We start from the raw sequence: 57,671 nt of genomic DNA on the forward strand, positions 1-57,671 counted from the left end.
CCGGAAAGCCTAAGAAAGTCGCAATAATCGCGTGTGTTCGAAAGATGGTTGTGACTCTTAACTCTATGCTGAGAGATGGCGCCATGTGGGATGAAAACACTGCCAAAAATTAATCATTGACGCCATAGTCGTTTGTTAGCCATAAACTTAAGATTTCCCAGAACTACCTTGAGATTTTTCCAAGTTTTCAAATGAAACTAAGCTCTCTAAAATTACAGCATCACGTGTTTTGTATGTTTCTTCAGCAATGCCCTTCTCCACGCCATAAAAATAGTCTTCTACTTTTCGCGTCCAAAGACTAAAAACAATACTGTCGTTCAGACTAAGAAGGGCTATTGTTACAAATAGAGCGGTCGTTTTAGGATAGCTCGTTCCAACGAACAGAAACATCAAATATGCGACCAAAGCAAAAATCAAAAATGTAATAACAGATAAGTTTCGACTAGCCAAAAATTGTTGGTGTATGACAATCAATGGCAGTTCTTTATCTTTATTGCGAAGCTGCCCAACTGTAGATCGAACAGTGTAATAATACCGAAGATAAAAAACACCTACCTTGGTAACGCTTTCACCAAACACCTTAACGATTAAATAGTTATTGAGTCGAATCAGACCCTTATATAATTTAGATAACAGCCAAACAACGACGCCTGCGGCTAAACTACCGATCATACCCAAGAGTATAATTCCCGGTATTGTATCTTTCAGCCAACTTGTGATTTCTACGTAATTCAAAATTCCTCCATTATGGCTAACAGCTATATTAGACAGAATAATTCTGCATTTTGTCCCTGAAACAATTCTGTCTAGTTTCCAAGACACACTACACTTGGTCTAATAACTCATTTAATAACATCATCTTACCTACTTATTTTCGTATCAAACATGACGAAAAGCAGAAATTTTCCATATAGTTTCTGCAAAATGCAGAAAACTCCCTAATGTGTGAGTAAACCGCAATTCAGGCTATGAAGGTTGTATCTTGGAAGTTGTATTCTCAAACAAAAACGCCGACATGATTGTCGGCGTTTACGCTGTAGGTATGGATAAGTAAGAGGAAGTAACTACTTCGCCATAGTACTCAAAAACTCGGCTTCGAACTCTTCATCGGCTTCTCTTGTTAGGCACTCCACCAGCCAGTCGATGCTTTGATGGTCTAGCTTACTGTTCACCACGAAGGCTTGCTTTACACCAGATTGACCCAGCTTGGCAGAGCCGTAGTTCTTGAATGATTTATTGCCGTGGTAATGGAGTGATTTAATCGCTTCTGCGTCAGGTTCTGGTAATGCATCGAGGGTGTTGGCAAGCTGAATCACCAACTCCATTGGGTTCTTAGAGGAAGATATTCGATACAGAAAACCGCCCTCTACTCTTTGGCGAACCCAATAATCAAAGCCGCTGCAATCCATCACCTTGTCACTGACCAGTGCGGCTTCGCTGCGATAGCCACACGGTTCAACCATCACTGGGGTATGTTTGAATTCTGGCTGACCTGATGCGGCATCGGTATGAGGCAAGATTAGTTCGCATGGTTTGCTGTCTTTGGCGGTGGGTGCGTTCCAGTGGATAGGCATGAAGACTTGTTCACGGCGCATCTCTTTGGTCACCACTAAGCGGGCTTGACACTCCCCTTGTGCGCTGCGCACTTTCACCACTGGATTAATAGTGGCGTGGTTGAACGCATCTAGCCCAAACTCATCCAAGTTCAGTTCTGAAACGGTATCTGGGTGCATCGCAACAAAAGGCTCAGGGGTATGCTCACCTAAACCTGCCGCCAAGCCTGTGCGGCTCATGGTGTGCCATTGGTCTCGGATTCGCCCTGTGTTCATGATAAGTGGAAATTCAAGGCTGGTATCGGCAATCGGTTTGTCGTGCTCAACTGCAATAAACTGCGCTTTGCCTGATTCGGTAAAGAACTCACCATTGGTGAACATGCGCTGTTCGATGATCTCAGGTTGATACTCAAGTACTGGCCATTGCTGTGGAGTGAGTTCGCCATAGCCTTTTTCATCCAGTTGCGTGAGTCCAATTAAGCACAAGTCACGCGCTTTACCTGTTTCATTGCCGAGCGCTGTCATCTCGCAATACTCTTTAAAGATCTCACCTTCGTGGCGGAACTCAAATTGCTCTTTGAATCCCATTTTTTGTGCGACTTCTTTCAAGATCCACCAATCCGGTTTGGCTTCCCCTGGGCTTGGTAACACTCGGCGTTGGCGTGAGATTCGGCGTTCAGAGTTAGTCACGGTGCCCGACTTTTCGCTCCACCCTTGCGCGGGTAGCACTACATCAGCCAAGCGAGTGGTTTCCGTATCGGCAATGCAGTCAGATACCACCACAAATGGGCACTTCTCTAATGCGGCTTTGATTTTTTCGCTGTCAGGCAGGCTCACAACTGGGTTGGTTGCCATGATCCACACGGCTTTGATTTTGCCTTCATTCATGGCATCAAACAGGTCAATCGCTTTTAAACCCGCATGTGTGGCTAAGCTGTCGGTTTGCCAGAACTCGCTGACGGTCTGGTGTGATTGCGGGTCACCAAATTCAAAGTGCGCCGCTAAGGTATTGGCTAAACCGCCCACTTCTCGCCCACCCATCGCGTTCGGCTGGCCCGTTACAGAAAATGGCCCCATGCCCGGTTTACCGATTTTCCCGGTGGCTAAATGGCAGTTAATAATGGCGTTTACCTTGTCGCACCCTTGTGTGGATTGGTTCACGCCTTGGGAGTAAATGGTCAGCACCTTCTCGTTCGATGCAAACAAACTGTAGAACTGTTTTAGCTGCTGCTCTGTTAACCCTGTCAGCTCAGGAACGCTTTTGTCGCCCCAGCCTGATTCGGTATAGCGATATTGAGTTGCAGATCGAATCGATTCAGTAAAGCCTTGAGTGTGGTTTTCTATGTAGTCTGCATCTAGCTTGTCGTTATCGTCGAGATAGCCCAATAAGCCGTTAAACAGCGCCACGTCTGAGCCAGATTCCAATGCCAAGTGAATATCTGCAATTTCACAAGTGTCGGTATAACGCGGGTCGATGACGATAACTTTCAATGCGGGGTTGGTTTGTTTCGCGGCTCTTAATCTTTGGAAAAGTACCGGGTGACACCATGCTAGGTTAGAGCCTGTAATCACGACTAGATCGCCTTGCTCGAGATCTTCGTAGCATACCGGTACGGTGTCTGCGCCAAATGCACGCTTATGCCCGACCACAGTTGAAGCCATACATAGCCTAGAGTTACTGTCGATGTTGCCACTACCAATGAAGCCTTTCATCAGTTTATTGGCAACGTAATAGTCTTCGGTAAGCAGCTGACCAGACACATAGAACGCAACCGAATCGGCCCCAAATTCTTCGATGGTTTGATTAAATTTGTCTGCGACCAACTGAGTGGCACTATTCCAATCCAGCTCTTGTTTTTGCTCATTCTGAATATAAGCAGGCTGTGTAAGACGACCCAAAGGCGTGACGGTGTCGCCGAGCGCGATCCCTTTAGTACATAGCTTTCCATAGTTTGATGGATGATCTTTATCACCACGTACTTCTAGTTTTCCTAGCGATGTCGGTCTCGCTTCTATTCCACACCCTACACCACAATAAGCACAGGTCGATTTTATCCAGCCGTTGTTTGAATCGGTCATCCGTTTCTCGCTCAATTATCCATAATTGTAATAAGTGAAAACAAGCAAATAACACGCCACTTAATAGCAGTTGATGAATAGTAAGTAATTTAATTTAAAAACAACAACTTAATAAAAACACAAATATCAGCAATGAACCAATTAGAACTTAACCAAGATAGAAACTTAATTTTTGCACCATCTTGCTGAAAGTTGCACCACAAACGCTCATTTATATAAATCTAACAAAAATTTTACATACCACTTTAGGGGTGATTTCGTGCTGCCTATATTTTTTAAACCACTGAAAATTATAAGTTAATTTTTATTTAAATGAACGAACCGTAATCTGGCATCCTCCTTGCTCCACTAAAAACCAAGACTTAGAAAAACATTTTTGTTTTTCTTGATGATTATGAATTGAGTGGAATCTCAACCCGGTATTCATCTGCTAACGACTAGAAATTAGATGCTAGTGATGGTGACGCCGAGAATAAGGAATGGATTATGAGCAAGAAGAAAATCGTCGTTGTTGGTAACGGCATGGTTGGACACAAATTTATCGACAACATCCTGCAATCAGAGAGTGATGAGTTTGATGTGATTACTTTTAGTGAAGAGCCAAGGCTGGCCTACGACCGTGTTCAGCTAACGGCTTACTTTAATGGTAAAAGCGCTGATGACCTGTCATTGACCAGTGAAGAGTATTACCAAAGTAACGGCGTGAACTACTTGTTGAACCAGAAGGTTGCCAAGCTAGACACCGCCAATCAACAAGTCATCACTGAAAGTGGTCACGTTGAAAGTTACGACAAGCTAATCTTGGCGACGGGCTCTTTCCCTTTTGTTCCCCCTATTCCCGGTAACGACCAAGAACACTGTCACGTTTATCGCACCATCGAAGACTTAGACGCCATCGAGCTTTCAAGCAAAGGCAGCAAATCTGGCGTGGTGATTGGTGGTGGTCTGCTTGGCTTAGAGGCCGCAAACGCAGTCAAAAACCTTGGCTTAGAAACCCATGTGGTTGAATTTGCTCCACGCCTGATGGCCGTTCAGTTAGATGACGGTGGCGGCGCCCTACTGCGCAGAAAGATTGAAGACCTTGGTGTGCAAGTTCATACCGAGAAAGCGACCTCTGAAATAGTCGACGGAGAAAACGCTCGCTACCGCATGAACTTCGCAGACGGCACCCACTTAGAAACCGATATGATCGTATTCTCTGCCGGTATTCGCCCTCAAGATGCCTTAGCTCGCAGCTCTGATATCGCCATTGGTGAACGTGGCGGCATTGTGATTAACGATCACTGCCAAACCAACATCGACAACGTTTACGCCATTGGAGAATGTGCCCTTTGGGACAACAAGATCTTCGGCTTAGTGGCCCCTGGCTATTCAATGGCGAAAATCGCGGCTGCGCATATCTTATCAGACGGAACGAGCGACGCTTCATTTACTGGTGCAGACATGAGCACCAAACTCAAATTACTGGGTGTTGATGTGGCCAGTATTGGTGAAGTACACGGCAAGACGGAAGGCGCTCAATCGTATACTTATAACGATGAAATTGAACAAGTTTATAAACGCTTGATCATCTCGGCTGACGGCACGAAAATTGTCGGTGCCGTATTGGTCGGTGATGCAGAAGCCTACGGTTCGCTACTGCAAATCAAGCAAAATGATATGCCCCTTCCTGAAAACCCATCAGTGCTAATTTTACCTAACGTGGCCGATGATTCTGGCTCTGCAATGGGTGTTGAAGCTCTGCCTGATAGCGCTGTGATCTGTTCATGTTTTGATGTGACCAAAGGCGATATTAAAGAGGCCGTTTCAGCTGGCTGCACCACGATGGCTGCATTGAAAGAAACCACGAATGCTTCAACAGGTTGTGGCGGTTGTTCTGCCCTTGCGAAACAGGTTCTCGATAGCGAGCTAAGTAACCTAGGTGTGGAAGTCTCTAACGATATCTGTGAGCACTTTGCTTATTCTCGCCAAGAGCTTACCGACATCATTCGCGTCAACAAAATCAAGACCTTCGACGAGCTGTTAGATTCTCACGGCAACGGATTAGGCTGTACTGTGTGTAAACCGGCTGTCGGTTCGATTCTGGCTTCGTACTGGAACGATTACATCCTTGAAGATCAACATATCGAGCTGCAAGACACCAACGACATCTACCTTGGCAACATGCAAAAAGACGGCACTTACTCGGTGGTTCCGCGTATTGCTGGCGGTGAAATCACACCCGATAAATTGATCGTGCTTGGTGAAGTCGCTAAAGAGTTCGACCTCTACACCAAAATCACGGGCGGTCAGCGTGTCGACTTGTTTGGCGCACAGCTTAACGAACTGCCTATCATCTGGAAAAAGCTGATTGATGCAGGTTTTGAAACAGGTCACGCCTACGGTAAATCGGTTCGTACCGTGAAATCGTGTGTCGGTAGCACTTGGTGTCGATACGGTGTCGACGACAGTGTTGGCTTAGCGATTCGTCTTGAGAACCGCTACAAAGGCCTACGTTCACCACACAAGATCAAGTTTGCGGTTTCAGGCTGTACTCGTGAATGTGCAGAAGCGCAATCGAAAGACATTGGTGTTATCGCCACCGACAAAGGTTGGAACTTATACATCTGTGGTAACGGCGGTATGCGCCCTCGCCATGCGGACCTATTCGCCACTGATTTAGACGAAACCACACTCCTTAAATACATCGACCGCGTTTTGATGTTCTACACACGTACCGCAGACCGCCTACAGCGTACATCGGTATGGATGGAGAACCTCGAAGGCGGCATTGAATACCTCAAGCAAGTCGTGATTGAAGACAAGCTCAACGTTGCTGAAGAGCTCGAAGCAGACATCGCACTCAACATCGAGAAGTACCAGTGTGAATGGAAAACCACCATTGAAAACCCTGAGAAGATGAAGCGCTTCCAGCACTACATCAACAGTGAAGAAATGGACACTAGCCTCTCTTTCATCAAAGAGCGAGAGCAACGTTTTCCTAAGCCGAGCTTGAGTGATGCTTCGAATTCAAAACGCGATGAAAAGCTCGCTAAAGCAGACCAAATCGAAGTGACTGAAGTTTCATAAATTTCATCAGGTTCATCAGGTTCATCAGGTTCATCAGGTTCATCAGGTTCATCAGGTTCATCAATAAAAAAATAAAAACTCAATTTTAGACTAGGAGAAAGTCATGGAAAATTGGACAACCGTATGCAGCACCAGCGATCTAACCCCAAACGGGGGAATTTGCGCCAAAGTAGACGATAACCAAGTGGCTATTTTTTACTGCAAGCGCAGCGACACGCTTTATGGGCTCTCTAATTACGACCCTATCGGCAAGGCGAATGTGATGTCACGTGGTATAATTGGTTCATTAAGCGGAGAACCTTACGTGGCCTCACCCTTATACAAGCAGCATTACCACTTAGAAACTGGCGAATGTCTTGAACAGCCTGAGCTCAAGCTCGTGAAATTTGAAGTTCGCAAGCAAGGAGAACAAGTTCAAGTTCTCGCACCACTTGCTATCGCCAGTTAACTAAACCGCCGACACCATCATGCAAACGCTTATTGGCGTGCGCAATTTCGGCACAGGGTTTATGCACATTAAAAGCGTTCTAAGTTCGGAAGTAACGCAGGTGCACAAACCGGGTAATTTTCCAGATTTAAAGGATTTAAACCATGGATAACACTAAATTTTCGCTGCTTTCATTTACGGGTAAGATGAAGGTATTACACCTAAGCTGGATGGCCTTTTTCATTACCTTTGTTGTGTGGTTCAACTTTGCCCCACTACTGCAAATGGTAAAAACTACGCTTGGTCTTTCTACTGAAGAGATCAAAACCCTCCTGATCCTCAACGTTGCATTGACCATTCCGGCACGTGTCGCAATAGGCATGCTAACCGATAGATACGGCCCAAGGTTGGTTTACTCTTCGCTACTCGCGGTCTGTTCTATCCCTTGTTTCATGTTTGCTCTGGCAGACTCTTTCATTCAAGCAGCAATCGCTCGTTTCCTACTGGGCTTCATTGGTGCAGGTTTCGTTGTCGGTATTCGTCTTGTGTCTGAATGGTTCCCACACAACGAACTGGGTACTGCAGAAGGTATTTACGGCGGCTGGGGTAACTTCGGTTCAGCAGCAGCATTCACGCTTCCAACTCTGGCTTTAGCGTTTGGTGGTGAAGACGGCTGGCGTTATGCGGTCGGTATTACTGGCGTAATGAGTTTAGCGTTCTCGTTTGTGTTCTACAAAAACGTAACGGATACACCAAAAGGTTCTACTTACTTCAAACCGGCTCAAGTAACGGCAATGGAAGTGACATCAAAGGGTGACTTTTTCTTCCTACTTATTATGAAGATCCCGATGTATGCCGCACTAGCGCTACTGACATGGAAGCTATCACCAAGCAACATCAACATGCTGTCTGACATGGCGGTTTACTCTGTGTATGCAGGTTTGGCTGCGCTTTACGTGTACGAAGTGTCGCAAGTTTGGAAAGTAAACAAGAACGTATTTAAAGAAGAAGTACCAGAGATTCACCAATACAAGTTCAAGCAAGTTGCGGTACTTAACGTATTGTACTTCGCGACATTTGGTTCTGAACTGGCTGTTGTTTCTATGCTGCCACTGTTCTTCTCTGATACCTTTGAGTTAACACCGGTTCTTGCCGGTATGGTTGCATCGGCTTATGCCTTTATGAACCTAATGTCTCGCCCAGGTGGTGGTTGGATTTCAGATAAATTCGGTCGTAAACCAACACTGCTTATTCTAACGATTGGCCTTGCGGTGGGTTACTTCGCCATGGGTCAAGTCGACAGCACATGGCCTGTATGGCTAGCAGTTGTCGCGGCGATGGCGTGTTCTTTCTTCGTGCAAGCGGGTGAAGGTGCGGTATTCGCAACGGTTCCTCTAATCAAGCGTCGTATGACAGGTCAAATTGCTGGTATGACGGGTGCTTACGGCAACGTGGGTGCGGTAGTTTACCTAACTGTGTTGTCATTCGTGAGCTACCAAACCTTCTTCTTAGTGATTGCTGCAACAGCGGTACTTGGCTTTGTGACTCTGCTGTTCATGGAAGAGCCTAACGGTCAAATCGCCGAAGTAAACGACGACGGCAGTGTCACGCTGATTAATGTTTCAAGCTAGGGTCTGTACTAAGAAGCATTGATATTATTGAATCGGGAGAGGCACCTTAGCGGATACATCAATGCTAGGTGCTTCGTTCAAAGGCTCTAAGTTCACTAGGGCTTTTGTTCTTCCTAGGATGTTCTGTCAAGGAAGCGGGAAGAAGAGCAGTTAAGAAGAAGACAAGTTATGACAATTTCATTCAGCCAAGGGCAAGTCATCACGCCAGAATCCAACAACCAGTTAACGCTTAAGTTTGGTGGTTATTCGAATCAAGGCGTACGTGATGAAAACCAAGATGCCATCATTGTAAAACACCCTAAAACTCGCGCAGAGCAAGAGTTGAAAGGCAGTGTTGCCTGCATTGCAGACGGAGCAAGTTGTAGTGAACACGGCCAGAAAGCCAGTCACACCAGCGTGATGCAGTTTATCGACGACTATTACGCACCCCCCCAAAGCTGGAGCATTCAACGTTCGGCGCAAAAGGTCTTAACGTCCCTCAATTCTTGGCTCTTCAACACGTCTGTTTCTAATATTCATCCCGCACAACAAGTGAACCACAATGCCCTCGTTTCGACGTTCAGCAGCGTGATATTAAAATCAAACACCGCACATATATTCCACGTTGGCGACAGCCGCATTTACTTACTCAGAGATGGAGAATTACGCCAACTGACCCGCGACCACACCCGTAAAAATATGGGACAGAAGCATTATCTTACACGCGCCTTAGGCATGGACAACCAACTCAACGTTGACTATCAAACCCTGCCTATCAAGAAAAACGACTGCTTTATCCTGACATCTGATGGCGTGCACGAGTTTGTATCTCCCAACACCTTCAAAGAACACATCGATAAACCCGGAGCGGATTTCGAATACGCAGCGCAAACCATCTGTAACACCGCTTTAAGCCACAATAGCTCAGACAACGTGAGCTGCTTGATTGTGCAAGTCAGCCATCTGCCTAAACCTTCGCTGATTGAATTCCATGAGAAGCTGGCTAAACGGGCAATCCCACCCGCTTTAAAGCTCGGGCAAAGTATCGACAACTTCATGGTACTTGAGGTGTTGTATGCAGGTTCAAGAAGCCATGTGTATCGTGTGATGCAGAAAGAGACACAAACCGAGTTCGTGCTGAAAGTCCCTTCCGTTCAATATCACGATAGCCCTTCGCAACTCAGAGCTTTCTTTAATGAACAATGGGCGGGGATCTTGTTAAAAAACAAGAGAGTAATGAAGGTTTACCCGACGCCAGAGAACTCGCAATTCTTATACCAAATCTGCGAATGGGTAGAAGGTATCACCCTAAGACAATGGATGTACGACAACCCAAAACCGTCACTCAATGAAGTGCGCGACATATTAGAAAAGATCACTCAAGGCATTCGAGTATTACAACGTGCAGACATGGTGCACCGAGACTTAAAGCCCGAGAACATCATGATTCAACGTGATGGTGAGGTAAAAATCATCGACCTTGGTGCGGTATTAGTGAGAGGCCTTGAAGAGGGAGAGCTCACTGACAAGGACGACACACCATTAGGCGCGGTCAATTACATTGCACCCGAGACCATCAAGCACAACAGCGCGACCACCAGCTCTGATCTGTTCTCTATCGCTGTAATCGGCTATGAGATGCTAACCGGTGAATTACCCTACTCTGAAATGACCGCACAATCGCTTAAGCAATCTCGTCACCATCAATGGGAATACCAACCCATCACACAGAAACGAGCTGACTTACCAAGCTGGGTGGATTTGGTATTACAAAAAGCCTGCGCGGAATCACCAAGCGAACGTCATCAAGTGTTGGGGGATTTTGTAGCAGACCTTTACACACCAAACCAAAGCTTGGTGAAAAGCAAAGCCAAGCAACCTTTGATAAACCGAAACCCAATCCAGTTTTGGAAAGTGTTGGCTTTGTTGCTCGGCATTGTTGCCATTGTAGAAATGGGCTTATTACTCAGTGCTAGTTAAAACCAAGTTCGAGTTAATTCCAAGCTCGAGCTAAACGCGAGGCTTCTAGCTAAGCGTAAAATTCGAGCTAGCCACGCTTTACTAAGCTTCTTGGTACTAACTCAATACCCGCTTGGTAACGTTTAGCAGACGCGTTCAAAGCAAGTGCAAAGGCGCTGTCTGCAATCACTTCGAATTGCTGTGGCAATGAATGGACTTTAAAAGGTAAGAAATCCAATAAACGGTTATCACCAAAGGTTGCCAGTTTTACTTGATTAATCAGCTCTGGCTTTTCAACCATCACATCCAACACACCCTCTAACAAAGTGTAAGACATAGTCACAATCGCATCAGGCACTGTGCCTTTGGCAATCCAACCCTCAAAAATCTCACGCCCTGATTCTCTGTCAAAGTGCTCACCATAACCCACTACCATCGGCTTGTTTTCTGCTAGCCTTGTTTGTTGAGTATGTGCTTTATTCGCCGCTTCAAAACCCAGCTGACGTTCACGTGAAATGTTCAGGTCAGGTAACGCACCGATCAAGCCAACACTATGAATGCTGTCATCGAGAATCGAGTGGGTCAGTTCAAATGCAGCCTCGAAATCTTCACTGATCACGCAAGCAAAATGTTCATCGTCTAACGGACGGTCAATCGCGATGACTGGTGTGCCTGAGTTTTGCAGTTTCAAGTAGAACTCATTGGCGTCTGGCATAGAGCTCGCCACCAGCAAGGCATCGATACGACGGCTAACAAGCGCTTCCGCAACTTTACGTTCGGTTTCAGCGTCATCATCTGAGCAACCAATCAAAATTTGATAACCCACTTTACGTGAGTTCTGCTCTATCAATTTTGCTAAACGCGCGTAACTGCTGTTTTCCAGATCAGGAATAATCAAACCAAATGAACGGCTATTACCAGCGCGCAGCGAGGAAGCAGCATGGTCTGGTCGGTAGTTATACTCTTCCACCACTGCCATCACTTTCTGCTGTGTCTTTTCACTGATTCTGTATTTCTGCGCCTTGCCATTGATCACATAACTGGCTGTCGTTTTCGATACACCGGCTAGTTTGGCAATCTCATCTAGTGTCATATGGGTGACCTGTATTTTGTGCGTAGGATCATATAACCAATCTTCTGATCCTTGGATTAGTTGAATTATATGCTGAATCGATTCAGTATAAAAGCTGAAAGGATTCAGCAAAATCTGAAAAGTGACTTCAATCATCCTTTTGAATGGATTGAGCGTCATTTGTTGTGATTCGACTTCTCGTTATTAACGAAACTGGAATTACGACACGCAGCAAAACTATTTTGAAAACCAAAATCGGCTTTGCTGAATTTTTTTACACTGAATGCTGAACCGATTCAGCAAGCATAAAGCAGCGGGCAAATATTGCTCTAGACTGAATCGTAGCGATACACAAATTCTCAAGCGATACGCTAAAGAGGCACCATGCTTAAATTATCAAAATCTGACATCACTCTAGGCCAAACTGCCGAAGACAAATTCAAAGCAATCCAAAACATTGCTGGCGACCTGACAGCTAAAGGTTTAGTTGACTCTGGTTACGTTGAAGGAATGCTGAACCGTGAAAACCAGAACTCTACGTTCTTAGGTAACGGCATCGCGATTCCTCACGGAACAACGGATACTCGTGGCCTAGTAAAAGAGACAGGCGTTGCGGTACACCACTTCCCTGAAGGTATTGATTGGGCAGACGGCAACCGTGTTTACGTAGCAATTGGTATTGCAGCGAAATCTGACGAGCACTTAGGCATTCTTAAGCAACTAACAAAGGTTCTAGCGGCAGACGGTGTTGAAGAGAAATTAAAGCAAGCTAAATCAGAAGACGAAATCATCGCCCTACTTAACGGCGAAGTTCAGCTAGAAGCCGACCTAGACGCTTCTTTAGTTCAGCTACTGTTCCCTGCGAGCGACATGATTCAAATGTCTGCCGTTGCGGGTGGCCTACTTAAGAACACAGGTTGCACAGACAACGCATTCGTTGCTGACCTAGTAACAAAAACACCAACTCACCTAGGCCAAGGCCTGTGGTTGTTGGGCAGCGACAAAGGCGTAACACGCACTGGCGTATCTTTCGTTTCAACAGCGAACCATTGTGAATACGAAGGCACACCAGTGAAAGCATTAGTCGCATTCGCAGCTTGTAACAGCGCGCACCAATCTATTCTGGCAAACCTAAGCAAGATGGTTTTCGAAGGTAAACAGCAACAACTGTTAACAGCTGACGCAGCGCAAGTGATTGGCCTTCTGAAAGGTGAAGCGGTTTCTACAGCGTCTCAAGACGATGACAACTGCGCAGTATTCAAAATCAAAAACGCACACGGCCTGCACGCTCGTCCGGGCGCAATGCTAGTCGCTGAAGCGAAGAAGTTTGAATCAACAATCCGCGTGTCAAACCTAGATGGCGACGGAAAAGAAGTGAACGCGAAGAGCTTGATGAAAGTGATCGCTCTTGGCGTTAAACACGGCCACCAGCTTCAGTTTGTTGCTGAAGGTGAAGACGCAGCACAAGCACTTGAATCGATTGGCAAAGCTATCGCTTCAGGCCTTGGCGAAGGTTAAGGAGTCGATATGTCTGATAAACAAATCAAAGCCGTTACTGTAACGCTTAACCCTGCTCTAGACCTGACAGGTGCTATCGACGCACTTAACGTGGGTTCAGTGAGCCTAGTAAACAAAGGCTCTTTGCACGCAGCGGGCAAAGGCGTAAACGTCGCAAAAGTTCTTTCAGAGCTTGGCGCGAAAGTGACCGTAACAGGTTTCCTTGGTCGCAATAACGAAGAAGCGTTCTGCCAACTGTTTGAACAGATGGGCGCAGCTGACCGCTTCATCCGTGTTGATGGCGCAACTCGCATTAACGTGAAATTGGTAGAGAATTCAGGCCAAGTAAGCGACATCAACTTCCCAGGTGTTCCTGTTGACGCTGACGCGATTAAAGCGTTCGAAGAAACCCTATTAGAACTTGCTGAAACCCACGATTACTTCGTGATTGCAGGCAGCTTGCCACAAGGCATCTCTCCTGAGCTTTGCGCTTCTTGGGTTCAACGCTTACACGATTTAGGTAAGAAGGTTCTATTTGATAGCAGCCGTGACGCACTTAAAGCCGGTATCAATGCACAACCATGGTTAATCAAACCAAACGATGAAGAGCTGTCTCAGCTGTTCAATGCAGAGCTGACAACTCGTGACCAATGCCAACACGCGGGCCAAGCCCTAAATGAAAAAGGTATTGAGAACATAGTGGTGTCACTTGGCGCAGAAGGCGTGATGTGGCTTAACCAAGGTGAATGGTTACATGCTCAACCGCCGCGTATGCAAGTAGTGAGCACAGTAGGCGCAGGCGACACCTTAGTTGCTGGCCTATGTTGGGGTCACATGCAACAGATGCCGAAACCAGAACTTATTAAATTCGCAACCGCCCTATCTGCTCTAGCAGTTTCACAGGTAGGCGTGGGCATCACCAGCCAACAAGAGCTGGATTCAGTACTACAAAATATCCAATTACAGTCGCTTAGTGCTCCAACTAGCCAGTTAGACACAAGCAAATAGGACAAAAGGTTTATTATGAATATTACCATTATCACAGCTTGCCCTAGTGGCGTAGCAAACAGCATCATCGCAGCAGGCTTGTTAGAGCAAGCGACAAAAGCACTGGGTTGGAACGCCGCTATTGAATGTCAATCAAGCGTGTTACCTGATTCAACCGTATCGCAAGACGCTATCGACAGCAGCGACGTTGTGGTTATCGCAGCCAACACCAACGTTGATAAAGCGCGCTTTGTCGACAAGAAAGTATACCAAGCGGCTATCTCTGAATGCACTGCTGATGCAAAAGCATTCCTAGAGAAAGCGGTAGCAGAAGCAACAGTATTAGACGCTTCACAAGTTGAAAGCGCTGTTGAAGTGACTGGTACGTCACCTGCTACAGGTAGCAAAAAGATCGTAGCGATTACGGCTTGCCCAACGGGTGTTGCACATACCTTTATGGCCGCTGAAGCGCTTGAAGCTGAAGGCAAACGCCTAGGTCACCAAATCAAAGTAGAAACTCGCGGCTCTGTAGGTGCAAAAAACCAACTGACAGACCAAGAAATCGCAGACGCTGATCTAGTTATCATCGCAGCAGATATCGATGTTCCTCTGGATCGTTTTAACGGCAAAGCGCTATACAAAACCACAACAAGCCCTGCTTTGAAGAAAACAAAGCAAGAGATGGAAAAAGCATTCGCAGAAGCTAAACCATACCAACACACTGCTTCTTCAAATTCAGCACCTGCTGACGAGAAGAAAGGCGTGTACAAGCACCTAATGACGGGGGTTTCTCACATGCTTCCAGTGGTAGTTGCAGGTGGTTTGATCATTGCTCTTTCTTTCGTATTCGGTATCGAAGCGTTTAAAGAAGAAGGCACGCTGGCCGCTGCACTGATGACTATCGGTGGTGGCTCTGCATTCGCTCTGATGATTCCTGTTCTTGCTGGTTTCATTGCATTCTCAATTGCTGACCGTCCGGGTCTGGCTCCAGGTCTAATCGGCGGTATGCTGGCTAGCTCAACGGGCGCAGGTTTCCTAGGTGGTATCGCGGCAGGTTTCATTGCAGGTTACTCTGCAAAACTCATTGCCGACAAGGTTCAACTTCCACAGTCAATGGAAGCCCTCAAGCCAATCCTGATCATTCCGTTTATCGCGAGTTTGTTCACTGGTCTTGTGATGGTTTACATCGTAGGTGGTCCTGTTTCTGGCGTGATGAGCGCGATGACAACTTTCCTAAACAACATGGGTACGTCTAATGCGATTCTTCTAGGTGTGATTCTAGGCGCAATGATGTGTTTCGACCTTGGTGGTCCGGTAAACAAAGCCGCTTACACATTCGGTGTTGGTCTACTGGCTTCGCAAACTTACGCACCAATGGCTGCAATCATGGCAGCAGGTATGGTTCCAGCTCTAGGTATGGGCCTTGCGACTTTCCTAGTGAAAGACAAGTTTGAAGCAGGCGAGCGTGAAGCAGGTAAAGCATCATTCGTTCTTGGCCTATGTTTCATCTCTGAAGGTGCAATCCCATTCGCAGCGAAAGATCCAATGCGTGTTATCCCAGCTTGTATGGCAGGTGGCGCACTAACTGGCGCTCTATCAATGATGTTTGGTGCTCAGCTAATGGCTCCACACGGCGGTCTATTCGTACTACTGATTCCTGGTGCTATCTCTCCAGTTCTAATGTACCTATTGGCGATTGCAGCAGGTACAGCGGTAACAGGCTTTGGTTACGCGGCTCTTAAAAAGATGAGTGACTCTAAGGTAACTGCAGAGGCTTAATCCCCCTACTCTGGTTAACGGTTCAGCCCGATAACCAGAGGCTCTTGATAACCGGTTTCTTGGTAAAACGGCTCCTTAAAACAAAGGCTCCTCATTTGAGGAGCCTTTTTATTGTTCATGTATTTTCCGGTCGGAATGAGTTAAGTGCAATATTGGTATATTTGATTAGCTAGTAAGCGTTTCTTCAAAGACACCCAATTCACGACCAAGCCAGATCGCTCGTACTGTGTGATCCAAAGTTTCTTCACCGCCAGTTACAGGGTGAATAAGCACCGACATATCACCGCGTTCTTGCTCAAGCCATTCAACAATGCCCGACTCTTTGTTCGCAAAGTGAATCTCAAACATTGGCATCTTATGTGGACCAACCAAACGCTGTATTAATGGGAAAACCTCTAATACATCTTTACGTTCCGCTAAAATTTTCTGACGCAGTGTTTCTGCTTGCTCTGCAAATCGCAGAGGGAAATAGATATGACCGTGGTACATGGCACCATCCTTTAGAATTATGATGTCGCGATTTTATACCTAAACCGCCTTTAATAGCTAAATCTAAATATAATATGCCAGCGCTATCGGTTCTAAACAGAGAAAGCGCCATGGTCTTGTTAACGTCAGGTTCGTTGCCTCCAAGTTAAACCTTAGAGGCCTTTTCCTAACCACAAGCTCGTGTCGAACTATCAGTACAAGTGCTTCTAATCAACTTCATCACAATATTAAACATCACCCCCACCAAAAACAGTGTGATGACAATGCTGGCGCCACTTGGCAAATCGTAATAAGCCGACACTGCTAAGCCCGATAAAATACCGATAGTGCCAATCCCGATACTCGCGATAAAGAAGCGAACGCCTTTATACGCAGCTGCACATAACGCAGGTATCACCAGTAACGCAAACTCCAAATATATCCCAGTCAGCTTTACGGTGATCGGCATCAAAATAGCGAAGATAAGATAAAAGCCACTTCCCTGCATAAATTCAGGCTTTACGCTAATCAACACCAACATCGCGGTCGTGATTATTGCCAATGGCCAGACATCATCCCAGGTAGACCACAATAGCTGCCCGTTGAGAATGCCTTGAATAAAATCGGCGCCATGAGGATCTTTGCTGACCAATAGAATCGCTAATGAAGCCGATACCACAAACAAACTTCCTATCATTGGTTCTAAGTGTTGTTTGTAACGCTTTTCCATTAACGCAATTAATCCGCATAGCAACAATGACATGACCCACGGGCCAATCATCTCTGCAAACCAAGAGCCGCTAAACTGTGCATATCGGCTCAACCAATAGTGACTCAAAGCGGCGCCAAGGGCAGCCACTTGCGCAACAGCGAGATCAATAAAGATGATCTGGCGCTTGAGGACTTGCTCCCCAAGCACAATGTTGCCGACTAATGCAATTAATCCACACAATACCGCAGGTGCCAACCAACCATATTCATTCAACATTATGATCTCGTTGATGTGTCTGGGTTAACGAGCGTTCTAAGCAATTCATCAATGACTTGATCGTACATTTGGTCAAGGCTCTGACCTTCTGTAACCGTCAATGGTAGCTGTATCGTAGGCTTGTTGATTTGCTGGTTAAGCCAATTAGCAGGACGTTGGTCTTGGTGTGATGAATACACAATCGCATCAAACGAAGCAGGATCCAACTTGGTCAATGACTGTAAATGTGACGTAGTCGGTGATATCCCAGGCTTAGGTTCTAAATCAGCAATTTTCGCCATATCTAACCAGTCAAAGAGGTAACGATATGTAGCATGATACCCGACCACTTTTTTACCTTGTAACAGCTCTGCTTTCGTTTCCCACTCTGCCAATTTATTACGCCAGTTGGCACGAAACTTTATGCCATTTCGCATGTAGATATGTGCATTGTCAGGATCAAGCAGTTGTAAACGCTTGGTAACTTCTCTCGATATAGGAATCATATATTCAGCAGCAAACTGAACATGTGGGTTTCCGTGAGCATGGATGTCTCCCATGCTTCGATCGACATGGTCATGGGTATCAAGCATACCTACCATATCGCTCGCGTATAACATGGTGGGCGCGCTATCTTGAACCGCAGGATTACCACTGCGTACTTGCAGCATTGGTAACCAGCCTACTTCTAATTCAGACCCTGAACACATTGCCATATCTGCTTGACGCATTTTGGCAATAAGTGATGGTCTTGCTTGAACATAGTGCGGGTCTTGCTTAGCCGTAGTCGCCGAATAGATGTTGGCATCAGGAGCGTGACTATGAACAAGAGCTTGCCATTCAGGCTCACAAACGAAAATATTCAACGCCATTGCAGACGAAGATGCCATTATAGATGAGGATACAATGGCAACACCTGTTGCCATTGTAAGTAGGAGTTTCCTAGAATGCATGAGCACCGTGCGCCCCAAAGGTCATCACATACTGAAGGGTAAATACGTTATCTGTCTCTTTACTTTGGTTTTCAACGCGAGAGTATTGCGCTCTAACTGTACCAAAATGAGATGAATCCCAAGCGATCATTGCATCTGCTTCTTTGTCGTTCATTGCAGTAAAGTGCATGTGGTCACCATGTGCGTGTCCATCATAGCTTTCTGCTTCACCGTAACGCAGGCCAGCAGACCAGCTTGGGCTAAATCGGTAGACACCCGAGACATAGTAGCCTGCTAGTGTATCTGGTGATTCTGCGTCATTTTTGAATTTGTCATCGACGATGCCATCTAACAACATGTATTCAGCAGCAAGCGTGAAGTTTTGGTATTTGTAGTTACCGTTTGGAGCCCACTTCCATACAAAGTCAGCACCGTATAAGTTTGAGCCCGTTACCGCCGCGCCGTGGCTATGATCGTGGTCGTGGTCATGCCCGTGATCATGCTCTCCAAACTCACGAACTTTACCGTTTTCATTTCGTAAGTAGCTCAAACCAAACTGCCAGCTTGATGACTCTGAAAAGTCGTCACCTAGCTTAAGAGTTGTAGTGTAAACACCAACGTCAGAGCCATCATCAACAGACGACATCTTACTACCACTTAGCGCTTCAACACCGAACTTCACATACAGATCTGTAGGAAGAACGATGTTTGCACGAACACCATCATCGTAATAATGAGAGCCTAAAAATGTACGGTAAGCAGCAGGACGCTCAACAAAGCTATCGGTATGCATATGTTGGTTATTTAGGTAGCCGAAATCAGACAAGAAACGACCACCTCGAATGCTTAAACCGTAAGGCATCGTCAGTGTTTCAATGAAAGCTTCTTCGAGCAGTAATTCAGTCTCATCATCGTGAGTTTCAATAACCGTAGTCAAAGAGCCATAAAACTTATCATCGATATTCGCAGACATGTTCAGTTCTGTATGACCAAGACCAAAGCCTTCGCCGCGCTCTGAGTTATTACGTTGACCGTCTTGATAATACCCATCAAGAACGACACCAATTTGAGGGTTCGACAACGTGTCGGCAAAAACAGGGGAAACGAGAATGCTACCAACCGCTAGAGAAACCAATTTTTTATTCACAACTTTTTCCTTTCTAAGATACATCACCAATTAACTTATTGTTATGCTATAACATTACAATAAATAGTTAATCGTTGAAATGTAACAAAGTATGAAATAACTCTAATAACAGGGCATTAAATAGGGCAAAAGCCATTAATATTCAACCACATAAACAAAAACAGCAATTGACAAGTGAAAGCGAATAGTAACGGTATTTATCGAAAGACTGATATAAGGAAGGAATGATTCGATGGAACAAAAAACTAGAGTTTGAGTTAACGTTGGCCGCTAAAACAAACTCTAGGGATACTGGTGTCGACTATCGTTTTAAAATCACTACGGGCGTAGCTTTAAAACTCGATCAATGTCTTCCGCAGAGTGGCGCTCTGGTACTTGCTCCCACTCTTCGCCAAATGAACGGTTAACCACTCGGCCGCGTTGGAAGCCTTCGCGCGCTTCTAGTTGCTTCGCCCAGCGCACAACGTTGGTGTAAGACTCAACTTGTAGAAATTCGGCTGCGTCGTAAATTTTGCCAAGTACTAAGTTACCGTACCAAGGCCAAATCGCGATATCTGCAATAGACAGCTCTTCACCCGCAACGAAAGTGCTGTTAGCAAGTTGCTTGTCTAACACATCTAGTTGACGCTTAGCTTCCATTGCGAAGCGGTTAATTGGGTACTCTTGCTTTTCATCCGCGTAAGCGTAGAAGTGACCAAAACCACCACCTAGGAATGGCGCAGAACCTTGTGCCCAGAACAACCAGTTAATGGTTTGTGTTCTTGCTGCCCCTTTTTTTGGTAAGAAGTGACCAAATTTTTCTGCTAGATGCATCAAGATAGATGCCGATTCGAATACATTCACGTCTTCGTCACCAGACTTGTCGACAAGTGCTGGTATTTTGGAGTTTGGATTCACGCCAACAAAGCCAGAAGAGAACTGATCAGCCTCACCAATGTTGATCAAGTACGCATCATATTCAGCTTCTTTAACACCCGCCGCTAACAACTCTTCCAGCAAGATAGTGACTTTTTGACCGTTAGGTGTGCCAAGAGAATACAATTGAAAAGCATGGTCACCAACAGGAAGCTCTTTATCAAAGCGAGCTCCAGATTCAGGACTATTGATGTTTGCCCACTTGTTACCACCAGCAGTATCGTTAACCCAAACTTTTGGCGGAGTGTATTGTTCTGACATGATATTTCCTTATTAATATAGGGTCTCACAAACTGATATTAGGTCACATGCCTGCGGTTAAAACCCCTGAATACGATTTATTTTCAAACTGTTAAGCATGGCTTATTCCAGAAAGACATAACCCGCTTAAGCGTTAGTGTGTAGAAGGTAAGTCTGTATTCAAACTTCAATCTAATATCGATAAGTCCACTGCATCATTTAGCAATGATTTTACGAACGACATACCGACAGCTTCAAGAAAGCTGTGATAAAATCGGGGTATTACAATTGATAAGGATTTGGCAATGTCTTCTGATTTCACAGGTTCGAGTGCAGCGTATGCTCGCCAAGAGAAAGGCTACCGCGAAAAAGCACTAAAACTGTACCCTTGGGTTTGTGGTAAATGTGCGCGCGAATTTGTTTACTCAAACCTCCGAGAGCTTACCGTTCACCACGTGGATCACGACCATACAAACAACCCTGAAGATGGCAGCAACTGGGAGCTACTGTGCCTGTACTGTCACGATCATGAGCATTCAAAATACACTGACCATGAGCGTTATGGTGTGGATGCAAAAGCGAGTTTAGATGATCATCAGTCAGCGACACACAACCCGTTCGCCGATCTCGCTAAGATGATGAAGAAATAACACACCTTCAGAGTAGTCTTTGGTAGATGGTAACTGCTAGATAATAGATACATAACAAGTAACCCCAGTATGTCACCATACTGGGGTTTCTTTTATCTGCCGTCATAACCAAATAATAGAGTTCAGGTAGGCAGGATCAAAAAAGCCTTCCGAAGAAGGCTTTTTAAGAATCAAATCGAATTATGCTGCCGCTTGCTTGCGAGACTCTTCTACCTTCTTAGCGCGTTGTTTTAGCGTCAATTTATCGCGGTATGCAAACCAAACGTAAGACACAACCACTAAGAAGAACAGGTATGACAATGAGAAAATGAACGGCGATTGAATGATATCGTTCGAGATACCCCAAGAAACACCGATAACAGTCACTGCAATTTTCGTAAAAAAGCCACACATCAATAGCACTAATGCCAACTGTGGGAAACGCGTACTGCGGAATGCAAGCCAGTAGCAACTACCAACTGCTAGAGCCGCAACATAGAAGCCGAATAGGAAAGAGTGAATATGGTCAGCTGCCGCTACACCACCAGAAATTGACATCAATAAAATTAAAAACAGTTTCATAATACTCGCCTCACCATAAGTTGGAAACGCATCCTTTCAAATTTGGAATCTCAGTTTGCATACTATTTTCCCACTTTTTACGGACAACACAACCCCTCCAATCGAACAAAATGTAAGCAAAAGTACTAACAAAAATCACCCTTAACAATTGCTTAACATTCTGTTTTTAATAAAACTCCGTTACTCCTTGTCTCATATGAACAAAGCGCTGTTACGATTTATTTTGTTACACAAATTTAACCTTGGAAATTAATTAAAATTATTTGTAACTCTGTGATATCCGCACGCAATACGCGTCTATTCAAAAACCATCACCTCAAAATCCCTGAAATAATAAGAAGACAGAGCGAAAAAGAACAAAATAGAGAGGTGTTAAAAACATTTCAAAAACCAATGAAAAACAACTTATTAACAAATTGAATTTAATTTACCAAAAATGGAAAAAGAGATTCCAATCACATTTTAATTGGTTATAATCCGCGCTCTTTTGCGCTATCTGTTGATAAACGCAAACTAATTTTGAAGAAACAATCACAATAACCCGTCTTTAGTTAAGTGGCTCTCCACTAACCGATGACAAAACTGAGAATAAAAATGAGCAAGATTGATAAAGCAACACGTATCCTGCTAGCAGGCTTCTGTATCAACCTTTGTCTTGGCATCCTGTATGCTTGGAGTGTATTTAACAAAGCGCTAGTAACTGAAGCTGGTTGGAGTGCTGCTGAAGCATCTTCACCTTACGCTATTGCAACTATCACATTCTCTGTTTGTCTTCTTGTTGCGGGCATCCTACAAGACCGTATGGGTCCACGTAAGATCCTTATCCTAGGTACAGCGCTTACAGGCCTAGGTATGATTGCTTCTGGTTTCGCTACAACGCCTATGATGCTGAACATCACGTTCGGTATTATAACAGGTGCAGGTATCGGCTTCGGTTACGCATGTCTGTCTCCATCAGCAATGAAGTGGTTCCACTCTTCTAAGAAAGGTATGGTTAACGGTCTTATCGCAGCAGGCTTCGGTCTTGCGGCTATTTACCTAGCACCAGTAACTTCTGCGCTAATCGACAGCATGGGTATCCAAACTAGCTTTATGATTCTTGGTGTTGGTGTACTTGCAATCGCAGTACCTCTAGCAGCAACAATCAACAACCCACCAGCGGATTACACGCCAGCTGAGCCTAAAGTAAAAGCAGGCCAAGCTCCTAAAGCGGTTAAGAAGACTGAAGACCTTACTTGGAAAGTAATGCTGAAGACTCCTCAGTTCTACTCTCTATGGATCATGTACGCATTCGCTGCATCTGTTGGTCTAATGATCATCGGTAACATCACTACAATTGCTAGCGTTCAAGCTAACCTGCCAAACGCAGTTTACCTAGCGTCTATCCTTGCAGTATTCAACTCAGGCGGCCGTGTTGCTGCGGGTATGCTTGCAGATAAAATCGGTGGCGTACGTACTCTACTTCTAGCGTTCATCCTTCAAGGCGCGAACATGGCTCTATTCGCTACGTTCAACTCTGAATTCACGCTAATCATTGGTACGGCTATCGCAGCGGTTGGTTACGGTACGCTTCTAGCAGTATTCCCAACACTAACTGCTGAGTTCTACGGCCTGAAAAACTACGGTACTAACTACGGCGTGCTTTACACGGCATGGGGTATCGGCGGCGCTATCGGTGCAGCAGTTGTTGGCTTCTCAATGTCAAACGGCGAAGGTTACGGCCTAGCTTACACAATCTCTGCAGTTATGATGGCAGTGTGTATTGTTCTAGCAATCATCACTAAACCAATCTCTGAAGCTAAAATTGCAGAACTAAAAGCATCACAAGCTTAACCAACAGAAAAGATTGAATTTGTTACTGAAGAGCTTAACCTTAGGGTTAGGCTCTTTTTGTATCAAGCGACTTCTCCATTGACGACCGAAACCACTCTTCAGCTCTCCCCCACTTATTATCTCGACAACTTCAATCGACTGGTTGAACACGCTCAAACGCTCTACCCCGATCTTCTGAGTGATGATGAATGTCGTTGGTTGTCCGCATACAAACGTCTTTCTGTTTCAAGCCAATGCCTAATGGTTCGTTTGCTTTCTCGTAAAGGCCGTTGGTTTCGCAGCGATAAACTCAACTATGTTGAGATCCCAGATCTAAAGACCGAACTGCAAGAGCTAAACAGCTCAGGCTTCATTGGGTTGAGTCATCCCGAAGAACAGCATGACCTCGCCATTAGTGAGGTCGAGCTCGGGTTGCACTTGCTCACCAAACCAGAGCTGTTGAGTGTATTCCCCGCCCTTAAGAGCCATAGAAATGCCAAGAAAGACGAGCTGTTGTTACGGCTTGATCAGCAACCTTTTGATCAATTTCAAAACCTCTCTTTCGACTGTATTTACGTCATCGAATCTCAAGTGATTGATGTATTACTGTTGCTGTTCTTTGCCAACACCTATCAAGACTTAAGTCAGTTCGTGTTAAGCGACCTTGGGCTAAACACCTTTGAGAACTACCCATTAAGCAAGCAACGCCGCTTCTTCACCTCTAGGGATCAGCTCAATCAATTAATCCAGATGCGCGATATTCAACGCTTGTATTCAGAAGGTGACCGCAAAGATGGCGAGTTTCTGGAACTGATTTTAAATGCGATTCCTGAAGAATCAGAACACAGAAGTATTACCAGAAAACGATCGCGTTTGATCAATGATGTTGCTCGCGATCTTGAAAGGCTTAATCTAAACGACCAAGCAATCTTTTGGTTCAGACAATCTACACTTCCTCCGAGCAGAGAACGACTTGCACGCATCTATGATAAGCAAGGTACGCTAGACTTAATGTGTGACATTGTCACGCAAATGAAAGCTACTCCATCGGATGTGTCAGAGTTGGAAATCGCTATTAAGCTTGAAGACCGGCTGCTACGGAAACAGGGGCACAAAGTTTCACGAACCATAAAGCCGAGCTGCAAAGAGTTAAAACTGGAATTAGACCTCAGCCAAACTCGAGTCGAGCTTGCGGTAAAGCAGCATTTTGAGAACCAAGGTTGGGACGTCTATTTTTCAGAAAACAGTTTTCTGTGTGGCTTGTTTGGTTTGGCTTTCTGGGATGTCATTTTCGCAGACGTTGAAGGCGCCTTTATCAATCGTTACCAACATCGACCATTGGATCTGTACCATTCAGATTTCGTAGACAAGCGAGCCGAACAGATTGAAGCCGTGTTTCAGACGATATCCAAACATGGGCTGAACCATTTTCTTGATACTTACGATGAAAAGCAAGGTATCGCGAACCCCTTTGTTCATTGGAATTATTTTCCTAAGGCACTCATCGAACATGGCATGGCTTCAATTCCAAATGCCTTGGTTGTAGACCTCTTCAAAGTGATATTGAGTGACTTAAAGCTATTTAGAACTGGGATGCCGGATTTGATTGCGTTCAAGGGCGATGAGTTTCATTGGATTGAAGTCAAAGGCCCTGGCGATAAACTGCAAGACAACCAGTGGCGCTGGATCAAAGAGTTTGAGCGATTGTCTGTCCCCTTCTCTGTTTGTTACGTCAATCAATGAGTCTTAGCTCTTAACTCTTAACTCTTAACTCTTAACTGCTAGCTTTTAGCTCTTGGGACTTAAATCTAGCTAAGTCTAAACACCAATTTCTGAGCACTAGCGAGTGACGCGCATCGACAAGTCACTCGTCCCATCAAGATCTTGTCTACAAAATTGTTAGAACATGAGCATTTTCAATCATTTTCGATATAATTATAGAAAATGCCTAATATTTAAATACGTATGAATTTGAAAAAACTCTTCATTTTAGCTTTTGTTAGCGTCTTCTCAGGTTGTGCCGTCTACGCGGGTTTAAACTTCGACGAACTGTTTGGTGAACAACAAGTACGCGATCGCCAAGCACCTATTCTTTCAGCTCAAGCGCAGCACTTCATTGACGAAGTAAAGCCCATCATTGATAACCGATGCGTGGTTTGTCACGCTTGTTATGACGCCCCTTGCCAACTCAAAATGTCTTCCGTGGAAGGTATAGACCGAGGCGCGAGCAAGGCACTCGTTTATCAAGGCACCCGCTTAACGGCATCAGCCCCTACTCGCTTGTTTGAAGATGCTTTAACCACGCAAGAGTGGCGCGATGCGGATTTTCATCCTGTCCTCAATGAGCGTATGCAGAACTCAACGGCTAACCTCGATGCTGGTCTTGTTTCTCGTATGTTGATCCAGAAAGAGAATCACCCTCTGCCCGATCAAACCCAGCTTGAAGGTTTCGACTTTTCAATCGATCGCGACCAACAGTGCCCAACCATTGAAGAATACGCTCAATACGAGAGAGATTACCCAACTTGGGGAATGCCTTATGGGATGCCAAACTTAGACAAAACCGAATACGCGACTTTAATGAGTTGGTTGGAAAATGGCGCGTTAATGAACGACCACATTCCATTGACTGATGCAGAACAAGAGCTCGTTAATGTCTACGAAAGCTTTTTAAACAAGAGTGACAATAAGAGTCAACTTTCAGCACGTTACATCTACGAGCACCTGTTTTTATCTCATGTCTATTTTTCTGGTTTAGCTCAGCCAACACGCTTCTTCACTGTTGTTCGCTCTGCAACACCACCAGGTGAAGCGGTACAGCGCATCACGACTCGTCGCCCTTATGACGATCCAAAAGTAGACCGTGTTTACTACCGTCTGATTCCAGAACAAGGCACTATCGTCGACAAAACGCACATGCCTTTCGCACTTAATAAAGAGCGTCTACAAAAGTGGAATACCTGGTTTGTCGACGTAAATTACGAAGTAAAACAACTACCTAGTTACGACATCGATGTTTCAGCTAACCCAATGACTTCGTTTGAAGCACTGCCAGTAAACTCGCGCTTCAACTTCATGTTAGATAACGCGCAAAACACCATCATGGCCTATATCAAAGGACCTGTGTGTCGTGGTCAACTTGCCTTGAACGTAATTAACGACCGTTTTTGGGTTTTCTTCATTGATCCAGAGAAAGCCGATTTACCAGAAATAAACGCTTTCTACGCTAGCCAGAAGAAAAACTTAAAACTACCTAGCGAGCTAAAAAGTAACACCGTACCAGCGACTAACTGGGTACGTTACTCTAAGCAACAGGCTCGATACCTAAATGCGAAATCAGACTTCACCAACCAATGGTTCGATAGTGGCGTGAACCTAGACACCGGTATAATTTGGTATGGCGATGGCATCAACCAAAATGCCGCTCTCACCATCTTTAGACACTTCGATAGCGCTTCTGTTGTACAAGGGTTAGTTGGCACGCAACCTAAGACTGCGTGGATTCTTGATTATGCTCTTCTAGAGCGTATTCATTATCTTCTCGTTGCAGGCTTCGATGTTTACGGCAACTTTGGCCACCAGCTGATTACACGCATGTTCATGGACTTCTTGCGTCTTGAAGGTGAGAGTAACTTCTTAAGCCTTCTTCCTAAAGACGTTCGTCACATTAAACACTCTAGTTGGTACCAGAACCAAAGCGCACAACTGAGTGACTATTTGCAGCGAAACATTGCACCTTTTGATCAGCCGACCAGCGTGGTTTACAAAACGGCGGATCCGAAACACGAACTGCTTGATATGATCAAAGATAAGCTCGCACCTGTTCTCGATAATCGCTTTGAGATTGTTGAAACAGGTTTTGGTAGGAAGAATGAAGCACTGCTTAACCAAGTGAATTTGATAAAGGGCGAAGGCCTGCGTCATGTGCCTCAATTAGTGATGATCATGATTGAAGGCGAAAACGGCGAAGAGCAACTGTTCACCATGATTCACAATAACGCGCACAGCAACATTTCTAGCTTGTTTAATGAAGAAGGTAACCGTGATTACGCCAATGATGACCTTACCCTCGTACGAGGCGTTGTCGGTAGCTACCCTGCGGCTTACCTATCATTAACCGAGAGCGAGATTCCTACTCTGGTTAAAACGCTGCAAAACTTAAGCACAGAAGAAGACTACGTGGCGCTGCTAGATAAGTTTGCGGTACGACGCAGTTCTAGCGAGTTCTGGCCATTCAGTGATCGCGTGCATCGTTGGTATCAACAAGACCAACCGATCGAGTTCGGATTGTTGGATTACAACCGCTTCGAGAACCGTTAGTTTTCACTCATAAAGCATAAAAGCAAAAATCCTCTGTCTTGGCAGAGGATTTTTTGTATATGAGAAAGTATCTTAAGTGCTATTGAGAAGCGACGAGTTCTCTATATTGAATCCGATGCTTCCGGTTGGTGTAGCTCATCAAAAAACGCACGCGCGGCGGGGGAAAGGGAATCTACAGGTTGCTTCAACACCACATAAAACTGACTCTTAAGGCTCCACTTCTCGGGCTGAAGCGGAATCAAGGCTTGGTCATAATGGCCACGGTCGATTAAATGAGACGGTAAAAAACTCAGGTGTGTGCCCGCCAAGGTTAAAATTACACCCGACTCGACATGCCAGCCATCAAAAGGCTTTACGGAATCGTACTGCTCAATATTCAGTAATCGGAACATCTCATCTTTGGCATAGCCGCCCATGTTGATACGACAGCCATCCAATGAGAAATCCTTGTCCATGATCTTCTCAGCCAGATCCTTACGCGCATACAGATAACTGTGCTCTTCAAACAGTGGGTATTTATGTTGAAACGCTGATTTTTGATGTGACCCTAGAACCACTATCATCATATCAATCTGGTTCTTTGCTAACTTCTCATTCAACTGGGTGAAATCCCCGACATCAACACTCACCTCAACACTGTTACTGCGTTGGTAAAACGTCTCGATCGCTTTGGGAAGTGGGTTATAAGGCAAAGTGACGGTGTTATCCAAACATCCAATTCGCACATGCCCAGAGAGTTCCGTCTGTACACCTCGTAACTTATAAGCGAAGTCGGTTAAGGTCGATTTTAGTTGGTTCGCATATTTATACACTTGCTCACCTTCATGAGTCAGCTTAAAACCACGTCGACCACGTTGGCATAATGTTAATTCTAAGCTTTTTTCCAAGGCAATAAGCTGATTACTCAGCACTGGTTGACTAATCCCAGTGCTTGCGACCGCCTGATTGATGCCTCCTTGTTCAACAATTTCACAAAAAAGCTCTAATCTACGTAGGTCTCTTTTATCTAACTTATTGTTTGGATTCACTTTGCCACTCACATTTGTTTTTTGTTATGTTTACATCTGATTATATTCATTTATTAACAATAAATACATCAGTATGCTTTATTCACACTTATGGAATAACAATGCATGGATGGCACTATGGCGGCAGAAGCTTACGTGAATAAACCCGAAGCAACACACAGCCACAAAAAGATAGATGACTTCGAGTTGGAACCCGTTCCCGAGAAGGCCAAACGATCTTGGTGGGTCATCAGCCTTATTTGGTTGGCAATCGGCATCGACATTTCGGGACTGTTTCTCGGCTCGATTCTAAGCAGCGGTATTGGTTTTGAAGACGCACTGCTTGCCACGTTTATTGGTTCAGGCTTATTGGCGATCATCGCGATGCTGTGTGCCAACATTGGCTTTCAAGCTGGCGTGTCTACCCCGCTGGTGAGCAGCGCGGTATTTGGCCGTAACGGCGGTAAAATTCTTGGCTTCATCAACGGCATCTCATTAGTCGGCTGGTTCGCATTCCAGGCTGATTTCTTCGCTTTCATCATGGTCGATGCACTGGCGAAATACGACATCATAATTTCACACCTCACCGCTCTTATTGGCGGCAGTGTGTTAATGATGATGACGGCTATCTATGGCGTTCGTGCTTTAGGCAAACTCAGTACCTATTCTGTTCCATTGATGGTGACGTTGATTACCATCGGTTTGTTTATGGCTGCTGATTATCAAGGTGGCGCAGCGCCATCGATTGAAGATCCTTTGACGCTTGGCCAAGCCATCTCTTTTGTTATGTCTATCTGGATTCTAGCTGCGGTTGCTGCACCTGATATTGCTCGCTACGCCAAAACACGCCGTGATGCGATTTTAGGAGCGGGTATCGGTTTCCTCGTCGGCAACAGTGCCATCATTCTTATCGCATTGATCTTGACCAAAATGACCGGCACCGACGACCTAGTCGAAGTCTTCTTCACCCTAGGTTTAGGCATGGCGGCCATTATAGTACTGGTATTCGCACAATGGACCACCAACAGTAGCAACCTAACCTCTGGCGGCTTATGCATGTCGATGGTTCTACCTAAGATTCCGCGCCCTGTTCTGGTTGTGATCATGACCATCGTCGGCATTGGTATCGCTCAACTCGGCATGGTGAACAAGTTTACCGACTTCTTAATGCTACTCAGCGTAACCATTGCGCCTGCTGCGGGTGTCTACATCGTTCAATATTATGTTTTAGATTCGACAAAAATGAGCTTTGAGAACATCCAACAAGTTCCAGCTTGGATGTTTAAAGGCTTGGCTTCTTGGGCATTTGGTACTGCATTCAGCGCTTGTACTGCACCAGAGTTTTTCAACCTGTTTTCGTTCACCAGCATCTCGGCGTTAGACGGCATTCTTGCCGCTGGTGTGATTTACCTCGCCCTAATGAAGCTTTCTCCTTCAAGTGATAAGGAATAGTAGTTGTGATTATTACTGAACAAATGATTGATGATATCGCGCTGGGTGCGACGGTATTAGGTACTGGCGGCGGCGGTGACCCATACAGCGGTGCCTTGATGGCGAAAGTAGCCATTGCAACGGCAAAGCACCCTGTACGCATGATTCCTTTAGAAGACGTGCAAGACGATTGGATGACAGTGCCCTCTTCAATGATTGGCGCACCAACAGTCGCAGTAGAGAAACTCAATTCGAAAGATCAAATGTTGATTGCTTTCGAAGCGATGGAAAAAGCGCTCGGCACTGAAGTAGCGGCAACGTTTCCTATCGAAGTAGGCGGCTTCAATTCATTGATTCCAATTCTCGTTGCAGCACAAAAGAACATTCCTGTGATCGATTGTGATGCGATGGGACGTGCGTTCCCAGAAGCTCAGATGGTGACCTTCTTTCTTGATGGTCTCCCTTCGGCACCGAACACATTGGCCGATGAGCGTGGCAATGTCGTCACGCTTTATCCGATTGACGGTATTTGGTCTGAAAAGTTTGCGAGGCCGATTACCGAACAGATGGGTGGCTCTGCAGCAATGTGCGATTACCCAATGAACGGTAAGAACCTAAAACGCAGTGCACTGCCTGCGACACTGACCCAAGCAATGAAGATTGGTGAAGCGATTAGACTGGCGAACGACAACAATAAAAGTGGCACACAGGCCGTATTAGACATTGTCGGCGGCCATACCATCATCAGTGGCAAGATTGTTGATATTCAACGTGAAACCGATGGTGGTTTTGCAACAGGTGGTGTCGTGATTGAAAAGCTGGCTCAGTTTGAAGATACCGGCGTCGATAACGTGTTTGTGCAGTTCCAAAACGAATTACTTCTCGCGCACAAAGGTACAAGCCGCGCAGACATGAGCCAAGATAACCTGCTGGCATCAACACCGGATCTTATTTCGATCTTGGATCATGAAACCGGCAAGCCAATCACAACCGAACAACTTCGTTACGGGCAGCGCATCGACCTTATCGCCTACCCTTGCGACCCCAAATGGCGCACTGACAAAGGTATTGAAGTCGCGGGCCCGGGTTACTTTGGCTACACCGTCGAGTATCAAACCATTGAACAATTAAAGTCTGCATTGAAGAGGTAGTAGCATGACAAACATTACGCTTGATTACTGCCGTTTGGGCATTGACGTAGGTGGCACCAATACCGACGGTGTGCTGCTCGACGCAGACTTAAATGTGATTGCCAAAGTAAAAACCGCAACCACACATGATGTTTCAACAGGGATCGACAACGCGATTTCTGCGCTATTAAACCAAGCAAACATTGATGGTCAGCAAGTGAAACACGCGATGCTTGGCACGACTCAATGCACCAACGCAATCGTTGAACGAAAAGGCTTAGACAGAGTCGGCATGATTCGCTTAGCGCTTCCCAGTGGTGATAGCGTCCCGCCCCTTTGTGGTTGGAGTGAAGCGTGGCAAAACCTGCTTGGTCAGCACTTCTACCAAGCACACGGCGGCTATGAATATGACGGCCAGTTGATTGCCGACATTCAAGAGTCTGAGATCCGCGAGCTTTGCCAGAAAATGAAAGGCCAAGTGGATTCCATTGCTATCTGCGGAGTGTTCTCTCCCGTCAACGGCGACCAGGAGCTTCAAGCAGCAGAATGGATTCAACAAGAACTTCCGGGCGTGAACCTATCGTTATCCCATAAAGTGGGCAGTTTAGGGCTTTTAGAGCGTGAGAACGCCACTATCCTCAATGCGGCTCTGCAAGGGACAGCAAAACGATTCGTTGACGGCTTTTGCAGTGCACTCATCAATCATGAAATCCACACCACGCCTTATTTCGGTCAGAACGACGGAACACTGATGTCACAGCAGTTCGCATTGATGTACCCGATTCTCACCGTGGCTTGTGGGCCAACAAACTCGATTCGTGGAGCGAGTCACTTAACTAAGTTAAAAGACGCGATTGTGGTCGATGTGGGCGGCACTACGTCTGATATCGGCGTACTGACTCACGGCTACCCAAGAGAATCGAGCTTAGCAGTAGAAATCGGTGAAGTGAGAACCAACTTCCGTATGCCTGATATTTTGGCGTTAGCCATTGGTGGTGGTACCAAGGTTCGCTTTGAACAGCAGCGTATCGAGCTAGGCCCAGAAAGTGTTGGCCATACCTTGACGCAAACGGCGCGTAGCTTTGGTGGTGATGAACTTACGCTCACCGATATTGCACTCAAAACAGGACAAATGCAGTGGCAGGCAGAACATCAACTGAGTGATGAGATTGGTGTTTCAGCCGAACAAGCAAGCAAGATTTATCAACAAATGGTCACGGATGTTGAAGAAGGCATCGATAAGATGAAGACCTCTGCGGCGAGTGTACCCGTAATCATGGTTGGTGGTGGTAGTGCCCTATTCCCAGATCATTTTGAAGGTGTGAGCCAAGTGGTTCGTCCTGAGCACTTTGAAGTGGCTAATGCGATTGGTGTTGCGTTGGGTGAAATATCAGGTCAATTCGATAAGATCATACCGATTGACCCAGCATCACGTGAAGAGACCTTAAAGGGCTTGGAAGCGCAATCAAAGCAACTGGCGATTGAAGCTGGCGCATGCAGCGATAATGTCGCGATCATTGAACGCAGCGAGATTCCATTAAGCTACCTACAAGGCAATATGGTTCACGTTAAGATCAAAGCTGCTGGACATATCAAGATGGCTTAGAGCCGTTCCTTGAAAGCCTTACTTAGATTCTTATTCGACAATAAAAAAGCAGGTCACTTCTTCATATTAAAACGGAGAAATAGCCTGCTTTTTGTTTTCTGTTCTTATTTTGGGGCTTTCCGCCCAATAGCCACTCTATAGTTGCTCTCGGAGCGCTGCTAACGAGTCTTTCACCAATTCAGGTAATGAGTCTGCATTATCGCGATATTGAAGTAATGGATCCTCGCTCGCTTCAATGCTCTGGCATAAAGCAAACAGTGCAGATAATCCTAGGCTGCCGGCAGACCCTTTCAGTTTATGAGCTAAAGACTTAATTTCACGAGCGTTGTCAGCGGCACTTGCCACAATCAGTTCATCGAGAGTGACTTGGCTGCTTTGGTCAAACAACCCAACAATCTGCACTATTTTTTCTCGACCGAGAATGGCCAAGTCGTCTTTGATAATCTTAGGGGTAATCATCTGCACAATCGGTTCTCCTTGATTATGTTCCGCGTCTTGGTTTGCTCGTTGTGTCGAGCTTGCAAATGCCAATGCTGATAAGTCTAGCTCGGTTTCCTGAGGTTTAGAGTTTAGCTGACAGCAAACAGCATCTGACGGATCCGGCTGAGGCAGCAACAGCGTGTGACCGTCCAACTGCTCAACAATCAATTCCGATAATGCTTCCTTCTCTAACGGCTTAGGTAAGAATCCATCAAAGCCAGACGACAAATAGCTTTCCACTTCTTCGTTAAACACATGAGCCGATACTGCGATCATTGGGGGTACTTTTCGAATTACGTCTTCTTCACTTTTATGCTGAAGCGCATCGTCTTTGAGTTGTTGAATTAACTCGACGCCATCGCAGTCGGGTAAGTTAATGTCCACCAGCGCAATATCGAACTCTTGCTCACTGAATATGGCTCTCGCTTCTTGTCCGGTTGTCGCAATCACAACCTCGTGCCCCAAGTTATGCAAGAAGCCTTCAGCAACGATGCAGTTTACGGGGTTATCTTCAATCAGAAGTACTTTAGCTCGAATACACGCTTCAATGACCGGTACTTTCGTTTCTATCTTCTCACCGGCTTCAAGTGGCAGTGAGAACCAAAACTGGCTACCCTCGCCTTCTTCAGAATGAACGCCAATATCCCCGTTCATTGCCAACATGATGCTTTTACTGATCGCTAATCCAAGCCCTGTGCCGCCGGTTTTGTTGCGACCGCTATCGGTTTGGGTAAAGGCATCAAACAGACAAGCTTGTTCGCTAGCATCAATACCGACACCTGTATCTGACACTTCAAACATCACTCGATTTTCATCTTCGATATCTAAGCTGATAAAGATATCGACCGAGCCACTTTCCGTAAACTTAATCGCGTTACCGACCAAATTATTCAAGATTTGGCTGATTCGCGTTACGTCACCACGCCAATAGCGTTGCACATCACTTTCAATATGGAAATCAAAGTTCAGCTTCTTCTCAGCGGCACGCCCTTCCATCAATTGGTAGGTATCTTGAACCATCTGATGAAGATCAAACGAAGCAGTGCGGATTTCTAAATGCCCTGCTTCAATCTTTGAGTAATCCAACACGTCATTCAAAATCGCGAGTAGGTTCTTACCGCTGCGGTTAATGATGTCTGCATAGCCGGATTGCAGCGGGTCTAACCCGGTATCTTTGAGCAATCTTGCAGTACCTAATACACCGTTCATCGGCGTTCGTATTTCATGACTCATCGTCGCAAGGAAAGCGGATTTTGCGCGGCTTGCTTGTTCTGCGGCGTTACGAGCCTTAGCGTGGTTCCCTACCTCGATGTTCAGCTTCTCATTGGTCTTTTGCAGCTGGTAGGTTCGGTCTGTGACCAACTCTTCTAAGTGTTCTTTGTGCTCTTCAAGTTCGCGTTTCGCCTTTGCTTCACCCACCGCAACCACTTGTAGCGCCTGCGCGGTGTTTCTGGCAGTGATGATCGCCTCGCCCATATGAGCCAGCTCATCATTACCCTTTACCGAGATATCAATATTCAGGCGACCTTGTGCGATAGACATCAAGGCCGATGAGTATTCAGTAAGACGTTTAACAACCGAGATATACACCACTCGCCACACGATAAATGCAACAATAACCAAACCAATAACCGAAATCACAGACAGTGACCATTGAGCCAAATTCAACGTGCTGGTCAGCTCATCAACCGCTTTTTTGGTACTGCGGTTTGAATCATCAACCAGTTGGTTAACCGTTGTATTCAGCTGAGAGAACAGCTCCAACGTATTTTGCATCAGAAACTCTGACTTTTTGGTGTTCTCATATTGTTCTAATGAAATATCGAACACGACTTGGCGTTTTCTGAGCTCTTCTAGAAGCTGAGACATCTGCGCTGAACGAGTAGGATCTTCGACCGCTTTAACGCGGCGCGCCATGATTCTTAGGTTGGATTCAAATTCTGATTGGATTTGATGAATACGCTCTACGTTGGTAACGGTTTGCGTTTCTTCAATTTGGTTAAGCATTTTGAACGCCAGCAAATGCAATTCGTGTAGGCGCTCAGACAAATCAAGGTCAACCTCTACAAGCGCATCTAAGGCTTGGTAGGCTTTATCCGTTTCTTTGGTTTCTAGCAGGTCATAGATATGCGTGACGTTAGCAACCGCAATGGTAGCCGTGTTCAAAACTTGGGTTCGCGTCAACTGCTCTAGCTCTTCGGCCAATAGGCGCATCTCTTCGACACGAGACGACAACTCTTTGCTTAACCAAAGCTTACGCTCAACCGACACACCCAACTCAGCCAGTGTGTTAATAACGCTTTGAACATTGTTTTCGAGTTTATTGAGGAGCTGAGAATCGAAACTGTCGACACCAAGCTCTTTGATATGTTGAAGAAGCGACTCAAGTTGGTCAAACAGTACGGTGCCAGCCTCTTTTCTTTCGGCCTCGTTTCTCGCATTAGAAAGTGTTTGTACTGACGAAATAATACGGTTACTCAACTCAGAAACCTGACGAGCTTCGATCATGGCAGGAAGCGCCGAATCAACGACGTTTCTTTCCGTTTTGGCTACAAAGCTAAAACCAGAAACACCGATCAATGCAGACAATAGAACCAACAGTGCCATCACTAAGAATGAGGCCAGCAGCTTGCGTCCAATACTCGCTGAAGCTAACAACATAAACTCTAAACCTTAAAACGTTCTTCTTTACCCATGCAGAATACGCTATATTTTGCAGTGTTTCTTATCTAAAACCAACAAAACGGCAATTCATGCTATCTAGACCTTTCGCTTCAATAATTCTTCTCTCACTACTGGCCTCAGTAACTACTGTCGCAGGTGCTAGTGAGCCTTTGAGCCCAATAAAGCCCGCCAATGCCACATCACAAAAAGAGAAAATCTGTGCCATTTATCCGCACCTCAAAGACTCTTATTGGTTGTCGGTAAACTATGGAATGATCTCTGAAGCAGAAAAGCAGCAAGTTGAGCTAAGAGTATTGGAAGCTGGCGGTTACCCCAACGTGGCCAAACAAGCCTCGCAACTGGTGCTTTGCACGCAATGGGGAGCCGATGCCATTATTTTAGGTACGGTTTCACCCGATGCGTATCATGACAATCTCAGCGATTGGGTTGGCTCGACGCCTGTGTTTGCTACGGTAAATGAGTTAACCGTCAATGAAGAACAACAGAAGGTATTAAAAGGTACGGTCGGTGTCGATTGGTACCAAATGGGATACCAAGTCGGAGATTTTTTGTCGAAACGACACCCGAAAGGATCAGGCGAAACACCTATCGCCCTGTTACTTGGTCCACAAGCAAGTGGCGGCACTAAGCCTGTGGCACTGGGGTTTTATGATGCGATCAAGTCGAGTGATATCAAAATCGCGATCAGCTATTGGGCAGATAACGATAAAGAACTGCAAAGAAACCTAGTACAACAGGTGATCGAGGAGCCGGATATCCAATATATAGTCGGAAGTGCCGTCGCGATTGAAGCAGCGATCAGTGAGCTACGAGCGGCCGATAAAACCGAAGAGATTGGGTTAATTTCGAGTTACTTAAGTCACGGAACCTACCGTGGTTTACTTCGTAACAAGGTACTTTTTGCGCCAACCGATAAAATGGTTGAGCAAGGTCGCTTGTCGGTAAAACAAGCCACGAGTTACTTACGCGGTCAACCTTACGAGCAACACAGCGCACCGATTATCGAAGCGCTGACACCTGCAACTCTCAAAGATCAAATTATCGCCGACTCATTGTCACCTTCTGAGTTTCGTCCGGTATTCAGTGTGAATCCTTAGTGCTATATTGGCTGAAGAACTCAAAACAATAAAAACGAAACAACAATTTAGGGAACATTCATGCAAAAAACGACGCGCACTATGCCAACACATAAGCATATCGCTTTGGTCGCTCATGACCACTTCAAACCTGAGCTACTAAGATGGGTCAAAGAGAACAAAGAAAAACTACAAAAGCACTTCCTTTACGCAACGGGCACGACTGGTTCTTTACTAATTAAAGAGACAGACTTAGCAATCAAGAGCATGATCAGCGGCCCTATGGGCGGTGACCAACAACTTGGCGCGCTTATCTCTGAAGGCAAGATCGATATGCTGATTTTCTTCTGGGATCCACTTAATGCTGTACCACATGACCCAGACGTAAAAGCACTGCTTCGTATCGCAAGTGTTTGGAACATTCCTGTGGCCACTAACCGCGCTACCGCTAATTTCTTGTTTAACTCTTCACTGCTTGAAGAAGAAGTAATCATCGAGATCCCAGACTACGAAGCGTACCTAGCTGAGCGCACGTAATCGCACGTTAAATGTGCTCTCTACTGAACAGACTAAAAAGCCTGCATTTTATCGCAGGCTTTTTTATGTCTCGTTTTCAGACATTAAACAGTTCAATCATAAAACAGTGCGAGAGTCTCTCTATTTATCGCTCCACACTGCCATCTCGTTGCCACTTGGCTCTCTGAAATGGAAACGTCTGCCGCCGGGAAAGCTAAAGATCTCACGGTTTATCTGACCACCAGCATCAATTACATCGCGCTCGGTTTGCTCAAGATCTTGGCTATAAAAAACCATCAGCGCCGCGCCATTATCCGTATTCGACGCCAGATCCGCCAAATAGAAGCCGCCCATTAAGCCTTTGCCTTCAAACGCAGAATACTCAGGGCCATAGTCTTCAAAGCTCCAACCAAACACTTGACTGAAAAATGCCTTAGTTGCGGCGATGTCTTTCGCAGCAAATTCAATGTAGTTAATAGAACCGTGTTCCATAGCAAATTCCTTATGCTTTATGCGTCTGCCTTGTGATATTAAGGCAGGGATTGAAGATCTAATCTTAGACAATCAAGTCAAGTAACATCACTTTTTACGAACAACTGGGTAATCAGAACCATGCAGCTCCTGCACAAAGCCAGAGCCGTCGCCACTGTGCGTGATCCATACTTTCTCTTTTGCCCGCGTCATTGCTACATAGAATAAACGACGCTCTTCAGCATAAGGGAACGCGTCTGATGATTCAGTCAATGCGCCATCAATATGCAGCTGTTTCTTCTTGGTCGGGAACTGTCCTTCGTCAACACAAAGAATAATGACAAAGTCCGCCTCTTTACCTTTACTGCCGTGGCAAGTCATGAACTTGATATCAATGGAAGTGAAGATCTTCTTCCAGTCTTCCAACAACTCTGGCTTGTGGTAATGATTACGTCCAAGTAGCAGCACCAATTTATTGGTTTTGCCTTTGGATTGACGGTTCAGTTGATCAAGAATCTTCTCAACTTCTTTACTTGGCGCACTGTACACCGCCTTCTGCTTCTGTTGCTTGAAGCTGTTCAGTTCTTTCGGAATCTGAATTGGGTTTTCTTGTACAAAGCGATTAGCCACCGCACCTAACTGATTGTTAAAGCGGTAAGTCGTATCTAGGTGATGAATGGTCGAACTTTCAAAACGATCCTTAAAGCCCGTGGTCAAATCCACATCCGCACCTGCAAACTGGTAAATCGACTGCCAGTCATCGCCTACTGCAAAAATAGAGGCTTGATGCTCGGCTTTAGACTGATTACACAGTGCTTCAACCAAGGCAAGACGATCAGGTGAGATATCTTGGTATTCATCGATCATGATGAACTTCCAAGGTGAGATAAACTTGCCCTTCTCGACATACTGAGTCGCTCGGCTGATCATGATTGAGAAGTCGATATGATTCTGTTCTTTCAGCTCCTTTTGCCACGCGGTTACACATGGCCAACACAGTGAAAGCTCGCTGTTGAGGCGAGCATAGTCTCGGTGATCAATCAGCTGTTGCTGTACTTCTTTTTTGGTTAAACCCGACGCATTCAACTGTTCTAGCTGCTTTTCAAGCCAACCGATCAATTTGAGGTTTGAAACGTGGCTACCAAGCTCATCGTCACCGGTTAAATAAGCGATTGGCCATTTAGACAAATGCTTTTGCCAACGTTTAAAGTTGGTCGGTGTCATCCAGTGCTTCTTCAACCAATCAATGCACCATGCTTGGCGTTGGTTGTCATCGAGCGCTAAAGGAGAAATAACCACACGTTCGGGTTCAACTTGATTCAGTATCTTTAAACCCAACTGGTGGAAAGTGCTGACTTGCACCTTCTCTGCTGATAAACCAATTTTGCTGTCGAGACGTTGCTTCATCTCTTCTGCCGCTTCACGACCAAAAGCGAGCAATAGCAACTCTTCAGCTTGAGCTTGATGGCTTTGCAGTAAATACGCGACGCGAGCCGTTAGAACACTGGTTTTACCCGAGCCTGCACCCGCTAAAATAAGGTTGTGATCATCATTCATCAACACCGCATATTGCTGCGATAAGTTCAGTGGTGACGACTCACATTGCGCAAACAACACTTCCCAGTTTTTTCGCTCGGTCTCTAGCCATTGCTGGTTTCTTTCAGCTTGCTTGATTTCCGTTTCAGATAACCATGGCTGCATTCTTGCGATGCGGTTTGGCATGCGTTGTGCGGCCTCTTCTAGCGTCATTGTCATACTCTCTAAGCCTGAGTTGACCATATCAACCCAAGTGTTGACCTTAGAATGCGGTAGAAAGGCTGGTAATTGCTCAAGACGTGTTAATTCAGCTTCCCACTGAGGTACGTGTTCAGCCAATTGTTCACATTGAGTGTCGTGCCACTTCTGATAAGCACTAACTGACGCGCGTGCAAATTGACGGCATTGATCCCAAGGTAAGCCTTGTACTAACCAACTGCGCTGTGTTCCATCTTGTTGATTAGCAAAAAATTGTAGCGATCCCCAGAACAATCCGCGCTTTATCGCGATCTTGCCACTCCAAATAGTAAATGGGATACGCTCTTCACTGCCTACTGAAGATAACAGCAAGCGTGGACCATCAAGTTCAACCTGATGATATTCATTTTGAATAAAAAACTGTGCAGTCTTGTTAGCGCTTAGCTGCATTGGAGTGTGCTCTTAATTGGGAATATTGAATTTATATCATGATGCAATGAGAATTAATAATATCTCATATCTTATCGACGCTTTCATGACCACCTACGGGCAATTATGGATAAGTATCAAATTCTTGTGCTTGATTTCTGTTAGGATTATGGTTTTTAGTGTGTCAAGTGAGCGACTGTGGACTTTTCAGCCAAATTACGCCTCTATTGGGCGAATAAAACCATAAATTACAGCGTATTAATTCTCATCACTCTACTCGGCGTGGTGGTGCCTGCTTGGTATTATGGACAAAACACACTGATCACGCCTTTGATCTTAGGCGTTATTGCTGCGGCTCTTGCGGAAAGTGATGACAGCTTTACCGGGCGCTTGAAAGCACTCACGCTGACCTTTATCTGTTTCGCCGTTGCGGCTTTCTCTATTGAGCTTCTCTTCGATACGCCTTGGCTGTTCGCGATAGGGCTTTTTGTTTCAACCTTCTCTTTTATCATTCTCGGGGCAATTGGCCCTAAATACGCGAGTATCGCGTTTGGTTCTCTCTTGGTTGCCATCTATACCATGCTTGGTGCACACGAGAGCACCAACCTTTGGTTTCAACCGCTTCTACTGTTAACTGGCGCCGCTTGGTACTACTTCATGTCGATGATTTGGCAGATAGTGTGGCCAATGCAACCTGTGCAGCAAAACTTAGCCACGGTATTCGATCAAATCGGTAACTACATCGATTCAAAAGCGGAACTCTTCTACCCCGTTTCTGACTTGATTCCCCAGCCACACCGAATCATTGAAGCCAAACTCAACGCGAGTACCGTTAACGCACTCAACATGTGTAAAGCGACGCTGCTTAATCGCTCTAAGCGCGGACACATTGACGGCCCTAGTGACCGATTTCTTAACACCTACTTCATCGCACAAGATATTCATGAACGCGTCAGCTCTAGCCACTATCGCTATCAAGAGCTAGCAAAACACTTTGAGCGCTCTGACGTGTTGTTTAGATTTAAGTATCTACTGGAAGCGCAGGCCACTGCGTGTAAAGAAGTGGCGAGCTCGTTGAAAGTTGGCGCTGAATACCAGCATGGTGACAAGTCTGTATTGGCACTCGATGAGCTGATGTCTTCGCTCAATCATCTGCACCAACAGAATAATCCTAAATGGAAATCACTGCTGAACCAGTTGGATTACTTATTCAATAACCTAGCAACCGTTGAAAAACAGCTCTCGAATATCAGCAACCCAGATGCAGAGAAGATTGAAGAAGGTGTATTGGACGATACCAACCCTCATACTTTGACGGCAATGTGGCACAAGATCAAAGCTAACTTGCACACCGATTCTATGCTATTCCGCCACGCGATTCGCATGGCGATCACTTTGACGCTGGGCTACGGGATTATCCAGGGTTTTGATATCGAACGAGGTTATTGGATTCTACTGACGACACTGTTTGTGTGTCAGCCAAACTACAGTGCAACCCGTCAAAAACTGACGGCGCGTGTCATTGGCACGGTCGCAGGCTTATTGATCGGAGTACCGTTACTGACTTTCTTCCCGTCGCAAGAGAGCCAATTAGTGTTCATTGTGATCAGTGGCGTGATGTTCTTTGCGTTTCGAATCAATAACTACGGGTTTGCGACCGGCTTTATCACACTGCTTGTGCTCTTCTGCTTTAACCAATTAGGTGAAGGCTACGCGGTAGTATTGCCAAGGTTAGCGGATACCTTTATTGGTTGTGCTCTCGCCGTGCTTGCTGTCATTTATGTGTTGCCTGATTGGCAATCGAAGCGACTGCACAAAGTGATGGCGGATGCGCTCGATTCCAACAAGAACTATCTCGCTCAGATCATCGGCCAATACCGTGTCGGTAAGAAAGATAGCCTAAACTATCGTATCGCTCGTCGTAGCGCTCATAATAATGACGCAAACCTGACTGCCGCCATCAGTAGCATGTTGGTTGAACCGGGTAAGTACCGTACCTCTGAAGATGAGAGCTTCCGATTCTTAACACTCAATCATGCTCTGCTTAGCTATATCTCGGCTCTGGGTGCTCACAGAACGCGTATTGATGATGAAGCGACACACAAACTGGTGCTAGATGCGCACAGAGTAATCCACCAGCATCTCGACGCTCTAAATGATCAGCTCTATTCTCATAAAGAGCATTGTGAAGTGAAAAACGCTTATGACCCGGAGCTGGATAAACGTTTGAGTGAATGGCGAGAAGAAGATGAGAATTCTGTCAAAATGGTTCTACAACAGCTCCATTTGATCTATCGAATGCTTCCAGAACTGCATACCTTAGCGACCAAGTTTGCAGTTAAGGTTAAGATCGACAAGTCGTTTGAAACAGAAGCTTCTTGAGCAACAAACAAAATACCGTAAAAACAAAAAGATAACGCCAATTGCTTATCTTTTGATCATCACAAATATTTATACATTGCTTTACCCATACCCCTAATTGGGTAGAGAAATTACTTACCTACCCTTGTGCCACAAGGGTTGAAGGCGTTTTTACATTGTAGGAATTTTCTGACTTTGATTGACCAAGCCTTAACTTTTCCTAACATTTCTCGGACAAAAAACGACCACAGGAATTTATAGTTGTCTTAGTTTCAAGAAACTTCAAACATCATTTAAAATTCACTTAATCTTGTTTGATTTCCTGAATCAGTAGGCTATGCTCTAAAGAGCATATGAATTTGAACAAAGGTCACACTATGAATACACAGCAATTTGAAGCATTTAAGCAGCAAATACAGCTTCTTAGCCCACAACAATTAAAAGCACTTCAGGGTGAGATCGACGGCAACCTCGAAACAGAGAAGCCTTCTTTGCTTACTGATGAAGAGTTAAACGCGCTAAATGACCTGTTCAGTTAATAGACAGACATCACTATTTTAGCTTAAGTTCACATTTTTACCGTAAATTTCATCTGTTCATCATTGCGCTCAAAATATCGTCCGCCTAGACTCATTCCATACGTCAATAAAAGGTTCTGATATGTCGATATCTGGTATTCAATCTGGTTACGCCATTATTCAGCAATCCACCAACATGGCTGAAGAAGCCGCAATCGAGCTCAACCAAGCCTCCAAACACGCTCTAGAATCCGACGACACTTTCGAAGCTAGCGATCTCAGCTTTAATCAAATAGAGCCTGAACAAGCCATTTCCTTTAAAGACAAAGAACCTGAACCTGCTTCATCTTCAACCGATTCCCTGATTAAACTGACACAAAGCGCAAGTTATAACCGCGTTGGTGCAAGTGTGGTTGATCGTCAAAACGAAGCCATCGGTAGCCTTCTCGACATTCATATCTAAATTTCGCTCAAATACAGCCTATATTTCGCGAAACTTCGCTGCTTTTTGCTTCAACAACCACACAAACTGTAACTCATTATATCAGGCGCTTGTTTCTGGTTTATTACTCGGTAGAATCAGCGCAAACCAATTTGCTGCACAAACTTTACTTCATACTATTTATGCCAAAACTAAATCTGCATCGCCGTGACTATGTTTCTATTTTAGGAGGCGACATCTCCGCAGACGAATTAGAAAAAAAGCTTCAGCCTCATTTTGAAAAGCCAGTAAATAAGCTGACACCTAGCCCCTACCTGACAGAAAAGAATCTCACACGTCGTTGGACAGCGCTCGATAATGCAGATTCACAGCAAGAACTGCTCGACCCTCATACACAAAGCCAGATCCAAGCTTATGAGAAAAACATTGAGCACTTTATTGGCACAGTTAAAGTCCCTGTCGGTGTGTCTGGTCCACTAAGAGTTAATGGCCTATTTGCTACGGGCGATTACCTCGTACCACTCGCGACCACAGAAGCTGCGCTTGTCGCGTCTTACAATCGTGGTTCTAAGCTGATTACAGCTTGTGGTGGTGCCAGTGCTATGTTGCTCAATGAAGGTGTAACACGTACTCCTGGCTTTGCATTCCAAGGATTAGTTGAAGCCGGACAGTTTGTGGCTTGGGCTGTAACTCAGTATGACCAGTTCAAGATCTTGGCAGAATCAACAACATCACACGGCAAACTTACCGACATCAATATCAACATCGAAGGTAACCATGTTTACTTGGTGTTTGAATTTCTAACCGGAGACGCTTCTGGTCAGAATATGGTGACCATCGCGACCAACGCCGTGTTTGAGTACATCATCGAAAATACGCCAGTTAAGCCTGACCACGCTTTCCTTGATGGCAACTTGTCAGGCGATAAGAAAGCCAATACCCAAACCTTGCGCAGCGTTCGTGGCAAAAAGGTGACGGCAGAAGTGAATATCCCTGCTGAGCTTGTCGCTAAGTACCTACACACGACGCCTGAGAAGATGGTCCAGTTTGGTCAAATGACCACTGTCGGTGGCGCTTTGAGTGGTACTATCGGTATTAATGCCCATTATGCGAATGCACTGGCGGCACTTTACATCGCTTGTGGCCAAGACGCGGCCTGTGTCGCGGAGTCAGCGATTGGTATGACGCGTATGGAACTCAACAAGGAAGGCGGTTTATACGCTAGCGTGACACTGCCTAACTTAATGGTAGGGACTGTCGGTGGTGGTACCGGCTTGCCAAGTCAAAAAGCCTGTTTAGATTTACTTGGGCTGCATGGTAACGGTAAATCACAAGCCCTAGCTGAAGTTTGTGCTGCACTGTGTTTAGCGGGTGAACTATCGATTGTGGGCGCATTTTGCGCAGGCCACTTTTCAAGAGCGCACCATAAGCTAGCTCGTAAATAACCTTTATCCAATTTGGCTTGTTCGATTTTGTCGTTCATGCAAAATCACAAGCCAATCTGAATGCGTGAGTCATAAATGGATTACTTACACTTATCTAGGGTGAGCCTTAAGCACCTCACTGCGCTTCATATTATGCTGAACACCCACAGCGTCACTCAGACCTCAGAGCAACTCTGTGTCAGCCCTTCGAGTGTAAGCAAAACCCTGTCTCAGTTGCGTGACATCCTGAATGATGAGCTTTTCTATCGAGATGGTACCAAGCTTATCCCGACTCCCTTTGCTCTGAAGATAGCGCCCACTGTTCACGCAATTCTTTCAAGCATGAATGGACTGCTTCATCAAAAGAGTTTTACCCCTCAAGAGTACCAAGGCAGTTTTTCACTTTCGATGCGTGAAAGTACTTTCGAAGTATTTGCCTCAAAGATCAGTAAAATTACCACTGAGCTCGCGCCAAGCGCGAAGCTCAACATCTATTCGAAACAACAGCTCGGCTTCGATGCTTTACTCAGTGGCAAGGTCAATTTGATCTTGTTGCCTCATGATATATCTCAGCCGCCGACCGATAACAAAGAGCTGGTTTGGGAAACAATTCTTCCAGATGAAATGGTTTGTTTGATGGGCGCACACCACCCTCTCGCTCAGCAAGAACTGACGGTAGAAGGCTACTTAGATTACAAGCACATTGGGATTTTAGATAACGAACTGTCTCAGCCTTACTTTGAACAAAACTTGGTTCAATGCCACCAACCAAGAGAGATGGCAATATCGGTCGCGGACTTCGGCGCTGCGGCTGTGTTGTGTCACCACACACCTTTCCTGTTCACTTGCTCTAAACAGTGGGCTGAGCATGCTAAACAAGCTCAGGGCTTAGTGAGCAAGCCCTTGCCTTTTGATTACGGTAAGGTGGCGTACAGCTTGGTGTGGAATAAACCCAACATGAATGATCAAGCGATCAAATGGTTGTGTGACCTGTTTTTAGAAGCTTAATATTTTTAGAGACTTAATATCTTTAGAAAGTTAACGTTCTTAGAAGCCTGATTGACCGCCTAAGAAATCTAAAGACTAGGTATAAACCTCAGGAGTTTGCATCGGTCTTTGAACTATGGTGTAGAGCTTATCGTGAAAGCTCTGCATCTGTTTTTCGGTGCATTTCGGCCAATCTAACGCGTCGCCAATGACACCATGATGCTGAAACGCATTGAGTCGAATTCGAACATCACTTGGTAGAGTCTTCAAGTAACGCCCCACTTGTTCAATTTCGTCCTCAAGATCGCTTTTATTTGGGATATGTAGCAACCTAACTTCGTGCAGTTTTCCTTTATCTGCTAAGTAGTTAATGGTTTCAAACACCCTATGATTACCTCTACCCACTAACCATTGATGTGTTTCCGATTGCCATGATTTTAGGTCAATCATCGCGCCATCAAGATAAGGCAACACCTTGTCCCACCCTTGAAGTGACAGCGAACCATTACTATCAATAAAACACGTGAGATGCGCTAACTGTGGATCACGTTTAATCGCTTGAAACAGCTCTATGATAAACGGCAACTGCATGGTCGCTTCACCGCCAGAAACGGTAATGCCACTCAAGAAAAACTGATTATGCCTGACAAGCTCCAGAACCTCTGAGACCGTCATTGTGGTAATTTTCGGGCTCGACTTATGGTCGCAGATATCAATGCACTTATCGCAGTTGGTGCAAGCTGCTGGGTCCCACTTCACTTTGCCATCAACCATGCTTAAAGCACGGCTTGGACAGCCACTCACACAATCTCCGCAATGGTTACAGTGATTAATAGTGTGTGGGTTATGGCAGGTTATACAATCGAAATTGCACCCTTGTAGAAACAGCACTAGGCGATTTCCCGGTCCATCAACACAAGAAAAGGTCAGCACACGGCTGACCTTCGCTTGTTTTTCTGTCTTATTATTTTTAACCCTAGCCATTTGAGTTGTTAGATCAGAAGTTTTCATAATTCACATTGTTCGTATTCGAAACGCATAACACACGTTAAAGCTATTCGTATGTCGGCGACATCTCTAAACTCGCCACGCGTGGTTTACGCTCTAATATGCCCGTGTTCTTCGCAGCTTCGGCACCTAAAAAGGTGGTATTGGTGCGTGAGCCTTGCTCGTCATATTTGGCAATGTCAGATAGCTTAATCATGTAACCCGTGACACGAACCAAATCATTTGATGCAACGTTAGCCGTGAACTCTCGGTAACCCGCTTGAATCGCGCCTTTACACAGGTTAAACATCGCTTCAGGGTTAGATTTCACTGTTTCGTCGATGGTCAGAATGTCACTGATGCCCGAGGTGTAGAACTTATGGTGACCCGCGGTTGCACGAACGTAAGAGACAGGATCCGGTTCGGTACCATAAGGAATACGGACACCCGGCGTCACATCTTCATCTAAGCTAATACCGCCTTGAGCATGCAGCAGAGCTTTACCTTCTAATCCATATTTCACTTCAGAGCGTTCAACGATCTCAGCCAGCTTTTCAGAGATACGATGACCAAGCTGATTCGCCAGTTCATCGTGACCATAACGCCCTGCTTGACCTTCTTTCTCCAACAAGATGTTGACTGCTTCCGCCATGCCGTAAATACCAAACATTGGCGCAAAGCGATCCTCTTCGATCAAACCTTCTTTGGTCAGGAAGCCGTCAAAAAAATTAGACTCTTCATGCAAGAAGCGGCTACGAGCGTTCATCAATTCAACCATGATGCCACTGTAATTCGGCAATACTTGTTGTAAGAAATCAGCACTGTCCTCAGACTTCAACGCCACTTGCTTTAGGTTCATACGCACCAAGGTGTTTGAACCGCCCGCTAAAGGCAAAGAGTTATAGCAGCTCACAATACCAAAACGCTTGTCACCGTAAGCCTCGGCATGCGCTGGATAGTTTGCAATATGTGGTTTACTGCATTCACAGATGTTGCTCGCCGCATGACGAAGTAGATCATCAGGTGTCAAGGCTGGGTCGTACATAAAGGTTAAGTTTGGCGCGATCTGCTTCAATTCAGCGTCTACACGTAAAATCGTACGGCAGATAATGTTGTCTGTCGGGCCGATATTCACATGCATAAAGGCGTCTGGCAGTGTGCGATCCAACATGATCCAGAACAGCTTAATCTTTTGGTATACCTGCTCTTCTGTTAAGTCGCCCACGAAAGGCATCAACACATCATCCAACTGACCTAGGTAAACCGGAATTGAAGTGACAGACGGAACATGGTGGTAAAGGATGGTAAGCATGTTCAATGCTTCATCGAAGTTGGTTGCCGCGCTAAGCTCTAAATACTCTGAGCCTTGATGTAAGTATTTAGAATAATCTGGAAGTACATAGCGCGGCTTAAATGGGGCGTGCCCTTCAAACATGTCACACAGCACACCTTGTTGTAAGGCTTGCTCTACTTCTTTGCTTACCGGCATATACGGTAAGCTGGCTTCAGCTTCTAAGGCAAGATAGCTCGACTTCTGTTTTGGTGACAGGTTGGCATCTGAAATGATATTGCTAAAGCGTTGTTGTTGCTCTGAAAGTGGTGAAGAAGTAGATGACGCAGATTGGTGGCTCATGATTAAACCCTTAGTGTTGTTATGGGCTTATTTTATATCTCACCGTTATATTTCCACCAATGAAATGTATGCAAGACTACATTTCCAAAATGGAAATAAATAATTTGTAAATTAGCGGTGTTGAGTTTTCTATGAGCGAGATGAGAAACAGAGAAATAGAGAAATAGAGAAATAGAGAAACCAGAGTTAGTAGTGAAGAAATGAGAAAGCGCTAATTCGTTCTGTTTAAAACGATAGCGCCAAAAAGAGAAAACCCACATAACTGACGTTAGAGTCGTTAATGTGGGTTTAGTAGTTTAAATGAGCATTCTGAATGCTAGCTCAAGGCATACACACGATTACAGATCTGGAAGCGCTTGTTTACGTCCAACACCCATTAATACCTTTAACTCTCCTTGTGGAGTGTCAATCGAGAACGGTGTAGAGACTTCAACTACTGCAAAGCCCGCTGCACTCAATACATTTTCTGAGCGCTGTTGGCTTACACCGTAGTCTTCACTGTCGCTTTCCAAGTACCAATCCCAGTGTACAAACGTACCGTCGTTTTCAAGCAGCGTGTAAATCAGACTGACTGTGTCTTGTAGGTTCGGGATAAAACCACACACCGAAGAGGCTACCACTAGGTCAAACTGGTTTCTGAATGCTGGATGCTGCGCTGCAAGTCCGCGCGATAAAATATCAACTACCGGTTCAACGTTAGGTAACTCTTTCTTATCTAACTCTTCAATCATCCCTTCAGAGATATCAAGTGCGATGATCTCTTTTGCTAAAGGAGATATTTTCTGGCTGAGTAGTCCTGTACCACAACCAAAATCAAGGACACGGGTTCCGTTTAAATCAACGAGCTGTGTTAACTGGTCAAATACGGATTGTGCGAATACTGCGGTTGCGGGATCTTTATCCCAATCAACGGCGTATTCGTCCCATTGTTTCGCCATCATGGCCTCCATCTTTACTTCTTGTAGGTTCGGAACTTCCCCAGAGTAAACCAAATTAGTCAATTCGTCATAGAGTTATCATGCAAAGATGGACTATTTCTAAGATAGTCAGCACAATATTCAGATAATATGCACCAACCCCCGCTCAATATGGAAATGAAATGAACCTTTCTCAAGTCCAAGCCTTTTGTTCCGTTGCTGATTTAGGATCAGTTTCTGAAGCTGCACGCCAGTTAGAATGCAACCGAACCAAACTCAGCATGTCGATTAAAGCCTTGGAAAAAGAGTTAGATGTCGAGCTGTTCGTCCGCAGCGGAAACCACGTTGAGCTTTCAGAAGCGGGTAAAGCGATTTACAAAGATTGCGAAGGCATGTTGGTGACAGCCGCGCGTATTAAACAAACCTGCTTGCATGTTTCGGGCGAATTCAACGCAGAAATTTGGATAGCACGAGATGACTCCCTACCCGATGAAATGTGGCAGGACTTATCTCACGCCTTAAATAACAAGTACCCTTCTACCTCATTCAACTTCGTTCTCGCATCGAGCGGTGACTTAGCTAACCTAGTTGAAACTCAGCAAGTCGACTTCGCATTTGGTGTCGATTACGAACGCGTCGATGACCCAAGAATTATCTACAACCCGCTTGGTAAGATTCGAATGATGTCTGTATGTAAGAAAGGACATGATTTGAGTGCGATGCGACGAGTGTCTGATGAAGTACTGAGAAATTCGATGCAAGCAACCATGGTTTATCTTAATGAAAAGGATAATCCTGAGCTTGAGCCCTTCTCGCGTCGTTACATTGGCTTCTCTAGCTTCGACTTTATGTTGGATACGATTCTACGTGAAGAAGCATGGGGCGTAATGCCTGAGCCATTGATTCGCCATTTACTGCGTGAACAAGAGCTTGCCGTGATCAAACACACCTACGGTTTAACACAAGAAGACTACTGTATGTTTACCGCGGCTGGCATGGCAGAGCACCCAGGAATGAATTGGTTGGCCGACCAGCTTAGTGATTATTTGTTTGATTTCTAGCTCGCGCTTATTGCTTATCGTCGATAACAAAGGGAAAAACCACAAACAGCACTACTCCTAAAAGACCATCACGTGATCCACTAAATAGCGTCCGTCTTCTTCAACCAATACCATTTCAGCGACAAACTCACCTTTGGCGATGGTGTAAGCTTGTTTCCACACAAAGGCGATGGAGTCTGAACGTCTAAATAAAGCAACTTGCTCACGCTCAGCAAAAAAGCCATTACTGTGCTGATAATGGTGACACACCTTTTCTAAATATTCTGGCGTAACAATGTCTTTCATCCTTTGAGTAAAATCTCGACAGTGCTGTTCATGATCAACCTTAGTTGAACCATCCATCAGATTATCCATGATCGGGTTAGCAATCGCCCACAACTCATTATCACTGATATCGTCAAACTTCATATTGATTCACTCCTTGTCCATCGCAGTCGCAGTCAAATCTAGAAGACCAATAAGACCTTAGCGACTAATGTGTTTTATTAATCATAAACGATCCTATTTCAGTTGCACACCATCACCAAAAAACACTCAACGTCAACTTTATTGACACCACACCCTGTTCTTAAGTCACTGAATTTTATTGATTTATATGTTCGAATTAAATAAGACATATAAACATCATCAGATAAAGTTTGTAAAGTTAGCTCATTATTAGAACAATGAAGTTATCAAAAACATCTGGAAAATATTATGTGTGACAGGAAAAGCCAAAACGAAAATCGAGTACTATTGTTCTCAGCCCTTTTAGCATCAGGTTTCGCAATTGGCGGATTGGTGTTGGGTCTTCTCGTTGGCTCTCTGGTCATAGTATTTGACGGTGTCTATTCTCTTATCAGCTTACTGTTAACTTTATTGTCACTAGCTGCTTCAAAATACATTAACCGCCCTTCAGATAGAGAGTTCCCGTTCGGTCGAGCTATCATCGAGCCGATTGTGATTGCGATTAAAGCCGTTGTGATTCTGCTTGTGGTTGGTTATTCACTTTACTCTGCGATTGGTGCCCTAATGACGGGTGGTCGTGAAGTTGATGCTTCTATTGCAACTCTGTTTGGTATTTTCAACGTGTTGGGTTGTGGTTACGCTTGGTGGTACATCGCGAATAAGAGCAAACGTATTTCTTCAGGTCTGATTCAGGCTGAATCTAAGCAGTGGCAGATGGATACGCTACTGAGTGTAGCGGTAACAGCGGGTTTCGTAGCGGCTTGGTTAATTACTTTTTCTCCGCTTGCAGAATACGCAGTGTATGCCGACCCAATGATGATGTTGCTAATGTCTTTCTACTTCATCAAAGTGCCTTTCGACATGTTACGTGAGGCGATGCGCGAACTGCTTATGATGTCGGCAAACAAAGATATTTGTGATGCGGTAGATAAGAACGTTGTCGCGGTAGACAAAGAAGCGGAGCAAGATTTGGAGCTGATGGGTGTGACTAAGGTTGGTCCAGAATTACGAATCAATGTTGATATTCATACCAACGACCAACAAGCGATTGCGGTCGATGATATTGAACGTACGCGCCGCCAACTTAAGCGACGCTTATCGAAGATGCCTTATGAGCTTCAATTGAATCTCAATATCGCGAGTTAAGAGTCGAGAGTTAAGAACCAAGAGCTAACCAATCAACCTCTCGCTGACTAAGACTCTGATTGAACCTTTTTAGAAGCCGACGCAGTAACCGTCGGCTTTTTGTCTCTGGTTACCCACCAGCAAGCTAAAGAGCCAATCGTTACCATACAAACGCCCTGCCAAAACGTCATGCTCAATGACAAACCCAAAATAATAGAAGACAGTAAGGTCGCAAAAATAGGCGTGAAATACGACATGGTCGCCAAGAAGACCATATTGCCGCCAAGTATCGCTGTATTCCAAAGCGCGTAACCTGCGCCCATACACACGCCTGCCAACACTAAGTCAATCGCAGCACTGGTTGTCATCACCATGCCGGTTTCGTTACTCAATGCGTATTTGATCCACAAGGTGATTGCCGTTGCGATAAAGAACAACACAATCGCATTCTGCCCTTTCGCCACTTTCTGAGTGTAATTACAGTAAACCGCCCAAATAATCGCGCCGAAAAACGCCATTGAATAAGTTTTTGGGTTAGTAGCAACATTGGCAGCGATTTGTTCAACAGAAAGCCCCTGATCGCCGCTGATGCTCCAAGCGACGCCAAAGAAGGCCAAGAAGATACTTGGGTAAACCAACCAGTTAATTTTCTTGTCGCTCAGCAGCACCGCAAATAACACCGTCAGTGCTGGCCATAAGTAGTTGATGACAGCCATTTCCAAGGCTTGATGTCTATTGTTTGCCATTCCTAAAGCCAGAGCCAAGAAGATCTCATAACAAACGAACAAGGTGCCGCCAATCAGCAAATAAGACTTAGAAAAGCGTGACAGCTTTGGTAGACCCATAACACAGATCAACAACAGCGCACTCACCGTGTAAAGGCTGGCCGCACCACCGATTGGGCCCAGTTGTTCAGATACGCTTCGAGACAGCGCGATTAAGCAGCTCCAAAGTAGAATGGCAGCAATGCCGTAGCAGCTATGGCGATGAGATTTAAACACACCTCTTCCTTTTCTTTATTGTCATTGGGTAATCAAAGCGAGCTTAAAGCAAAGATAGGCTTAAACGCCACTATCGATAAGTTGCAGTAAGTAAAAATAAGTAGCCGAGCACATAACTGTACTCGGCTATCAATCATTCACTCAAAAATCTAAAAGCAATTAGCAATTAGCAATTATGCTAGTAAAAGAGCTTGCAGGTCAGCCAGAGACTTAACCTGATAATGAGGGTTAATTCCGGCTGGCGCTGCCTTTTCTTGGCTGTTTAACCAACACGTTTCGATGCCAAAATCGAGTCCACCTAGAATATCGGAATGTGGGTTATCCCCGACCATCAATATTCTTTGCTTAGATGGCAATCCAACCAGCTTATGCGCATATTCAAAAATCTCGGCATCCGGTTTGGCTACCCCAACTTCTTCAGAAATGATCACGTGCTCAAAGTAATCCGTCATTCCTGTGCGCTCTAAACGGATTGACTGCAGCTCTGTAAAACCGTTAGTGATGATGCCCATGTTCACCTTGCCTTTTAAAGACTCCACCAACTCTTGTGCACCTGGTAATAAAGAACAGATATCCGCCATTGCGGTCAAAAATGCACTGTTTAGTTCTGCTGTTGTTGTCTCTAACTTTGTTGCCCAGCTTTCAAAACGCGCGTGCTTCAGTTGAGCTGCCGTAATGCGGCCATCTTGATAATCTACCCAAAGTGGTAAATTAACCTCTTGGTAAACCGAATAATCCTGTTCACTAAAGTCCACACCAAAACGGGAGAACATCAGCTTCATTCCTTGAAAAGCATCAAAGTGGAACAAGGTTTCATCCGCATCAAAGAATATCCAATCGTACTTCATTTTCTGTCCTGTTATTCGCGTTGTTGAGCAGTGCTGTGTTTGTTTTTATCGTAGTTTTGCTTAATTTTTCTCTTCGCCTTGTAGGCTGGCAATCACTTTACTCGTAAATCTGTGAGCCTGTATATAAATCTAATAATTTATAGAAAACAAGCAGCAAGTCATGATGTATCGCAAATTTTGCCACATATTAAACCAATACCATACAAGAAATACATTTAAGTACCGGGAGGTATTATGAAGCACTTCTTACCGTCATCTGTCATGCTCACCCCATTTCTTGTCAAATACTATGACGAGGAGCCAGAAGACACCCTTGAGTCTGAAGAGTCGCAAGATCCTCAAATTGAGTGCAGTGATGACTCCGATAAAACGTCGACACCAGCCTAACCAAAACAGCTTTCAATGAAAAACCTTAATTTTCATTGTTATAGAGCACCATTCTGCTCTTGGTGGAGCCAATTTATCGCTAATCACTACTGACAAAGAACACAGCCAAAAACCATGAAAACGATTGCTATATGAGCCCTATCACAACGACTAGCCACAAAGTGGTAGTTCGGAATCAAAGTTGTTCCAGATCAATGGTCGACCACTTGAATGCCGACAACATGTAGGAAATTAAAAATAATAATTAACGGAGTTTTCCAATGTCTACTGCATTTTACATCCCTACAATCAACTTCATGGGTACTGGCTGTCTGAAGGATGCTGCTGATAGCATTCAGTCTCAAGGCTTTAAAAAAGGTCTGATCGTTACTGATAAGATCCTGAATCAAATTGGCGTAGTTAAGCAGGTACAAGACCTTCTTAGCCAGCGTGGCGTAGACGCAGTTGTATTCGACGGCACTCAACCAAACCCAACCATCACTAACGTGAACGATGGTCTAGAATTGCTGACTGACAACGATTGTGATTTTGTTGTTTCTCTAGGTGGCGGTTCTCCACACGACTGTGCAAAAGGTATCGCTCTGGTTGCTTCTAACGGCGGCAAGATTGCAGATTACGAAGGCGTAGACCAATCTGAAAAGCCAATGATGCCATTGATCGCTATCAACACCACGGCTGGTACGGCATCTGAGATGACTCGTTTCTGCATCATTACTGACGAAGCTCGTCACATTAAGATGGCTATCGTTGATAAGCACACAACACCGCTTATCTCAGTAAACGATCCTGAGTTGATGCTTGCTAAACCTGCATCATTAACTGCTGCAACTGGTATGGATGCGTTAACGCACGCAATCGAAGCTTACGTTTCAATCGCAGCAACGCCAATTACCGACGCTGTAGCAATCAAAGCAATCGAGCTTGTGCAAGCACACCTAAGAACAGCGGTTACGCACGGCGAAGACATTGAAGCTCGTGAGCAAATGGCTTACGCACAGTTCATGGCGGGTATGGCGTTCAACAACGCGTCACTAGGTTATGTTCATGCGATGGCGCATCAGCTAGGCGGCTTCTACGATCTTCCACACGGTGTGTGTAATGCTATCTTGCTACCACACGTTCAACGCTACAACGCGCAAGTTTGTCCTGAGCGTCTACGTGATGTTGCAAAAGCAATGGGCGTTAACGTTGAAGGTATGTCACCAGAGCAAGGTGCAGAAGCTGCGATCGAAGCAATTGTTCAACTAGCAAATGACGTGAACATCCCAACAGGTATCGCGCAACTTGGTGCGAAGCTAGAAGATATCCCTACTCTGTCTGACAACGCACTGAAAGACGCATGTGGTTTTACTAATCCTAAACAAGCGACCCACGAAGAAATCTCTGCGATTTTCGAAGCGGCAATGTAATCTGCCATTAAGTCACTTATAAACTTATCGACAAACGGGCTCACCTACTGAGCCCGTTTTCTTTACCTGCCATATGTTATTCAAGTCTCTGTTTTGAATAGCCACTGATTAAGATAAATCTCTTTAAAAGTCGCATTGTCATAACTGCTTAGTTATAGTCAAACTATTGATACATAGAATGACAAACAGGTTCCATTGAGTCGTAGGATAGCTAGCACCTCATTATTGGCGTCAATCATTTCATACTCAGTTCAGGCAGAGGAACAAAGTGAGTGCTACAGCCAACCGTTAGAAGACACGCGCGTCGAAAAAGCTTACCACTACCTAAACAGCAAGTTTTGTCAGCCCGCAATATGGTTCGATAACTTCTTTGTGGATGACCGTATTACCGAGGACGCCAGAGCCGGAACCTCTGTACGTTGGTATAATGATTTCATCTATTCTGAGGGCGGTGACGTGGATTATTCCACCAAGCTCAACGCACGCCTGCATTTACCCTTTGTCAGCAAAAGGCTTAAGCTAATCTACGAGTCTGTTGGCGATGAAGAATTCTTAGACTTCTTCCCACAAGATTCTGAAGAGTTAGAAAATGCACTTGGCCTTCGTTATGACGCCTATACCAAGGGTTACAGTAGTTTCAATATCAAAGCGACATTACGCCCAAGAATAGAGGCTCGCTATCGTTTTACCTACCCGCTCACCACAGATGCAGTATTCCGGCTAACCCAACGTGTGTATCAAGAGAAGAAAGAGACGGGAGAGATCACTGATATCGATTTTGACCTCTCTTTGAGTGACGATTTCTTAGCGCGTTGGTCTAACTTTGCTGGCTATAACGATGACCTCAAAGGCTGGGAGTATGGTACGGGCATTACCTTGTACCATTACCTTTCTCAAGACCAAGCTCTGTAATACAGCGCCACGATAACCGCGACCAGCGAACCGTATAACCACAACGAATATTCGCAAGTGTCGGTAACGTATAGAGAAAATGTATGGAAGGAATGGCTGTTTTACGAGGTCACCCCGCGTTACCAGTGGGAACGAGAGCCTTACGAGAAACACACCGAAGAAGCCAACATCACCCTTAGGCTTGAAGTCTTGTTCAACAATGTCTAGTGAGTGTTTGTGAGATTGGGGCATCGTTAGATAGAAAACGAGGCACAAAAAAGCACATCATGTGATGTGCTTTTTCAGTTCTATATAAGGCTTAAACTGTAGTCTTAACCCTTGTAGTTTCTTACTCGTGCCGCTTCTGCTTCACGCTTGTCGACAACGGTTTTACCGATTGGCGCCAATGAGATAACCGCGAGCTTAAGGTGCTGAATCGCGAACGGAATACCAATGATGGTAATGAAACACGCCACAGCTGACATGATGTGACCAATCGCAAGCCAGATCCCCGCAAATAAGAACCAAATAACGTTACCAATCACACCTAGCGGGCTCGTGCCGATGTCCATTTCATTGGTTAGCTCGTCACGCGAAATCGCTTCCTGACCAAATGGGAAGAAT

46 protein-coding genes and 2 pseudogenes (1 of these 48 running past the window's edge) are annotated in these 57,671 nt (G+C 45.2%); 27 read left to right on the plus strand and 21 right to left on the minus strand.

Features of this window, described 5'->3' with window-relative positions:
• Positions 1-113: pseudogene (locus ACED46_RS09495) on the plus strand (IS110 family transposase); the annotation flags it as partial.
• 34 nt (positions 114-147) lie between these two features.
• On the opposite strand, the gene ACED46_RS09500 reads toward ACED46_RS09495, so the two are convergent.
• Together ACED46_RS09500 and ACED46_RS09505 are read right to left on the minus strand one after the other, a co-directional pair.
• Positions 148-735 (minus strand): hypothetical protein, encoded by a 588-nt coding sequence (locus tag ACED46_RS09500; RefSeq protein WP_371721336.1) that lies wholly within the window; start codon positions 733-735, stop codon positions 148-150.
• A gap of 329 nt (positions 736-1,064) precedes the next feature.
• On the minus strand, positions 1,065-3,647 hold the full coding sequence (locus ACED46_RS09505; protein WP_371721337.1) for a molybdopterin oxidoreductase family protein: 2,583 nt from the start codon (positions 3,645-3,647) through the stop codon (positions 1,065-1,067).
• Between the two features lie 471 nt (positions 3,648-4,118).
• On the opposite strand from ACED46_RS09505, the gene nirB reads away from it, so the two are divergent.
• From nirB to ACED46_RS09525, 4 genes are all read left to right on the plus strand, one after another.
• The gene (gene nirB / locus ACED46_RS09510; protein WP_371721339.1) at positions 4,119-6,701 is read left to right on the plus strand and encodes a nitrite reductase large subunit NirB; all 2,583 of its coding nucleotides are present in this window, start codon (positions 4,119-4,121) and stop codon (positions 6,699-6,701) included.
• Between the two features lie 103 nt (positions 6,702-6,804).
• Positions 6,805-7,149: a nitrite reductase small subunit NirD gene (gene nirD, locus ACED46_RS09515; protein WP_012600889.1), complete on the plus strand. Its 345-nt coding sequence runs from the start codon at positions 6,805-6,807 to the stop codon at positions 7,147-7,149.
• A 143-nt stretch (positions 7,150-7,292) separates the two neighbouring features.
• Complete coding sequence (locus tag ACED46_RS09520) at positions 7,293-8,759, plus strand: NarK family nitrate/nitrite MFS transporter (protein ID WP_371721341.1); 1,467 nt, start codon at positions 7,293-7,295, stop codon at positions 8,757-8,759.
• 168 nt (positions 8,760-8,927) lie between these two features.
• A complete protein-coding gene (locus tag ACED46_RS09525; protein WP_371721342.1) occupies positions 8,928-10,718 on the plus strand; it encodes a protein kinase in 1,791 nt (596 codons plus the stop codon).
• A 67-nt stretch (positions 10,719-10,785) separates the two neighbouring features.
• Here ACED46_RS09525 and cra read toward each other — a convergent pair whose 3' ends face one another.
• Positions 10,786-11,790 (minus strand): catabolite repressor/activator, encoded by a 1,005-nt coding sequence (gene cra / locus ACED46_RS09530; RefSeq protein WP_029222703.1) that lies wholly within the window; start codon positions 11,788-11,790, stop codon positions 10,786-10,788.
• Between the two features lie 363 nt (positions 11,791-12,153).
• On the opposite strand from cra, the gene fruB reads away from it, so the two are divergent.
• Genes fruB through fruA form a run of 3 tightly spaced genes read left to right on the plus strand, consistent with a single transcriptional unit; the run spans position 12,154 to position 16,032 of the window.
• Complete coding sequence (gene fruB, locus ACED46_RS09535; RefSeq protein ID WP_048608700.1) at positions 12,154-13,287, plus strand: fused PTS fructose transporter subunit IIA/HPr protein; 1,134 nt, start codon at positions 12,154-12,156, stop codon at positions 13,285-13,287.
• A gap of 9 nt (positions 13,288-13,296) precedes the next feature.
• Positions 13,297-14,274, plus strand: coding sequence for a 1-phosphofructokinase (gene pfkB, locus ACED46_RS09540; protein WP_065584602.1), 978 nt, complete (start codon positions 13,297-13,299; stop codon positions 14,272-14,274).
• Between the two features lie 15 nt (positions 14,275-14,289).
• A complete protein-coding gene (fruA, locus tag ACED46_RS09545) occupies positions 14,290-16,032 on the plus strand; it encodes a PTS fructose transporter subunit IIBC (protein ID WP_371721343.1) in 1,743 nt (580 codons plus the stop codon).
• A 165-nt stretch (positions 16,033-16,197) separates the two neighbouring features.
• On the opposite strand, the gene ACED46_RS09550 is transcribed toward fruA, so the two are convergent.
• The 5 genes from ACED46_RS09550 to yghU all read right to left on the minus strand — a co-directional run bounded on the left by ACED46_RS09550 (position 16,198) and on the right by yghU (position 20,722).
• Positions 16,198-16,521: a DOPA 4,5-dioxygenase family protein gene (locus ACED46_RS09550; RefSeq protein WP_017060873.1), complete on the minus strand. Its 324-nt coding sequence runs from the start codon at positions 16,519-16,521 to the stop codon at positions 16,198-16,200.
• Between the two features lie 166 nt (positions 16,522-16,687).
• A complete protein-coding gene (locus tag ACED46_RS09555; RefSeq protein WP_216606112.1) occupies positions 16,688-17,485 on the minus strand; it encodes a metal ABC transporter permease in 798 nt (265 codons plus the stop codon).
• Between the two features lie 2 nt (positions 17,486-17,487).
• The gene (locus tag ACED46_RS09560) at positions 17,488-18,393 is read right to left on the minus strand and encodes a metal ABC transporter solute-binding protein, Zn/Mn family (protein WP_371721344.1); all 906 of its coding nucleotides are present in this window, start codon (positions 18,391-18,393) and stop codon (positions 17,488-17,490) included.
• A gap of 16 nt (positions 18,394-18,409) precedes the next feature.
• Positions 18,410-19,546 carry a hypothetical protein gene (locus tag ACED46_RS09565; RefSeq protein ID WP_081089983.1) on the minus strand — a complete coding sequence of 379 codons (1,137 nt, stop codon included), beginning with the start codon at positions 19,544-19,546 and terminating at the stop codon, positions 18,410-18,412.
• A 318-nt stretch (positions 19,547-19,864) separates the two neighbouring features.
• Positions 19,865-20,722 carry a glutathione-dependent disulfide-bond oxidoreductase gene (gene yghU, locus ACED46_RS09570; RefSeq protein WP_017067033.1) on the minus strand — a complete coding sequence of 286 codons (858 nt, stop codon included), beginning with the start codon at positions 20,720-20,722 and terminating at the stop codon, positions 19,865-19,867.
• Between the two features lie 284 nt (positions 20,723-21,006).
• On the opposite strand from yghU, the gene ACED46_RS09575 reads away from it, so the two are divergent.
• Complete coding sequence (locus ACED46_RS09575) at positions 21,007-21,351, plus strand: YajD family HNH nuclease (protein WP_017060876.1); 345 nt, start codon at positions 21,007-21,009, stop codon at positions 21,349-21,351.
• 180 nt (positions 21,352-21,531) lie between these two features.
• Here the strand turns inward: ACED46_RS09575 and ACED46_RS09580 are convergent, their stop codons facing one another.
• On the minus strand, positions 21,532-21,912 hold the full coding sequence (locus tag ACED46_RS09580; protein ID WP_371721345.1) for an NADH:ubiquinone oxidoreductase: 381 nt from the start codon (positions 21,910-21,912) through the stop codon (positions 21,532-21,534).
• A gap of 594 nt (positions 21,913-22,506) precedes the next feature.
• On the opposite strand from ACED46_RS09580, the gene ACED46_RS09585 reads away from it, so the two are divergent.
• From ACED46_RS09585 to ACED46_RS09595, 3 genes are all read left to right on the plus strand, one after another.
• Positions 22,507-23,745, plus strand: a complete 1,239-nt coding sequence (locus ACED46_RS09585) for an OFA family MFS transporter (RefSeq protein ID WP_371721346.1) — start codon at positions 22,507-22,509, stop codon at positions 23,743-23,745.
• 57 nt (positions 23,746-23,802) lie between these two features.
• Positions 23,803-25,467, plus strand: a complete 1,665-nt coding sequence (locus ACED46_RS09590) for a VRR-NUC domain-containing protein (protein ID WP_371721347.1) — start codon at positions 23,803-23,805, stop codon at positions 25,465-25,467.
• Positions 25,468-25,689: 222 nt separating this feature from the next.
• Complete coding sequence (locus tag ACED46_RS09595) at positions 25,690-28,044, plus strand: fatty acid cis/trans isomerase (RefSeq protein ID WP_371721348.1); 2,355 nt, start codon at positions 25,690-25,692, stop codon at positions 28,042-28,044.
• 101 nt (positions 28,045-28,145) lie between these two features.
• Here ACED46_RS09595 and ACED46_RS09600 read toward each other — a convergent pair whose 3' ends face one another.
• Positions 28,146-29,084, minus strand: a complete 939-nt coding sequence (locus ACED46_RS09600) for a LysR family transcriptional regulator (RefSeq protein ID WP_017071124.1) — start codon at positions 29,082-29,084, stop codon at positions 28,146-28,148.
• Positions 29,085-29,177: 93 nt separating this feature from the next.
• On the opposite strand from ACED46_RS09600, the gene ACED46_RS09605 reads away from it, so the two are divergent.
• From ACED46_RS09605 to ACED46_RS09615, 3 genes are read left to right on the plus strand one after another with little or no spacing between them, the layout of a single operon-like run.
• Positions 29,178-30,503: a cytosine permease gene (locus ACED46_RS09605; RefSeq protein ID WP_017064775.1), complete on the plus strand. Its 1,326-nt coding sequence runs from the start codon at positions 29,178-29,180 to the stop codon at positions 30,501-30,503.
• 5 nt (positions 30,504-30,508) lie between these two features.
• Positions 30,509-31,633, plus strand: a complete 1,125-nt coding sequence (locus tag ACED46_RS09610) for a DUF917 domain-containing protein (protein WP_017064776.1) — start codon at positions 30,509-30,511, stop codon at positions 31,631-31,633.
• A gap of 4 nt (positions 31,634-31,637) precedes the next feature.
• Positions 31,638-33,218 carry a hydantoinase/oxoprolinase N-terminal domain-containing protein gene (locus ACED46_RS09615; RefSeq protein ID WP_371721349.1) on the plus strand — a complete coding sequence of 527 codons (1,581 nt, stop codon included), beginning with the start codon at positions 31,638-31,640 and terminating at the stop codon, positions 33,216-33,218.
• Positions 33,219-33,353: 135 nt separating this feature from the next.
• On the opposite strand, the gene torS is transcribed toward ACED46_RS09615, so the two are convergent.
• Both torS and ACED46_RS09625 read right to left on the minus strand, forming a co-directional pair.
• Positions 33,354-36,359, minus strand: a complete 3,006-nt coding sequence (torS, locus tag ACED46_RS09620; protein ID WP_371721350.1) for a TMAO reductase system sensor histidine kinase/response regulator TorS — start codon at positions 36,357-36,359, stop codon at positions 33,354-33,356.
• Between the two features lie 64 nt (positions 36,360-36,423).
• Positions 36,424-36,588: a hypothetical protein gene (locus ACED46_RS09625; protein ID WP_017060886.1), complete on the minus strand. Its 165-nt coding sequence runs from the start codon at positions 36,586-36,588 to the stop codon at positions 36,424-36,426.
• On the opposite strand from ACED46_RS09625, the gene torT reads away from it, so the two are divergent.
• Positions 36,533-37,480 (plus strand): TMAO reductase system periplasmic protein TorT, encoded by a 948-nt coding sequence (torT, locus tag ACED46_RS09630; RefSeq protein ID WP_240798932.1) that lies wholly within the window; start codon positions 36,533-36,535, stop codon positions 37,478-37,480. The genes ACED46_RS09625 and torT overlap by 56 nt on opposite strands.
• A gap of 60 nt (positions 37,481-37,540) precedes the next feature.
• Positions 37,541-37,996, plus strand: coding sequence for a methylglyoxal synthase (locus ACED46_RS09635; protein WP_371721351.1), 456 nt, complete (start codon positions 37,541-37,543; stop codon positions 37,994-37,996).
• 120 nt (positions 37,997-38,116) lie between these two features.
• Here the strand turns inward: ACED46_RS09635 and ACED46_RS09640 are convergent, their stop codons facing one another.
• The gene (locus tag ACED46_RS09640; protein ID WP_017071128.1) at positions 38,117-38,467 is read right to left on the minus strand and encodes a VOC family protein; all 351 of its coding nucleotides are present in this window, start codon (positions 38,465-38,467) and stop codon (positions 38,117-38,119) included.
• An 87-nt stretch (positions 38,468-38,554) separates the two neighbouring features.
• The gene (gene helD / locus ACED46_RS09645; RefSeq protein WP_102332912.1) at positions 38,555-40,630 is read right to left on the minus strand and encodes a DNA helicase IV; all 2,076 of its coding nucleotides are present in this window, start codon (positions 40,628-40,630) and stop codon (positions 38,555-38,557) included.
• Between the two features lie 177 nt (positions 40,631-40,807).
• On the opposite strand from helD, the gene yccS reads away from it, so the two are divergent.
• The 5 genes from yccS (at position 40,808) to ACED46_RS09670 (ending at position 46,362) form a co-directional block, all read left to right on the plus strand.
• A complete protein-coding gene (gene yccS / locus ACED46_RS09650) occupies positions 40,808-42,991 on the plus strand; it encodes a YccS family putative transporter (protein ID WP_017060891.1) in 2,184 nt (727 codons plus the stop codon).
• A gap of 332 nt (positions 42,992-43,323) precedes the next feature.
• Positions 43,324-43,509: a hypothetical protein gene (locus ACED46_RS09655; RefSeq protein ID WP_017064780.1), complete on the plus strand. Its 186-nt coding sequence runs from the start codon at positions 43,324-43,326 to the stop codon at positions 43,507-43,509.
• A 121-nt stretch (positions 43,510-43,630) separates the two neighbouring features.
• Positions 43,631-43,951, plus strand: a complete 321-nt coding sequence (locus ACED46_RS09660; protein WP_017060893.1) for a hypothetical protein — start codon at positions 43,631-43,633, stop codon at positions 43,949-43,951.
• 161 nt (positions 43,952-44,112) lie between these two features.
• Positions 44,113-45,375, plus strand: coding sequence for a hydroxymethylglutaryl-CoA reductase (locus ACED46_RS09665; RefSeq protein ID WP_048617136.1), 1,263 nt, complete (start codon positions 44,113-44,115; stop codon positions 45,373-45,375).
• Positions 45,376-45,450: 75 nt separating this feature from the next.
• Positions 45,451-46,362, plus strand: a complete 912-nt coding sequence (locus ACED46_RS09670; RefSeq protein WP_065584590.1) for a LysR family transcriptional regulator — start codon at positions 45,451-45,453, stop codon at positions 46,360-46,362.
• A 75-nt stretch (positions 46,363-46,437) separates the two neighbouring features.
• Here ACED46_RS09670 and ACED46_RS09675 read toward each other — a convergent pair whose 3' ends face one another.
• The 3 genes from ACED46_RS09675 to ACED46_RS09685 form a co-directional block, all read right to left on the minus strand.
• Positions 46,438-47,352 carry a YjjW family glycine radical enzyme activase gene (locus ACED46_RS09675; RefSeq protein ID WP_371721352.1) on the minus strand — a complete coding sequence of 305 codons (915 nt, stop codon included), beginning with the start codon at positions 47,350-47,352 and terminating at the stop codon, positions 46,438-46,440.
• Between the two features lie 43 nt (positions 47,353-47,395).
• Positions 47,396-48,961 (minus strand): YjjI family glycine radical enzyme, encoded by a 1,566-nt coding sequence (locus ACED46_RS09680; protein ID WP_371721353.1) that lies wholly within the window; start codon positions 48,959-48,961, stop codon positions 47,396-47,398.
• Positions 48,962-49,299: 338 nt separating this feature from the next.
• On the minus strand, positions 49,300-49,899 hold the full coding sequence (locus ACED46_RS09685; protein ID WP_017064785.1) for a class I SAM-dependent methyltransferase: 600 nt from the start codon (positions 49,897-49,899) through the stop codon (positions 49,300-49,302).
• A gap of 161 nt (positions 49,900-50,060) precedes the next feature.
• On the opposite strand from ACED46_RS09685, the gene ACED46_RS09690 reads away from it, so the two are divergent.
• Positions 50,061-50,939, plus strand: a complete 879-nt coding sequence (locus ACED46_RS09690; protein ID WP_016797108.1) for a LysR family transcriptional regulator — start codon at positions 50,061-50,063, stop codon at positions 50,937-50,939.
• Between the two features lie 57 nt (positions 50,940-50,996).
• Here the strand turns inward: ACED46_RS09690 and ACED46_RS09695 are convergent, their stop codons facing one another.
• The gene (locus tag ACED46_RS09695; protein ID WP_017060899.1) at positions 50,997-51,347 is read right to left on the minus strand and encodes a hypothetical protein; all 351 of its coding nucleotides are present in this window, start codon (positions 51,345-51,347) and stop codon (positions 50,997-50,999) included.
• 288 nt (positions 51,348-51,635) lie between these two features.
• On the opposite strand from ACED46_RS09695, the gene ACED46_RS09700 reads away from it, so the two are divergent.
• Positions 51,636-52,532 (plus strand): cation diffusion facilitator family transporter, encoded by an 897-nt coding sequence (locus tag ACED46_RS09700; protein ID WP_017060900.1) that lies wholly within the window; start codon positions 51,636-51,638, stop codon positions 52,530-52,532.
• Positions 52,533-52,579: 47 nt separating this feature from the next.
• Here ACED46_RS09700 and yddG read toward each other — a convergent pair whose 3' ends face one another.
• Both yddG and yjjG read right to left on the minus strand, forming a co-directional pair.
• Positions 52,580-53,512: an aromatic amino acid DMT transporter YddG gene (yddG, locus tag ACED46_RS09705; RefSeq protein WP_371721354.1), complete on the minus strand. Its 933-nt coding sequence runs from the start codon at positions 53,510-53,512 to the stop codon at positions 52,580-52,582.
• A 173-nt stretch (positions 53,513-53,685) separates the two neighbouring features.
• Positions 53,686-54,360 (minus strand): pyrimidine 5'-nucleotidase, encoded by a 675-nt coding sequence (gene yjjG / locus ACED46_RS09710; RefSeq protein WP_017066573.1) that lies wholly within the window; start codon positions 54,358-54,360, stop codon positions 53,686-53,688.
• 234 nt (positions 54,361-54,594) lie between these two features.
• On the opposite strand from yjjG, the gene ACED46_RS09715 reads away from it, so the two are divergent.
• The 3 genes and pseudogenes from ACED46_RS09715 to ACED46_RS09725 all read left to right on the plus strand — a co-directional run bounded on the left by ACED46_RS09715 (position 54,595) and on the right by ACED46_RS09725 (position 57,275).
• Positions 54,595-54,747, plus strand: coding sequence for a hypothetical protein (locus ACED46_RS09715; protein ID WP_017066574.1), 153 nt, complete (start codon positions 54,595-54,597; stop codon positions 54,745-54,747).
• A 260-nt stretch (positions 54,748-55,007) separates the two neighbouring features.
• On the plus strand, positions 55,008-56,156 hold the full coding sequence (gene yiaY, locus ACED46_RS09720) for an L-threonine dehydrogenase (protein ID WP_017066575.1): 1,149 nt from the start codon (positions 55,008-55,010) through the stop codon (positions 56,154-56,156).
• A gap of 195 nt (positions 56,157-56,351) precedes the next feature.
• Positions 56,352-57,275, plus strand: a pseudogene (locus ACED46_RS09725) (hypothetical protein).
• A gap of 104 nt (positions 57,276-57,379) precedes the next feature.
• On the opposite strand, the gene ACED46_RS09730 reads toward ACED46_RS09725, so the two are convergent.
• A protein-coding gene (locus tag ACED46_RS09730) for a YccF domain-containing protein (RefSeq protein ID WP_004730224.1) crosses the window boundary here: on the minus strand, positions 57,380-57,671 show its 3' portion. 143 nt of this gene lie beyond the right edge of the window; only the last 292 of its 435 coding nucleotides appear in the window; its start codon lies beyond the right edge, outside the window; it ends in the stop codon at positions 57,380-57,382.

This window comes from Vibrio sp. 1S139, from assembly GCF_041439475.1.
Lineage (GTDB): Bacteria > Pseudomonadota > Gammaproteobacteria > Enterobacterales > Vibrionaceae > Vibrio > Vibrio crassostreae_C.

What these genes read in the sequence shown, in the direction of transcription:
- nirB (WP_371721339.1), top strand. Translation starts at nt 4,119, where the DNA reads ATGAGCAAGAAGAAAATCGTCGTTGTTGGTAACGGCATGGTTGGACAC.
- nirD (WP_012600889.1), top strand. Translation starts at nt 6,805, where the DNA reads ATGGAAAATTGGACAACCGTATGCAGCACCAGCGATCTAACCCCAAAC.
- ACED46_RS09520 (WP_371721341.1), top strand. Translation starts at nt 7,293, where the DNA reads ATGGATAACACTAAATTTTCGCTGCTTTCATTTACGGGTAAGATGAAG.
- ACED46_RS09525 (WP_371721342.1), top strand. Translation starts at nt 8,928, where the DNA reads ATGACAATTTCATTCAGCCAAGGGCAAGTCATCACGCCAGAATCCAAC.
- cra (WP_029222703.1), bottom strand. Translation starts at nt 11,790, where the DNA reads ATGACACTAGATGAGATTGCCAAACTAGCCGGTGTATCGAAAACGACA.
- fruB (WP_048608700.1), top strand. Translation starts at nt 12,154, where the DNA reads ATGCTTAAATTATCAAAATCTGACATCACTCTAGGCCAAACTGCCGAA.
- pfkB (WP_065584602.1), top strand. Translation starts at nt 13,297, where the DNA reads ATGTCTGATAAACAAATCAAAGCCGTTACTGTAACGCTTAACCCTGCT.
- fruA (WP_371721343.1), top strand. Translation starts at nt 14,290, where the DNA reads ATGAATATTACCATTATCACAGCTTGCCCTAGTGGCGTAGCAAACAGC.
- ACED46_RS09550 (WP_017060873.1), bottom strand. Translation starts at nt 16,521, where the DNA reads ATGTACCACGGTCATATCTATTTCCCTCTGCGATTTGCAGAGCAAGCA.
- ACED46_RS09560 (WP_371721344.1), bottom strand. Translation starts at nt 18,393, where the DNA reads ATGGCAACAGGTGTTGCCATTGTATCCTCATCTATAATGGCATCTTCG.
- yghU (WP_017067033.1), bottom strand. Translation starts at nt 20,722, where the DNA reads ATGTCAGAACAATACACTCCGCCAAAAGTTTGGGTTAACGATACTGCT.
- ACED46_RS09575 (WP_017060876.1), top strand. Translation starts at nt 21,007, where the DNA reads ATGTCTTCTGATTTCACAGGTTCGAGTGCAGCGTATGCTCGCCAAGAG.
- ACED46_RS09580 (WP_371721345.1), bottom strand. Translation starts at nt 21,912, where the DNA reads ATGAAACTGTTTTTAATTTTATTGATGTCAATTTCTGGTGGTGTAGCG.
- ACED46_RS09585 (WP_371721346.1), top strand. Translation starts at nt 22,507, where the DNA reads ATGAGCAAGATTGATAAAGCAACACGTATCCTGCTAGCAGGCTTCTGT.
- ACED46_RS09595 (WP_371721348.1), top strand. Translation starts at nt 25,690, where the DNA reads ATGAATTTGAAAAAACTCTTCATTTTAGCTTTTGTTAGCGTCTTCTCA.
- ACED46_RS09605 (WP_017064775.1), top strand. Translation starts at nt 29,178, where the DNA reads ATGGATGGCACTATGGCGGCAGAAGCTTACGTGAATAAACCCGAAGCA.
- ACED46_RS09615 (WP_371721349.1), top strand. Translation starts at nt 31,638, where the DNA reads ATGACAAACATTACGCTTGATTACTGCCGTTTGGGCATTGACGTAGGT.
- torS (WP_371721350.1), bottom strand. Translation starts at nt 36,359, where the DNA reads ATGTTGTTAGCTTCAGCGAGTATTGGACGCAAGCTGCTGGCCTCATTC.
- ACED46_RS09625 (WP_017060886.1), bottom strand. Translation starts at nt 36,588, where the DNA reads ATGGCACAGATTTTCTCTTTTTGTGATGTGGCATTGGCGGGCTTTATT.
- ACED46_RS09635 (WP_371721351.1), top strand. Translation starts at nt 37,541, where the DNA reads ATGCAAAAAACGACGCGCACTATGCCAACACATAAGCATATCGCTTTG.
- ACED46_RS09640 (WP_017071128.1), bottom strand. Translation starts at nt 38,467, where the DNA reads ATGGAACACGGTTCTATTAACTACATTGAATTTGCTGCGAAAGACATC.
- helD (WP_102332912.1), bottom strand. Translation starts at nt 40,630, where the DNA reads ATGCAGCTAAGCGCTAACAAGACTGCACAGTTTTTTATTCAAAATGAA.
- ACED46_RS09655 (WP_017064780.1), top strand. Translation starts at nt 43,324, where the DNA reads ATGAATTTGAACAAAGGTCACACTATGAATACACAGCAATTTGAAGCA.
- ACED46_RS09660 (WP_017060893.1), top strand. Translation starts at nt 43,631, where the DNA reads ATGTCGATATCTGGTATTCAATCTGGTTACGCCATTATTCAGCAATCC.
- ACED46_RS09665 (WP_048617136.1), top strand. Translation starts at nt 44,113, where the DNA reads ATGCCAAAACTAAATCTGCATCGCCGTGACTATGTTTCTATTTTAGGA.
- ACED46_RS09670 (WP_065584590.1), top strand. Translation starts at nt 45,451, where the DNA reads ATGGATTACTTACACTTATCTAGGGTGAGCCTTAAGCACCTCACTGCG.
- ACED46_RS09675 (WP_371721352.1), bottom strand. Translation starts at nt 47,352, where the DNA reads ATGAAAACTTCTGATCTAACAACTCAAATGGCTAGGGTTAAAAATAAT.
- ACED46_RS09680 (WP_371721353.1), bottom strand. Translation starts at nt 48,961, where the DNA reads ATGAGCCACCAATCTGCGTCATCTACTTCTTCACCACTTTCAGAGCAA.
- ACED46_RS09685 (WP_017064785.1), bottom strand. Translation starts at nt 49,899, where the DNA reads ATGGCGAAACAATGGGACGAATACGCCGTTGATTGGGATAAAGATCCC.
- ACED46_RS09690 (WP_016797108.1), top strand. Translation starts at nt 50,061, where the DNA reads ATGAACCTTTCTCAAGTCCAAGCCTTTTGTTCCGTTGCTGATTTAGGA.
- ACED46_RS09695 (WP_017060899.1), bottom strand. Translation starts at nt 51,347, where the DNA reads ATGAAGTTTGACGATATCAGTGATAATGAGTTGTGGGCGATTGCTAAC.
- ACED46_RS09700 (WP_017060900.1), top strand. Translation starts at nt 51,636, where the DNA reads ATGTGTGACAGGAAAAGCCAAAACGAAAATCGAGTACTATTGTTCTCA.
- yjjG (WP_017066573.1), bottom strand. Translation starts at nt 54,360, where the DNA reads ATGAAGTACGATTGGATATTCTTTGATGCGGATGAAACCTTGTTCCAC.
- ACED46_RS09715 (WP_017066574.1), top strand. Translation starts at nt 54,595, where the DNA reads ATGAAGCACTTCTTACCGTCATCTGTCATGCTCACCCCATTTCTTGTC.
- yiaY (WP_017066575.1), top strand. Translation starts at nt 55,008, where the DNA reads ATGTCTACTGCATTTTACATCCCTACAATCAACTTCATGGGTACTGGC.